This window comes from Bacteroides cellulolyticus (assembly GCF_025567135.1).
Taxonomy (GTDB): Bacteria; Bacteroidota; Bacteroidia; order Bacteroidales; family Bacteroidaceae; genus Phocaeicola; species Phocaeicola cellulolyticus.
On sequence record NZ_JAOQJJ010000004.1, the window covers coordinates 57,672 to 115,342 of the forward strand.

Here is a 57,671-nt window from a genome sequence, read left to right on the forward strand (position 1 = left end):
TTAACCTTAGTCCTTACAGCCAACTGTTTCTGCCTTGATATTTCATTAAATATTTCCAGCGTACATACATCGTCCTCGTATGCTCCATAACCGCTACCACTGAACGGACTGTTGATAACATCTTTCAGCATACTGTCATCGTAATCAATGGTGAGCATCTTCAGATTTGTGTAAGTCAGTTCTACCAACTGTTTCATTCCTTCTGTGAGGCGTGTTTTAAGTTCCTGACTCTTTATATCCGTCAGTTCCTGACCTCCCAAGTACATTCTGGCCGATTTTGTAAGTTCAGTCAGTCGAGTGACTATCGCTTCACGACGACGGCTGTTTACTCTTCGTTTATCCGAGATTATCTGCTGGCGATAACCGTCATCATTTCTGGACAGTAAACGCGTAAGACACTTGTCAGCTTTTTTGTACATCACGAGGTCTTCCGACAATTCCTTGTCTTCGCCAAGTACTACACAAAGCTGATTGCCATGCTTCATAGAATACATACACAGGTTATTTTTGGAACTACTGTCAAGTTCATTCAACGGCGTGATGAAATGAATATACATTTCCGCTTCGCGTCCGTCCATAACCTCGTCCACCATTCTTCCGTATGGGAATATCTTAAAGTTGGATAACTTGATTTTAGATTCCGAGAAAATATCGTCACGGAAAATCTTTTTCAGCTCTTCATTAATCGCTTCAGGACGAAGTTCTTCATTCTTTATCTCATTTTCAATGTCTTTCTCTTCATTGGTCTGAAAATGATATTCATCATTAGCTCCCTTTTCTACATAAGACTGACGCACAAGCTTATTCAATGCCTCATGAATATCGCTTCTGTAGGCCGGAAAGTCCGAATCAAGTGTAGGCAGCAGGATGCGTGTAATATTGTCAAGTGTAGCAGGGAAGCCATTCACATACTTCAAAAGGAACAATGCTTTCAAGACATCAAGAGCCAATGTATCATTCAGTGCACGTTCAGCCTGCTGGATGTCAGAAGTAATCCTTGTCTGAAGAATATCACGCAATCCTTCGTACATATCGCAAAAACGGACTATTTTAGAAAGGTCTTTATCTTTATACCGTTTTGCAACTGTCTGCATAATGCTGAGCATTGAACGTTCGCCCACAGAAGTCTGTGTTCCTGTAAATGCGCTGTGACTGCTCAATTCGATTATAGATTTCTGCAACAGACTGAACTGATAGTCCATAAATGGAAAGCTGATTGCAAACTGTCCGTCACTTTTGTAATTATTCTTAAACTGGCTCTGGTCTCCAAAATTAAACAGACTCTTGATGATATTCTTCTGTTTGTCATACTCGGCACAAAGAACAGCCTGCGGTTCATCCTTCTTTTCAAGCAAACGACGCTTGATAACCTCATCAGCATTGGCACTTGTCAAAGAAAGGCGTGTAGTAAAACGTCCCTGAATACGTGAGAAATCATTAGACTGCTGTTTGTTCAAATCGCCAAGCGTAGAATCCATATCCATCTGTGATGTCACCACCATAAATGCCCTTCCGTCAGTCTTGTCAGTCAATCCCTCAGCAATGGTCTGCAATGATAACATACGGTGCACGTCCTTGCCGATGAACTGTCCTACTTCATCAACAAAAAACACGAAACGGCTCTTTTGCGGCTGTTTGTCAAGATGTTCTTTAACTAAAGCGACAAAACTGTCTATATCCATCTTGAAATTGGAAATCTGCGCACGGATATTCTTCTCGGCCGTTTCCTTGTCAATACCTTCAATAAGTGCTACCACCTGTGCAAGCTTCTGCAGCTTTAGCAGAATTGTCTTACGAGCTTCTGACCATTTCTCTCCGTGCAAACGTTCGTATTCCGATTTCAGCAATTCATATTTCCCCTGATTGTCAAAATATCTTTCTATCTCAGCTATTTCAGGTTTCTTATCGTCATAACCGAATTTCCTGTTGAACACTTTCAGGAAAATGGCAAGTACAGGATCACTTGTATTTTTACCTAATCCGTCATGCAACTCCTGAATATTGAAGAGTACTGTCTCTGTAGGAATCTTACACGCAGAAACTATATCACGTTTAAGTTCAAAATCATCTTCTGCCTTATCTGCAAATATATCTCCACATTTACGACCATCTATCTCAAGCCTGTTTTCAAGCACGTATGAAAGAATCTTCAGCAAGTGTGATTTACCACTACCGAAATCACCTGAAATCCAAACGCAGTTTACTTTCTGTGAAGAGGACAATGTATCGAAAAGACGAGGCAAAAGACGTATCTGTTCGGCTGTTATTACATACTCTGTTATTTCTTCTTCTAACTGTGTTGTGCTATCAGCCTTGATAACACCGTTAATTTCACGATTTATATCTTTTCTGTATATAGATTCCTGTATCATGGTAGTTATAAATTATCGTAAATTGTTTTTATATCATTAAGATTATGCGCTCTATAATGGTTGTCTGCAGGTAGCTTGCCGAATAGCGATATCTGCTGCCTGTTATACTCACCAGGAAAGAAAAGAACAATGTTTGCATTATCGACCAACCCTTCCATATTATTAACAATACTGTGTGAACGAATAAAAGGATATACCCGACCTACACCTGTTATAAAAACAAAATCATATTTGTTTTCCTCTATCATCGAGCGCATTCGTGGTATGAGAATTTCTTTTGTATCAAATATACTTTCAAACGTAGCGTTCAAATCGTCTTTATCGATATTTTTCTCATCCTCAAGTAAAGTTTCCAAAATACCTTCTTCATCAATAATATCCAAAGCCAACCTATATAAATCCACAACAATGGAATTCTTTCCTAACTTTGATAGTCTGGAGACAAGCCTTTCTACTTGTGTATTGAGTTCAGTCTGTCCGGACACAGGGATAGGTTGAATATATAATGGCAGTTCACCACCAAGATTTTTTCCAAAATCCGGCGATGAAAGTTTTTGATATACTTTTTCAAAAACCGTATCCATATCGGATATAAATATATTATTCATAAAGGCTTATGGCATTATTTATTTCGTTATTCGAATACAGATAGATTCCCAACCATTTAGGATTATCCTTAACGATTATTCTTTCTATTTGCTCCGGCAAATAAGGCCGACGTAAAATTCCCGTATCTATCGACTCTATAAGTTCAGCCTGCTCCAATATGCGAAAAATCACCTGCCGTATTTTTCTTAAAGTCAAATCTGTTATGGTTTCCAACTCTGGATGAACATATTTGCTTTCGTTGAAAAATTCATTGAAATTAGCATGTGTAATTTTCTCATGCATACTAAAAAAGCATTCTCTAACATTGATAAAGATAAAATCAAATATAAATGAATGAGCTTTACACACGGCAAGGAGAAGTAAAAGCCGTCGTACAGAATTTGTCCCTGCAACCAAAAGATTCTGTTCTTCCTCATTCAGTACTTCTATACGTTGTTTTACCAAAGAGAACAATCTTTTATTTGTTGAAACTTTTTCCTTTCGCATCAGATTTTCCCTCAAAGCACATTCTCTGGTTCTATTCCAATCACGTCCCGTTTCAAGAAACACTTCCGCAACAGCACAAGTTTCCTCCATCAAAAGCGTCCCTGCAGTAAATGATATTCTATACTTTTCTTCTTGCATCACAAATAACTCTATTTTACCTCATACTTCTCATTATATATGCAAAAATAAGTAAAATATGTCATTTTTCAGATTGAATATACTAAAATATTACCATATAAAAGCATAATTCACGTTTTGAACAGAATTATCAGTAAAACATAAAAATCGAGTTGCCCGGTAATTCCGAACAACTCGTCCTTTAACTTTGAACTATTCGAAAATTTTGAATAGTTCAAAGTTGTTATTTTATCAAGTACTTCCACAGATACACCTGCAAGCACCCGACCTTATAAACTTACGTCTAAATGTAAATATATATTATTATACACTTAAAAACAGTAAAATTATTCATTATTATCTCCAGCCAGAGAAAACCCTTTTCCGCCCACCATAAATAGCAAACTCAAAACTTGGATTTTTTCATCGTAACAAAAATACGCCTCTTTATTATTTGTCATTTTTTGCTCTCATGCTATCAGACAAGCCGTTTAATATAGATTTATTTATACGAAAACACGGGCGCCTGTGTAAGTGCAAATTTTTACTTACTATTGCTAATATAAATTACATAAGCCTGACTGGTTTTATGAAATTTTCTTAGCGCTACGAATAAAAAACGCATAATTCACTTAAGATTTTACGGTCATTACGGTCACTACGGTCATATGATCCTATTTTTTCGTCATATAGAACCATAACTCATTATATATAAACAGATTATACAAATAATACTTATTTCAAGCCATATAATCGGTGATATTCAGGATTAACTTATCACTTATAAAAAACATAGGCTTATTTTATAAATACACACTGTATTTACAATATAAAGAGTATGCTCAATTTTGGAATATTTTAACATTTATTAATTTCATAAGCATACTGTTTTGAGATATAAAATTACCATTCTTCAAGTTGGCATAGGGTTAAAGAAATTTTCAATATCGGAACTTATTAGGAAATACGACATAAGCTAATTCGTAAAAAAATGGGTTCATATGACCGTAGTGACCGTAATGACCCCCAATTAAGCTATTTTTATACTATAAGCACATTAATAACAGACGAAAATCATATATTAGACCGCATTAAAATTTAACATAAAGTAACACACAAGCCAAATCCAATTCAGTACATTTCACCCGCTTTTAAATCCATAAAAAAACACGGGCATGTTTAAGACAAAACGTGCCCGTGTTTAAGACAAAACGCGGGCACGTTTAAAATCGAATAAGAACAGGTACAAAAAATGCTGTTCTACATCGCTGTTTATTTCTTCTTATAATCTTTCACTATAGCCTCAGTAATCCAGTTGGCCAAGGCCTGGCGGTTATTTGGAATCACCAGACGCTTCTGGTCAAGGGCGTTCTGCATATTGCCCAGCTCCATAAACACAGCTACGGGAGTGGTATTCCGCAACACATAAAGATTACGCTCGCTTACTGTTCCGCTGAAGCCCCTACCCGGCTGATGTTTTCTGTATTTGCCTTTGAAAGTCTTTTGAATTTCTGTTGCAAGACGCTCTCCGTATTTGCTTTTAGGAGCGTGATAGAAATACACGTCAGTCTGTTTACTTTTCGATCTGCTATCTACATGTATGAATATAGCACGCTTATAACTGCTCTTGTCCTTGCGGTAGAGATTATTTATAGCTACACACCTTTGTTTCAAGCGTTCAACCTGATTCAAAGGTATCGGCTTGCCCATACAAGTTTCACGCTTGCTGTTCTTCAGAATATAAGAGTCGCGGATACCGTCTTTTGCATCCTGAATGATAAAATAGACCTTTGCCCCCCTCTCCAGGAGTTCCTTACCCAAACGGAGTATTATATCGTAGGCATATTCATCCTCATGCAGTTCCTTTCCCTGATACTTGCCTATACAGCCCGGATCAGGCCCTCCATGACCACTTACGAGATAAAAGACAGCCCCTTTCAGCGATGAAGAACTAACCGTGTAGGACGAATGAGATTTACCGAAAAGAGGTTCTTTCTTAGTTTGAGACGATACCGAAAAAGATATTACACAAAAGAATGACAATAAAAAACAAATGCGCTTCATACTTTTACCGTCAGTCTTTTAACATTTCATCTATTTTATTGCACAATGACTTGAACTCATCGTCATTGAAAAGTCTTGTCATCATTACAATCTTTCCATTACGGTCGATAAGCACATTTCTGGTTATTCCGGCATTTCTTTCCGCATAAAGCGCAAAAATATCTGCCCCCGGATCAAGTCCTAGAGGATAAGTGACTTTTGTCTGCTTAGCAAATGCCTTCACACGCTCCAGCGGTTCATCACGGTCTATACCGTAAAGGGCAAACTGCTTGTTATCCTTGTGCTTCTGCCATATATCACTCTCTATAAAAGGCATTTCCTTACGACAAACACCGCACCAGCTCGCTGTAAACTGAAGCATTACCACTTTTCCGCGGAGTGATGAGAGCTTCACTTTAGTTCCGTCAGTGAGAGTCATTTCGAAATCAGGGGCCATATCCCCTACCTTTACTATATATCCCGCCTTATCGGCTACAGGGTTTTGCGACATTAAATTTGTTACACCAAAAAGGCAGAAGAACATGGCTGCCAACATAATAAATCTTTTCATACTATTCTGGAATATAAAATATATAGAGCGTAAAAGTACAAAAAAACATCGGTACATTAAAATGCGTGAAACATTTGTAAACATAAAAAAGATGAACAACAACATCTATAGTCTGCAAAAACCATAAAATGTCATTGTTCATCTTCTTTTATTATGATATCACCTTATTACAAAGGCATGTTTCCATGTTTCTTTGGAGGATTGCTCTGACTCTTGTTCTGAGTCATTTCCAACGCCTGAATAAGTTTATATCTTGTATCTTTAGGAAGAATGATTTCATCAATATATCCCTGCTCAGCAGCACGATATGGGTTAGAGAATTTCTCCTTGTATTCTTCTACTGCCTTAGCCTTTTCTTCAGGAGTAGCCTTGCGGTAAAGGATATTTACAGCTCCATCAGCACCCATAACGGCAATCTCTGCTGTAGGATATGAGAAGTTTACATCCGAACCGATAGGCTTACTGTTCATAACGATGTATGCACCACCGTATGCCTTACGTGTGATAACTGTAATCTTAGGCACTGTAGCCTCAGCGTATGCATAAACAATCTTGGCTCCGTGACGGATGATACCATTGTGTTCCTGATCGCATCCAGGCAAGAAGCCAGGCACGTCAACAAACGAAATGATAGGAATATTGAAGCAGTCACAGAAACGGATGAAACGTGCAGCCTTGTCTGAAGCATCGATATCAAGCACGCCGGCAAGATATGCAGGCTGGTTTGCTACGATACCTACAGAACGACCTCCCATGCGGGCAAATCCCACTACCATGTTCTTTGCAAAGTGTGGCATTACTTCGTAGAAGTACTGATTATCCACTACAGGCTCGATGATATTCTTGATATCGTAAGGCATGTTTGGATCATCAGGAATTACAGACATAAGCGATTCGTCTGCTCTGCGGATATCATCAGAACATGGCTGGATAGGAGCATCTTCCATATTATTTGATGGCAGGAAGCTCAACAGTTCGCGGATACCCATAAGTGTTTCTTCTTCTGTATCACAAAGGAAGTGAGTTACACCACTCTTGCTGCTGTGTGTGTATGCACCACCAAGTTCTTCCTTATTGACATCTTCGTGAGTTACAGTCTTAACCACATCCGGTCCTGTGATGAACATGTGGCTCTTTTCCTTCACCATAAAGATGAAGTCAGTAAGTGCTGGAGAATAACAAGCACCTCCGGCACAAGGACCAAGGATAGCAGATATCTGTGGAATAACACCTGAAGCGATAGTGTTCTGATAGAAGATAGAAGCATAACCTGAGATACTTCCCACACCTTCCTGGATACGTGCGCCACCTGAGTCGTTCAATGCAATTACCGGAGCACCGTTCTTGAGTGCCAACTGCTGTACCTTTACAATCTTCTGTGCGCCTGTCACACTAAGTGTACCGCCATATACAGTGAAATCGTAAGCATATACATAAACCAGACGTCCGTCAACTTTACCATAACCGCACACGATACCGTCGCCAGGAATATGGTTCTTTTCCATACCGAAGTCGGTACAGTGATGTATCACGAACTTGTCTATTTCGTTGAATGTTCCTTTGTCAAGCAACATGTCTATACGTTCGCGGGCTGTCATATGTCCGTTGGCATGCTGTTTTTCCACACGCTCTACTCCACCGCCCTGAGAAGCCTTCTTGTCAAGCTCCTGAAAATATTTGTATTGTTCTTCTGTTGTCATAATTAGTCTTCTTTAATAATATCCAAAGTCATAACCACCTGATTGGCATTTACAGAGTCACCTTCTTTTACAAGGATCTCCTTAACTACGCAAGGAGCGCTTACCTTGTAGTTACTCTGCATCTTCATGGCTTCAATTACAACTACTATATCACCACTCTCAAGTTTGTCACCTACAGAAACCGGTATGCTCACAATCTTACCAGGCATAGGAGAAACAATCTTATCCTGCTGTTTTTCATCAGCTCCCTTACGCATACGAAGATACTTGGCCTGTGAATCTATGATATCAATGTTATATGACTGATAGTGAGCATTTACAGTATAACTCTTACCACCTTCCTTACGGATAAGTTCTGTGTTATACGATTTACCATCATGTATAATAGAGCAACTACCGTTTTCAGCCATTACGATATCCACGTCGTATGGAACGCCATCAATAGTCAGTTGCACCTTATTACCTTCCTTGCTGACCAATGAAACATCAGCAACTCTGTTTCCTATATGTATTTCCATATTGTCAGTTTTTTAGATTACAAGTTGACGAGTTGACAAGGTTGCCGTCCGAATGGAATGCCTTGTTAACTTGTAACTGTAGCCTTGTTACCTCTTTTATATTCTTAATACACCTTTCTGCAATCCAAATTCTTTCCATCTGCTGATAGGACGGTTATCCGAAGATGTTCCCTTGTTTTCTTCCAGATTCATCAGATAGTCGATATATGCAGCTATCATGGCTATGTTTTCAGTCTCTTCTTCTTTCTTGCCTGCCCATTCTTTAAGCATTTCCTGATGCTTAGGAATAAACAATGTATTATAGTGACCTTCTACAAAGTCAGGAACATTCATTATATGACGCAAGTAACTGATGTTAGTCTTGAGTCCGGTAATCTTGTATTCATACAGAACTCGGCGCATACGCTCAATGGCAAATTCACGTGTAGTAGCCCATACAATCAGCTTACCTATCATCGGGTCGTAATAGATAGGAATTTCGTAACTTTCATATACATAGCTGTCTATACGTACACCGATACCGTTAGGTTCCATCAGCTGCTTGATAATACCCGGTGAAGGCATAAAGTTATTGTCTGTATCTTCTGCACAGATACGGCATTCAATGGCATGTCCTCTCTGTTTCAGTTCTTCCTGCTTCAGATGCAAAGGCTCATTGTTAGCGATACGCAACTGTTCCTTAACCAGGTCAACACCAACAACCTCTTCTGTGATAGGATGTTCAACCTGAAGACGTGTATTCATTTCAAGGAAATAGAAGTTACGGTTCTTGTCAACGAGGAATTCAATAGTACCGGCACCCTTGTAGTTTACTGCCTTGGCAGCGGCTACGGCAGCCTTACCCATCTTTTCACGCAACTCTGGAGTTACGAATGGAGAAGGAGTTTCTTCTACCACTTTCTGATTTCTACGCTGTATAGAACATTCTCTTTCGAACAAATGTATGGCATTGCCATAATTGTCGCCCAAAATCTGGAACTCAATGTGATGAGGTTCTTCAACGAATTTCTCCAGATAAACAGTATCATCCCCGAAAGATGACATTGACTCTGAGCGTGCTGTGTTGTAAGCCTCTTCCACCTCAGCCTCGCTATGGATAAGACGCATACCTTTACCGCCACCACCCATTGAAGCCTTCAGCATTACTGGGTAACCTATTTCATTACATATTCTCTTTGCTTCCTCTACATTCTGCAAAGGTTTTTCTGTTCCCGGAACTACAGGTACTCCGGCAGCAATCATGTGTTTTCTTGCAGAAATCTTATCTCCCATGGCATCCATTGTTTCAGGATCAGGACCGATAAAGATAATTCCTTCCGCCTTACATCTGCGGGCAAATTCTGAATTTTCAGAAAGAAAACCATACCCCGGATGAATAGCATCTGCACCATGACGCTTGGCTGCCTCAATGATTTTGTCAATATTCAAATAACTTTCACGAGATGCAGCAGGACCTATGAAACAAGCTTCATCTGCATATAATACGTGGCGTGCCGCTCTATCGGCTTCCGAGAAAACTGCTACTGTCCTGATTCCCATCTCACGACAAGAACGCATAACACGCACTGCTATCTCTCCACGATTAGCTATCAATACTTTCTGTATCATGCTCTATTTTTTTGGTTTATAATCTTTTTATCAAAATTGCCTTCAACGGCACACAAAATTGAATTCTGTGCAAAAATATTAAAAGAATTACAAACACATGCTTAATAACATGTTTTTAAACTATCTGCCACTGCGTATTTCATGTTTTTTAACTACTCAAATCTCAATTCATTACAAATGCCACATGGATATAGCAAAATAATAAAAAAAGCCGGACAACAATAGCATAGTGTATCGGCTGCTGCCATATACAATATACTATTGTTATCCGGACTTACATTTGGGAAATATATGAAACCTTATTTCTTGCGTGAAACCGTATAGATTACTTTACCTTCCTTGTTTATCATGTGCAGGTTAAGTTCCTTTTTATCAGCCGAGATAAGTGAGAATCCTGTTTCACCACTACAGAACTTGGTTCCATCAACAGGTTTTACCTTACGACTGAGCGAACCTGATGTATTCACTACATAATCAATATTACTGTCAGCCTTACGTATATGCTGGAAATTGTGAATATGTCCGCACAAATACATATCTACATTTTTGTGTTTGCGTAAAACAGAATCGAGTCTTTTCTGCAGATCAAGTCTTTCTGAATCATCTTTTCCTGTCTCAGCATATATAGGATGATGTCCCACTACAAGCACCCAGTCTTCCTTTGCAGCAGTCAGAACAGAATCAATCCATGCCAATTGCTTGTTCATATCCTGTTTGCAAGCATCGGGATATTTCTCAGTATCTTCACGATATTTGTCAAGAAGAGGAGCTGTGTCCACCATTACGAAACGTACAGTGACACCGTCATTTTCCATAGCGAAAGTATAATATCTGTCAGGTACATTCCATCTTGCACTTACTGCACTGTAATCTATTACAGCCTGAGTGTTTCCACGGTACTCGTGATTACCAAGAATTGCATACCATGGAATCATCAGTTCAGGATGACTATATATAAGTTCATAGTTTGTCATCCACAGAGGGTCATTCACGCTGCGCACTCCTTCGAAGTGATGCACGTCGCCTGCAGCAATCACACATTCAATATCCACGTTTTCCGCCATATTGCCCATCAGTTCGGCAATAGGTTTCTGGTCATAATATCCGTTTCGGCCAAGGTCATTGGCAAGATAGAAATTCAATGGCTTTTCAAGAGTCTTCCAGCTTTCAGGTGTTTGTGCAAAAGAAACTGTAACGACAAACAAAGCCATAAATAGCGTAATAATGTTTTTTCTTAATGAGTTCATGATGTTGTTATATTTATAGATTATAATTTTATTTATTACTTGTGCAAAAGTATTTCTCAAATCTGAAATGAATCTGAAAATTATTCCTGGTATGAAACATTTTCAAAAAAAATAAGTCCGAAACTTGTCCGGACTTATTTTTACATATATCAATTTAATGATTACTTCTGACCATAAGCGCCATAGCGTGCTTCTGGAGCCGGAGACTTATATGTTTTGCCGTTTACTGTCAAACCTGTTGACACGAATGCAGGCTGCATATCTGTACCGCTGTATGCTCCGTTCAAAGCCGGTGAACCAGCCTGAAGATGGAAATCATATTTCTGTGTTCCGTCATTATTGAATAGCTGATAGTCAAGAAGACGAACTGCATTAATATCAAAAGCTGTAAACTTAGGATCTTTTGAGTCATCTTCGGTAGCTACGATTGAATTCTTATCAACTTTTTCTGTGTCATACATGTTGATGTATATCACTTCACCATCATCTTCATCTTCCAATGTATAAGAGTAGTTATATCCTTCCCAAGAGTATTCTATACCAGCTTCATATACATAATCAGCCTCATCGATTTTCTGAGAGCCAGAAGCATAGTAGTTATAATCTATAACTGAATTATTTCTGTCGTAACGGTCTGAAGAATCCTGATTCCAGAAAGGAGTAGTTGCCTTGAACTTACAGTTAACCAAAAGATTGTTGAACACTTTTACATTAGCATTTTCTTCTACATAGATACTACCACCTTTATCTTCATCACGTCTCCATCCGGCATTTACTATTGTATTGTTGTAAGCCTGAATCTTTGCCTGAGCTCTTTCCTCACTCTGTGACTTGCTTGATAATTTCAATGCGTTGGTGTTTGGAGCAAACATCAAGTTTCCGGCAACATCAACCACACATCCTGACTTGACATTCACAGCTTCTTCACCTGTCTTACCGTTTGCACAGAATACGTTGTTTGCAATAATTGCGTTACCGCCCATCATATAGATAGCATCTGAAACTCCATAACGTAGGATAGAATTTGTGATGACATAATTACCTTTAGTATTATTAGTAGTTATCTGAGGATAAGCATCATCACCGGCTTCATATATTCCTGCAAGTGCTGCCGGAGCTCCTTCCAGAACATCTCCACCAACATATTCTATAATAGTATGGTCGATAAGCATTTCCTGACAAGTTGAAGTGGCAACAATACCTCCCCACTTTCCTTCGAAAATATTACTTTCAGTTCTTTCATTTTCAGGAATAGAGAAAAGAACAGGTTTCTCAGCTGTACCTTCACAATAAAGATTACCCTTTACTGTAAACTCGATAGGAAGTTCATTCATTCCAACCTTTCCTGTTGCAATAACCTGAACACCTTCTTTAATGACAAGAGTCTTACCTTCCGGAACAGTGAAATGATCTTTCAATTCAACAACTTTGTCTGCTTCCCATACCACTACATCGTTGTTTGTAAAATCACCTAGATCTGTAGAACCTTCTACATCAGAACCGTTGTCATTGTCTGAATCAGCTACATTATCTTCAGTACAAGAAATGGCCATTAATGACAGGCTGATCATTGCAGCGCTAGCCCAAAAATAATTTTTCAGTCTCATTTTTCAAAAATTAAAAGTTGTTAGTCAATTTATTTAATACCTATTAAAGTTTATATCTGATACCAAGCATAAACGATTGTCCATGCCATTCTTTACGTTCAATCAAATTGCCGTTTTTACGTTCAAAGCCTGTTATACCGTCTGTATATGGACCTTTATGAGTAAATCTGAGCAAAGGTGTATCAAGCAGATTTGATGCTTTGGCATATATGGAGATACCGTTTTTGAAGCTTTTCTCTACCGAAGCGTCAAGCTGCATATATCCGTCTTCCCAAATGTCATCATCGAAATAGTTGGATACTTCACTCAAACGCTTACCTGTATAACTTCCGGCAATCTGGCCTTCCCAACCATACTTGCTGCTTTTCAGAAGCAATGATAAGTTTGCCACATGGGCAGCCTGTCCGTATAGTGGTCTGGTCTGTTCTACTACTACCACATCAGAGCCCTGCATCGTACGTTTCTCTGTAGTAATTTTGGAATGTGTATAAGTATAGTTGGCCTTAATACCGAACCAGTTAAAATACTTCATTACATCAACCTCTACTCCAAGATTAGAAGCATCACCATAGTTCATCGGGATATAGAACAAATCCTGTCCCTGCGGAACCAAACCCTGCTCGATTGGATCCTGAATATATTTGTAGAACACGCCTACCATAAACTGTTCTGACGATCTAGGGAAAAACTCATAGCGCAAATCCAAATTATCGGCAACAGTATGTTTCAAATCCGGATTACCTTTCTCGCTGAAGTCTTCATTCAAAATTGTGTAAGGAACAATTTCAAAGAAGCTAGGACGGTTTATTGCACGTGCATAAGAGAAACGCATATTGGCATTCTTATGAACTTCATACTTGGTATGGAAACTAGGCAATACATCAACATATTTCTGGTTTCCTTCGGCATCAACTCCATCTGTAGGATATTTAAGAAGATATCCCTGATTAGTATGTTCTACACGTACTCCGGCAATAAATTCCCATTTTCCGAAAGTGTATTTTGCCATACCATAACCAGCTCCGATCTGTTCTGTAGCATCATAATTCAAAGCACCGTTGATATTACGTGTCTTATAATAAAAATCTATTTCATCATAATTGTTCCAATCTTCACCTCTGTACTGGCTTTCTCCCAAAATGGTTTCAAAAGTATATTCATTGAAGAAACTGTCTCTTTTCTTGTCGCGGAACATACCTCCGGCAGAGAATTCAAATTCAGAGTCAGACAAATCAAGTTTATATGACAAATCAACGTATCCGGCTTTGTCACGGTCTGAATTATGTTCCCAACGGTTTATCAATGCTCTATTCACAGCCACACGATCACCACCTCCAAGGAGTGAAATCTCATTATTGTCCGGTGTCTCATTAAAAGCCTTTGACACTACTGCCGACCATGACAGATGCAATGCATTGTCTGCAAGGAATGAATGTTCACCTTTCAACGTAGAGTTTACGATATACTGACGGTTCCACCTCATTCGGACATATCCTTCTTTCTTGTCCAGACGGTCACGGACTTCAGTCTCGCGCATATCCATATATCCGTTATACCATGTAAGCTTATGTTTCGGACTTATATGATAGTCGAACTTGGCATGAGCTCCGATACGTGTCTGTTGGTCTGAATAATTTCTTGTCTCAGTGTTATTCACATCACGTCCCGGCTGATAATAAATCTCGCTTTCTTTTCCACGATATGTATTCAGAAAACTTCCTGACAACATTACACCGAGTTTATTATTGAAGAAGCGGTCACCGTATGAAAGACTTGCAGTCAGATCCGGCAAAGGCTTCTTCCACGTCATGCGCAGATTATCGTGTGAGAAATCTTCATCACTTACCTTGAATGCCTCCGGCATACCTTTCAATTCGTAAGGAGACTGTTTGGTTATTGCTCCTTTATTGAACGACTGGAAATCGCGGTCGAAATACATAGAGTTATATCCTGTAGAAATATTTGCAGTGAACTGACGTTCGGACGGCGCATCCTTCATAACCAAGTTTACAGCTCCACCTATTCCATCACCTTCCATATTAGCTGTAAGAGATTTTGTCACTTCAAGTCTGTCAAGCATTTCAGAAGGGAATATATCCAATGGAACAAATCGGTTCTTATTGTCAGGGCTTGGAATCTTTACACCGTTTACCAATGTATAATTGTAGCGCTTATCCATACCACGAAGAATTGCATACTGTCCTTCACCGCTACTGTTTCTTTCAACTGTCACACCCGACATTCTTTGTATGACATTTGCCACTGTTATATCAGGTGAAAGCTCTATTGCTTTTGCACTCATCACATTCACCACATTCATGGCTTTTCTTTCTATGCCTCTAGCTCCGGCCTCTGTACGTCCTGGATTAGTTGCCACCACTGTGACTTCTGCCAGCATAACATCATCAGTTTTCAACGGAATAAAAACTTCTGCATTGTTAGCCTCAACCACTACCTCGTATGTCTCATAACCTATATAGGAACAAACGAGTGTGCATTTTCCATAATCCAAATCCAGATTAAAACTACCGTTCAATCCTGAAACAACTCCCTTTGAAGGTTCTTCTTTTACAACAACAGACGCTCCTATTATCTCCTCGCCTGTCTGTGCATCCTTAATAATACCTCTAACTATACGTGCATTTGCCGCAACAGAAACAAACAGCACCAAAACCAATACCAGCTTAAATTTCATATAGTCTCTTTCTCTTGTTTATTTTTCTTTTCTGCCGCGAAAGTATAAGCATGGTATTACATAAACATTTCAAGTCTATTGCAAGTATAATACAAAAGAAAATTGAATTATAAGATTCAATTTATCTATATAATAAGGTGTATTTTTCACAATAAAAAATCACTAAGAGAGTATGTTATTACAAAACTGTAACAAATAAATCAAAATTATATATTTCAATTAAGGTGTTGTAAACATTTTACCTCCAATTATTATAGAATGGAAAAGCTGGTCCAAATCCTGTCCCAAACGAAAATCTAGCACCATATTTTATAGCATTATAAATAAACTCTTCAGATTTATCTATGGCATCAACTATATTACATCCCATGGCTATATACGTAGCAATGGCAGAAGCAAACATATCACCTGTACCATTCACATTTCTTGTTTCAATAAAAGGTTTAGTATATTCCTTAAAGCAATCATTCTGCGGACAATAAAAATAATCTGAGATTTTATCATCACACCGTACAGACTTAACAATCACAGAATTTCCCCACTGGGACAGCTCTCTTAAATCATCCTTGATACCACCAATATTCAACCTTCTGCCAAGTAGGATCTCCGCCTCCCTCATATTGGGTGTAATAAGGGAAGCAAGAGGAATAAGATATTTTCTATAATATAGAACAGCATCATCTTCCAAAAGTTGATCCCCTGAAGAACTAACCATAACAGGATCTACTACCAAAGGGACATGAGCATATTTTCTTACTGTTTCAGATACCCGAAACACCAATTCTTTCGAATATAACATTCCTGTTTTGATACAATCAGCCTCAACATCTTCCATAAATGATATAATCTGGGAGACAAGCATTTCAACCGGTATCAGACATACATCTTTCACGTGTTCTGTATCCTCATCAACAACGCATGTTATTGCTCCGGCTGCATATCCGCCACATGCAGATATTGCTTTGATGTCAGCCTGAATACCAGCCGTACCCAAAGGTTCGCTTCCAGCTATAACAAAAACCTTATAAGGCAATTTTCCTTCCTGCTCAATCATTTCCGCATTCAACCTTATGCAAACACTTAAAAAACTTATCTATAAAACTATCAACCTCAGATTTTGAAACACACAAAGGAGGCAATATCCTCAGAACATTCTTTCCTGAGTATCCAGTAAATATATGATAATCATACAGCAAAGAATTGCGAATAACAGATACAGGAACCGTAAGCTCAATCCCTATCATCAGTCCACGCCCTCTCACTTCCTTGATTAACGGAGAATTCAAAGAACGCAATTTACCGATAAAATAGGAACCTACTTCATAGGCATTCTCTATAAGATGCTCATCTTTCATTACCTGAATCACCGACAATGCAGCCGCACATCCCAGATGATTTCCTCCAAACGTGGTTCCAAGCATTCCCTTACACGGTTTGAAAGCATCGCTTATCAATACTCCGGAGAAAGGAAAACCATTTGCTATGCCTTTTGCCACAGTAATGATGTCAGGTTTTATGCCGCACCATTGATGGGCAAAGAACTTTCCCGTTCGTCCGTATCCGGATTGTATCTCATCCAGAATGAAAACGGCATTATACTGTTGGGTAAGTTTCCTTAAAGCCTTGAGGAATTCATCATCAGGAACTCTTATTCCTCCCACTCCCGATATTCCTTCTATTATCACAGCACATACATCACCTTTACGCAGCACGTCCTCAACCTCAGCAATATCCATATCTGCAAAATAGACATTGTCATTAGAATTAATAGGTGCGGTTATCAGCGGATTGTCTGTCACTTCCACTGCAGCAGACGTACGGCCATGGAAAGAACTCTTGAAAGCTATAACCTTCTTCTTTCCAGTATGAAACGATGCCAGTTTAAGGGCATTCTCGTTGGCTTCTGCTCCCGAATTGACAAAGAACGCACTGTAATCCGGATAACCGGATAATTCCCCTAATTCGTATGCAAGTTTTTCCTGGAGTTTATTAATCACAGAGTTAGAATAGAACATCAGATTCTGCATCTGCTCATACATACACTTTATCAGATACGGATGAGAGTGTCCAATTGATATTACAGCATGTCCACCATAGAAATCCAGGTATGAATTTCCGACTTCATCATATACATAACAGCCTTTTCCACGAACTATATTTATGGGAAATACAGAATATACATCAAACAAATTCATAAGCAATTCTTTAGTATTTTATTATTCCATTCTGCCATACTTCATCTCATCACCATTCTTATCATACTGTTTACGCTTCCCTGTCGGAGGATCCAATAAGACTATCCTGACAACCGCCGTACGATGAAGACTTCTCTCAACCGCTTCTTCGAAAGCATCCATGTGTTTGGGCAAGAAACGTTGGCTTATCAACCTCAGAGCCAGTACCTTTTCATAATTGTCAGTTACAATTTCAGCCTTTCCGAATGCGATAGCCGAACGATACTGGAGAGTGAATGTTCCGTCTTTAGGTCCTACAGTAGGCTGGCATTTGGTTACAGCAGAAAGGCATACTTCCGGATTCACAGCAATGGCATCAAGCTTATCTCCCTCCGGAGCACAATGAAAATACCATACATTATCATCTTTGCTTGCCAAAGAAAGCGGCACGCCGTATGCAGTACCGTCCGCTCTGGTAAAACTTACAGTTATATACGGAGCCTTTCGCATCACCTCCAATGCCCATTGGCTGTCCATTTCACGACTTGTTTTTCTCATATTCCACAAATTAATCATTCAACTGCCACAAAAATACTATCATTACTCCTATCCGTATGTAAGATTTATGACAGAGACCTGCATTTGGCAATAAATAAAAGACATTAATACGTAAATATATTTGACTATTAGAGATTAAACAGATACTTTTGTATTTGAAACCGTAAAGCAAAGATGAAAACAATAACTTTCGATAATTACTACAAGGAGAAACTGCTGTCAATACCGCTGTTCTGTGATTTGCCAGACAACATCAAACACGAGATTATCAAAAAGCTTGATATAAAGCTTTATGATATTGATGAAAACACAGTGGTATTGGAACAGGGCAATGTATGCTGCAATCTGTATGTACTTCTTAAAGGTACATTGGAAGTAAATATCATCGATGCTAACGCCAACGAGGTCCTGATAGAATATATAGAATCGCCAAGGGCATTTGCCACACCTCACCTCTTCAAGAAGGACAACCGTCTGCCCGCTACATTTAAGACTATAGAAAGATCTGTATTACTGATAGCCACCAAAGATTCCACATTCGAGCTGATAAGCAAATACCCTGATATATTGAAGAATTTCCTTTGTGTCTCGGGAAATTGCAATGTGTGTACAACTATGAGGCTGGATGTACTGTCCAGAAAAACCATCCGCGAAAGAATACTGGTATATCTGATGAAAAGACTTGACAAAGGAACATCAACAATAAAGCTTACTCATACTATCACCCAGCTGGCAGAATACATTAATGTCACACGTCCTGCCCTATCAACAGAATTCAACAAGATGGAAAAGGAAGGTATTATTACCCGTAAGGAGAACAACTATATAGAACTGAATCTGAAAGCTATAAAGAATTTTGTTCTGTAAAAGAAAAAGGCCATCCCGCAAACTGAATGACCTTTCATAATCATTTATGTCATTTTATAAAAATTCTTGGGTTTATATTTAGCGAAACCCATCCCCAGTCTTGCCAACTGCTGTGGTTTCCACCTTTTACAACATCCATTGTTGAGGTTCCGAACATAACGGAATAACCTAATGACATACTTACATCTTTCATTATTTTCCAGTTCAACTGATAGTCAATCTCAGAACCAAGTGTACGTTTCAGGTTGTCCAGCTTGACCGCTGTAGCAAAATAATGATAGTTCAGCCCCATAGATACAGCATTTGATACCTTGAAGTCAACTCCCACATGAGTATCCGAAAGGCCCGGATTATAACCGGTCGCAAAATCTGTGGCATAGAAATAATCCATTCCTCCGTAAAACTTATGATGTGTGCCATATAGAGGATTGAACGCCTTATATTTTCCGTCTGCATCGCTGGTTCCGCTCAAATAGTCTGTACCTATACCCACAGACCATAATCTGTTTATACTATATGAGAGGTCTATATTTCCCATATAAGCGGAAACTGTGCGTGAAGCCGCATTTTTACCGGTCTGATAATAGAACGATCCTGAGATGTTCCATGAGTCCGGCATATATTTGATATAAGTACCGAAAGTCTGCATGTATTTGGTATCAGCCTTCCTTGTCGCGGCATCTCCACCTTCCTGACCAATGTTCATCGCAAGCAATGAAACCTGCAGAGGTGTTGATGCGCAATCATAATGATACCACAACGTCTGCATATTCTTGTAGAGTTTGGTTTTACTGCTGTCATAGAATGTTCCTCCTATTACGTTCTCGTCATTCTGATTGAAAGCAAATATTCCATGAAGCTGATGACCATTGTTCTTATATCCTATCTTCAACGCGTCATGATAACGTCCGGCAACATTCCAGTCAAGGCTTCCGAGAATTCGTTCATCATCGTACACCAACGCCTGCCTACCCAGCTGCACAAACCAATAGTCATTCATATTGAAAGAAGCCCATGCCTCATTCAATATGAAACGCCCGTTTTTATCAATAAGGGCATTCTGTCCCCATACACCTACATGCTGTGCAGAAAACCTTAAAGCCAGTTTCTGACGTTCATAACCGAATGTAAGTCTGGCACGCTCGTTTACGAATCCGGCCGGAGACTCTCCTTTATCCCGGGGATACAATGCACCATTACGGTATTCTCCCCTTGTACGAATCTGGGCTGACACCCAGAAACTGTCATCCGCTTTTTTGTCATCTTGAGCATAAGACAATGATGCATTCCCCATAAGAAGGAATGGAATCAAAAAATGTAAACTTATTTTTCCCATAAATTTCAAGGTTTTAATCAGTTCATATTATAAGTATGGATACTGCTTCCTTGTGCCGAAGGCAAATAGTTAATACCCCACCAGCACATCTGTAGAAATATAAACGACAAAAGCAATATATACAAGGATGACCTTTCTCTGCCTTGTATTCCTAACCTCATGTGAATATAGGTAAGATATGAAAACCATGTTACGGCAGCCCATGTTTCTTTAGGGTCCCACGACCAGTAGTGTCCCCATGCCTCTTTAGCCCACAAGGCACCGGTCAGCATTCCCAAAGTCATGAATGACAGACCTACATACACCAGATTATCGCATAAAGCCATCTCCTTGGTATCGCACCCGGTCTTCTTTATCCATAGAAGATAAATTCCCATTATGGCAGAGGCACCCAGCATAGCGTATGCGAACATATAGATAATGACATGAGGAGCAAACCACGGACTCTGCAATGCCGGCATCAATGCCTTATTGTGAATCTCAGGCTTGAGCAGGTTGACGCAAATGAATACCACCGACAGTATGGTACTGAAACACAGAATCCATTTGTATTTCCATCTGACATAGGTTATCAGTCCGGCCAATGGCAAAAAGAAAGAGTACCAGAGGCGAGTCTCTCCCATAGTGCGCAGTGGAGGACGTTCCAATGATGCCCACAACAGACCTATGAAGGTACCGAACACAAGGAGTCCGGCAATAGTGAAAACACATGCCTTCGACTGTGACCCTTTAAAGGCATTCCAAGAACCTGCAGTCCACAATACCACAGACAAAACGGCAAAATATATAAACCAATCCCAATTCATCATAATCACTTGTTTGCTAATTGTTACTCTTCTGTGCCGTAACGAACATACATAATGCTCCCAGCATCATCATTATTATTCCTACATATACAGCAGGTAACCACGGGTCTGAAACCAGTTCAAAAACACTTATATCGCTCCAGCGTCCTTTACTTTCGTCATAGCTAAGCTGATATATCTTCCAACCTTCTATCTCGGCAGGTCTGTTCACCTCTATGGTCTCTTCCTGCGTTTTGCCGCTCTCAGTATAAATCACTACGTCGGATGAATAACGGCGAGGCTCCCTGTCGGGCATGACAAGGCTGCAATCATTGTCAAGACGCAATGCCTGATAAGGGAAAAGGAAACTTCCGCAACTTACCCATCCGCTGACAGACTGTTTGCCGTCAGGCGATACAGCTCTAACATTTACGGCATAAGTTGCTCCGGCGCTAGGCCATTCCACATACTTCACAGTGTCATTCCCCGATACAGAAGCCGCCATCTCTATTCTGTCCGATATCTCAATATTCCATCCTGACAACATTCCTGATTTTACCCCTTCCTCCAGCAACATATGTTCAGGCGCATCATAGGGCAGAGCCTTGCCTGTAGCATTATCTATCAACATAAGCTTGGGAGGATATTCATCAATACTGAAGTCTTTCAGTTCTACGGCAAGCGGCAGTTCGTACACATTTCCATCAGCATCAGTGGCACGCCATTCCGCCTGACCTATACGGGTGTTCATCGTAAGTCTCTTCATATCGGCACTTCCCAAAGTAGCAGAAACCAAGGCTATGAACAGGCCAAGATGATTCAACAGAAACGGTATTCTTCTGATGCGAAAATGAAACAGACTCCTTATAGAAACCAGTCCTACGATAGTAGTCATCCAAAGATAGACAAGAATAAAAGGCCAGAATGAAAGCATGCGGTTCAAGATGAATACATCTTCCGACTGTACCGAAGACGGCACCTGCCTTATCATTCCCATAAGCAATGTAAGGAGAACGACAGCAATCAAAGACGGAACAGCAGCCTTATACGACATAGCCCAACGTACGAAATACAGCTTCGGCCTTAAAAGATAGAGCACTATTAAGACTGTCACATACAGCACCAAGATATATACATTAAGCGGACTGGCAAAACTGTTCCAATCAACAGCACCGGTAATAATATGAAGTATAAGACCTATGACGACAAGTCCGCCACAGGTCATTATACCTTCTTTCAGTCCCCAAGAATTATTCCACATATCAATTTTAGATAATACGTCCGTTAGCCTTTGCTTCTTTCAGCCATCCAGGAACAGTATTGTTCATAAAACGTTCCTTGGCAGCTTTCTCGGCAGGGATATCAAGCCCGATAAATTTCTGAGCCTTGTCCTTTGTAAAAATATCAGGCATAGGAACATTGTCTGTATATCCATGCTTTGCAAGAACCTTTGAAATAGAGAGTCGTGCCTGCAAAGCTCTGTCGAGTCCATGCGAAAGGATCCTCTGTATCTCCTGAGGTGCATGGAATGCAGCTCCGTGTGAAGCGACTCCAAAATCCCATCTCCACTGTGCTTCACGAAGGAGTTTCAGTACCGGTTTCATCTCAGTTTCAGTGGCACCCTTATCCCATGCGAACTTGGCTTCTATATGTGCAGACGCAAGTTCCTTTTCAAGACGGTTTCTTATTTCATTAGCCTTACGCTGACGTTCGTAAACATTGTTTCGCAAAGTCTCTTCGCTTTCACGATGACAAACCTGACAAGTACGGTCTATCATGGCAAGCGGACTCTGAATATGATGGTCGCTGAACTTCATACCGCCTTCACTCTTATATGGCATGTGGCAGTCGGCACATGATACTCCACGCTGTCCGTGTATTCCCATCTGCGAAATCTCATAGTCTGGATGCTGTGCCTTGATGATAGGCGCACGGCTTAATGCATGAGTATAGTCGGTAAAATTATTTTCATCATAATACTGCTCCATAGCCTCTACGGTCATGCCTTTATCCCAAGGGAATGTAAGATATTTTCCATCACCTTTAAAGTAGTATTCCACATGACACTGCGCACATACCAGTGAGCGCATTTCCTGTGGTGTAGCCTTTGTTATGTCTTTTCCCTGACGGGCAAAAGCTTCAATCAGTGCCGGACGGCTGATGTGAAGGTCCATAGTCTCGGAATCATGACAATCCGAACATCCTATAGGGTTTACAATCTCAGAACCGAAAGCTGCCCACTTGTTGTTATAGAATGAATCAACTCCTATTTCCTGCATCATACGTGGAACGTCCGGACTCTTACAAGTCCAACAGGTCGAAGGTTGTGGTCCGTCGTTTGCAGTCTGAGGGGCTCCTGTACGTAAAGTTGCACGGATATCCTCTATGGCATGCATGTGTCCTCGTGGTGTAGCATAATCTTTTGAGAAAGCATAGCCAGCCCATAGAATTACCATTTCGGGACGCTGCTCGAGTACATCAACCTGGATGTTTCCATTGAACTCACTCTGGAAATCAGTTATGGCAGTTTCTGTCCACGTCTGATATTCACGAGGAAAATCACTCTGAAACTTCTCATTCTGTGGAACGATTCCCTTCATAGGGTTCTTCCTGTTGTTGAAGATGCTCACCACCTCTGCCCTACGTTCGGACAGAGCAGACACCGCTAATCCCAAACAAAAAACTACGGCCATTGAAACAAAAAACAATAACCATCCATGCCAAGATTTAAAATTATTCATCATATACTCTAGATTTAATTATTTTACTTCTTCATTTTTCTAAGCCATTCCGGAACAGGAGAGTCTGGCAACGGCACAATAGCCGCAGGAGTGGAAGAAAGACTGTTTTTTCCACCATGGGGAACATCTCTGTGGCAGTCCCAGCATGCCTTACCTTTTCCTACTTCGGACATCATATAGTCTATGCGTCCCGTTTCCACAAATTCCGTATTCAATTGCTGGTGACACCTGATACAATTATTCATTATAACCTGTGAACTTGCGGGATGGGCCTGTATGACCTGCGGCTCCGAATTTGTGAGGAAAGCTGCAACATGTTTCATTCCGTCCATTCCCTTAAATGTCCATTTCTTTATAAAATTCTCATGCGGTACATGACAGTCATTACACGTTGCATCCCTTGAATGAGAGCTATGCATCCACGTTGCATAATAAGGCGACATGATGTGACAATTCACACAAGCCGAAGGCTCATCTGTGAGATATGTATGCGCCCTCAGCAAATACAGGAAGAAAGCCCCTCCTCCTGCTATTACTCCGGCCATGACAGCCATTATGATTTTTTGTCGTCTGGATAACTTCATAAATTATACTTTTTTGCAAATAAAATATTTTATTCAGAAATGCGGTGTAAGATATATTACACTGATTATATCTTTCTTTTATTTATAATCATTTATGTTATAGAAAAATCGGAAAGAAGCTGATAAAAAGACAAAAGCAACTAGGCATAATCTATAAATATAACTTATGTTTTTATAAACAACAGTGTTGTTTATGTAAACCACAGTGTTGTTTTTATAAACCACACTGTGATTTATAAAAATTATCAAGGCGTTTACAAGAAAAAACTTCGGAGTGACAATTTTCCTTTATGATACAAACATCGCTTAGTCTGGGATGACAACATGAAAGCAATGATAAACTTTTACAAAACATTGATTAACAATCTGTTGCAAACAATGAATATTATTATCTCAAACTAAAAGTGTACGGATATAATAAAAAGACAGATGATGTACCATTATTTTCATGGTACATCATCTGTCTTTTTAATACATGATAGATTTATCTTACTTATTCGAATCAATTTCTTTCAGCAATTCCTCTACAGCAACCTTCAGCTGAGTATCCTCACCTTTAACAATAGTTTCAGGAGAGTTCAAAATGTATATATCCGGTTCAAGCTGTGTATTTTCCAGATAGCTTCCGTCAGGCAAACGATAACCTACAACAGGAATACCGAATACCAGTGTAGGATCCTGAAGACGCTCCCAATTGACACTTGTCATAGTTCCTGGAACAGGAGCACCCACCAGTTTACCTATACCTCTATGCTTATATACCCACGGAGTTCCATGAGCATTAGAGTAATTGGCCTCACACTGAAGCATAATAGAAGGCTTGTTCCATCTGCGGCTTGGCATATCACAAGCTTCACGACCTCTTACCACCTGTGTGAAATACTTTTTGCCACTAAACAGCACCTCGATATCCTCATGCAGGCGACCTCCACCATTGAAACGTGTATCGATAACAATTCCTTCACAATTATTGTACTTACCTAAGATATCAGAATATACTGTACGGAAACTTCCGTCGTCCATAGACTGGATATGAACATAACCCAAACGTCCACCGGAAAGTTTCTCTACCTCTTCAGCACGCTGCTTAACCCAACGTTTATACAGAAGTGAGCTCATAGCACCACTTGTAACCGGCTTAACCACCTCATCCCATCTTTCACCGGATTCTGGATTATAAACAGATACAAGCACCTTCTTTCCGGCCTTTCCGTTAAGGAGAGTAGTATAGTCTGTATCCTTATCTATAACACTGCCGTCAATCTTTTCTATTATATTACCGGCCTCAACTTTAGAGCTCTTTCTGTCGAACGGACCTTTGGCCACAACTTCAGATATACGAAGTCCCTTGCCGGAGTATTCCCAGTCGTACAGTAATCCCAAGTTTGCCGTAGCCTCTGTCTTTGAAGACGGACGGTAGCTTGCACCGGTATGCGAAACATTAAGTTCGCCAAGCCACTCACTAAGCATCTCGGCAAAGTCATAATTATTTGAGATATGAGGCAAGAAACGGCGATAAGCTGCAGTAAGTCCTTCCCAATCTACTCCATGCATATTAACCTCATAGAAACGTTTTTTCTCCTGTTTATATACATGATTGAACATATACTCACGTTCTGCAGCAAGATCCATTTTCATTTCAGCCTTATATGTTATAGGCTTCAGAGACTCAGACAAAGCATCCATTTTCTGCATATTGCTTTCGCCTAAAATAAATACAGCCTTACCTTCCTTATCAGTCTGCATATCTCCCCATCCGGCATCCATCTTATGCAGGAGCTTGGTTTCTTTTTTTCTCAGATCCAACTTCCACATATCATATCCACCCTCGAATGAAGACAGATAATAAAGCTTTTCTCCATCCTTTGAAATAATAGCAGAAGCTATGCTTGATGAGTTAGGAGTAAGACGGACAATGCGGTCTTCTATGCCTTCTGTTTCAACTTCAACAGGTTTTACAGAATCTTCGTCCTTCTTGTCGGCATCATCACCCTTCTTTGATTTTTTATCGTCTTTCTTTGAACTCTTGTCGCCCTTAGAGTTATTTTCCTTCTTGGAAGCCTTCTCCTGTTCTTCCTTCAGAGCCTTCTCTATTTCATAATCCTCCTTGCTAAGACGGAATTTATCATATGAGTCCTGATTCATGAAAACTATCATTACATCATCCAGCGAGCCCCATGAAGCATGATTGCGCATACCATATCTCTCAGTAGTGAAAAGAAGAGCATTACCATCCATAACCCAACGAGGAGAACCGCTTGTGTAACCGCTTCCTGTAATATTCACAATATCTCCTTTTCCGTCGGACTTAACAATGCCTATGTCAGTGTAAGGATCGTGTTTGTGACCTATAAATTCAAGAGTGAACCATTTTCCGTCAGGACTCCATGAATACTCAAATCCTCCGTAAGTATTATACCATGTAGAACCATCGGTGATCTGTCTTACTTTCTTCGATTCGAGGTTCACCACCATAAGTTTGTTCCTGTCTTCAATGAAAGCCACTTCCTTACCGTCTGGAGAGAACTTAGGATATCCACGTTCCACAGATGTTGAAGGCAGCAAAGCTTCTTCCTCTATAAGTGTAGCGTTAGGGAAATTAGGGTCATCTTTACGGGCTATCTTAGCCAGATATAGTCCCCAGTTGCCACCTCTTTCGCTTGCATAAACCAAGGTACGGTTGTCTGCTCCGAAAGAAACACCTTTCTCCGCTTCCGGAGTATTAGTTATCTGCTTGGTGGTATTGTATTCTACAGAAGTCACAAAAACCTCGCCACGTACAATAAATGCCACCTGTTTACCGTCTGGAGATACTACCGCCTCAGTTGCGCCACGTGTGAAGCTCATATTTTCAGGTATATCCTCATCATCCCTCACAAGAGTAACATTCAGTTTTTTAGGCTTTTCTCCAAGGTTCTGAGTATAAATCTCACCATTATAAGAGTAGCACAATTTATTTCCGTCACCAACCGAAAGGAATCTAACGGGATGAACCTTAAAATCGGAAATCTGGCTCACATTCTTTGGATCTGATAGTGGGAAAGAATAAACATTAAAAGTTCCTCCGTCTCTTTCACTCAAGAAAAATACAGTCTTCTCATCATCCGAGAATACAGGATTTCTGTCTTCACCTGCACGCTCTGTAAGATTGGTATGCTTTCCGCTTTTTGTATCATATAACCAGACATCACGTGTTACGGAAGAAGTATGATGCTTTCTCCACTCATCTTCATACCCCTTACAGTCCTGATAAAGGAACAAATCGCCTTCATTATTAAACTCAACCATTTCGGCAGGAGTGGCAAGAACCTGTAAAGTTTTTCCTCCTTCTGCTGGAACTTTATAAAGTTCTGTCATAGCCAAAGTAGGGAAAAGAGCACTCTGTGCAGGGTCCTGAATAGAGGCAGAAAAATAAACGAACTTGCCATCGGGACTGAAAGCTGTAGGTATCTCTGACGCAGAATTAAGGGTAAGTCTGCGTGCCGGACCACCATCAGCCGACATAATGAACACATCCTGATTACCATAACGGTCGCTTGCAAAAGCTATTTGCTTACCGTCGGGCGACCATACCGGGTCCGACTCGTACGACTCCTGAGTGGTAAGCTGAACAGCCTGTCCACCATCGGAACTAACCTTATACATATCTCCCTTATAGCAGAAAACCACTGACTTACCATCGGGTGATATGCGTACATCACGCATCCATAGAGGATTAATACTTGCAGCCTGAGCAGTCAAAGCCCCGGCACCAAGTATAAGCATTAGAATATTCTTTCTCATTATTCAAATATTATATTTCAGTTCTATATTATTTTATTTATCCAGCTTGTATGCTCGTTATCTCCTGCAATTCCCTTACAGCCGACTGCACATCTTTTATATCCTTGATAATCATGCTGCGTTTTCCGTTCTGTTCCCTGAGATTACATTGACGCGGATAGCGCGACATATAGCCTATCATCTTGCCAAAAGCCTCACTCTGATAGTACGGACTGTCAGGATTGCTTACAAAGAAGAGTGTCATACGTCCTGATTTCAGGAATATCTTCTCTATACCAAGACGCTTGGCGATGCGTCTCAACGGAACTATACGTATCAGCTCTTCCCCTTCCGGTGGAATTGCTCCGAAACGGTCTATCAGACGCGCTTTGAAATCTTCTACATCCTTGTCAAGTTCCAGCTTGTCAAGCTCACGGTAGAGCAACATCCTTTCGCTGCTGCTTGGGATATATTCATTAGGGAACAACAGCTCAAGGTCGCTTTCTACTGTACATTCATCAACAAATCCTTCACCGCTCAAAACTTCCTCACCTGCTTTCACCTCATCGGCATAAAGTTCGGAGAACTCATCGTTTTTAAGTTCGGTAACAGCTTCTGCCAAAATCTTCTGATAAGTCTCATAACCAAGGTCTGCAATAAATCCACTCTGTTCGGCTCCAAGCATATTTCCTGCACCACGGATATCAAGATCCTGCATGGCTATATGGATACCGCTACCCAAATCGCTGAAATTCTCAATAGCCTGCAAACGGCGGCGTGCCTCAGGCGTGAGCGAACTCAATGGAGGTGCAAGCAGATAGCAGAAAGCTTTCTTGTTTCCACGTCCAACACGTCCGCGCATCTGATGCAGGTCGCTCAAACCGAAATTCTGCGCCTGGTTTATTATTATGGTATTGGCATTCGGGATGTCTATACCACTTTCGATTATTGTTGTTGCCAGAAGTACATCGTAATCATAATTTACGAAATCGAAGATAATCTTTTCAAGTTCCTCCGGCTGCATCTGCCCGTGACCTATACATACACGGCAATCCGGAATGTTTCTTTCTATCAGAGCCTTCAGCTCAACAAGATTCTGTATGCGATTGTTCACAAAGAACACCTGACCGTTACGGCTCATCTCGAAATTTATAGCCTCGGTTATAATCTCCTCGTTGAAAGTATGTACCTCTGTCTGTATAGGATATCTGTTTGGCGGCGGTGTCTGTATCACGGAAAGGTCTCTTGCGCCCATAAGCGAGAACTGCAGTGTTCGCGGAATAGGTGTGGCCGTCATAGTAAGTGTATCAACATTCACCTTTATCTGACGGAGTTTTTCCTTCACACTGACACCGAACTTCTGCTCTTCGTCTATTATAAGCAAGCCCAAATCCTTGAACTTGACACTCTTGCTTATTATCTTGTGAGTTCCTATAAGGATATTTATCTGCCCGTCGGCAAGCTCTTTCAAAATTCGACTGGTATCCTTGGCCGTACGTGCACGACTAAGATATTCCACCTTGCAAGGCAATCCCTCAAGTCGTTTTTTGAAAGTCTGGAAATGCTGGTATGCAAGAACTGTTGTTGGGACAAGTACTGCCACCTGCTTATTGTCTGCCACAGCCTTGAAAGCCGCTCTTACGGCAACTTCCGTCTTACCGAAACCTACGTCTCCACAAACCAGGCGGTCCATAGGACGGTCGCTCTCCATGTCGGCCTTAACCTCCTGAGTGGCTTTCGACTGGTCCGGAGTATCTTCATAAAGGAACGATGCCTCAAGCTCATGCTGGAGGAAACTGTCAGGACTATATTTGAAACCTTTCTCCTGTTTGCGCTGCGAGTAAAGTTTTATAAGGTCGCGCGCTATATCCTTTATCTTGGTCTTGGTGCGTTCCTTGATTTTCTCCCACGCGCCTGTACCCAATTTGCTGATTCTTGGCGGTTCGCCTTCCTTGCCCTTATATTTGGAAATCTTATGAAGCGAATGGATTGACACGAACACCACATCATCATTCTGATAAATCAGTTTGATTACTTCCTGAGTGGTATTTCCGTTAGGTATGCGCACCAGTCCGGCAAAACGCCCGATACCATGATCAATATGAACAACATAGTCTCCCGGTTCAAACTGATTAAGTTCCTTCAGCGAAAGCGCCACCTTTCCGCTACGTGCCTTGTCGCTGCGGAGATTGTATTTATGGAAACGGTCGAATATCTGATGGTCGGTGAATATACACAAACGCATTGTATGATCTACGAAACCTTCATGAAGAGTGCGATCTACCGGTTCAAATACTATATTATCTCCCCTCTCCTTGAATATATCCTTCAGTCGGTCAGTCTGTTTGGAGCTGTCGGAACATATATATATCTTATACCCTCTCTGGATGAAATCATTCAGAGAAGACGAAACCATATCAAAATTCTTATGGAAAATAGGCTGGACAGAAGCCTCAAACTTCAACCTTGCCTGAGGTGTACCGATAGGTTTTGAACCAAAATCAATCCTTCTGAAATCAAGAGCCTTGTCTGTGAAATCAGTTCCTTGAATAATGGTTTTCTGTATGTCAGGCAATTCCACATTGTCACCGTCTTCGGCAGCAGCTATAGCCTGCGATGAAAGAACTTCATCATGAATACTCTGTATCCTTTCCCTTACCCATAACAGGTCTTTCACACACAGTAATGCCTGCGACGGAAGAAAATCAAGGAATGTAACCGAGTCGCCGCTCACTCCTGTAAGTTCGGGAACAATATTAACGGCCGACTTCTTTTCCTTAGACAACTGCGACTCTACCTCAAAAGTTCTTATACTGTCTATCTCATCTCCAAAGAAGTCTATACGGTAAGGAAACTCTGATGCAAACGAAAACACATCAAGAATACTTCCACGAGTGGCAAACTGCCCCGGCTCATAAACATAGTCCACATGGTCGAAACCAAGAGAAACAAGTTGTGCAGCTATAGTGTCAGTCTCTATATTCTGACCTACCTTTAATGATACGGTCTTATCCGTGAGAAGCTTCTTCGACACCACCTTCTCTGCCAGAGCCTCAGGATAAGTAACTACTGCCACATTATCCCTCTTCTCCAGACGGCTCAACACTTCTGTACGCAAGATTTCATTTGCCGCATCTTTCTGCCCGTACTTGATGGCACGCCTGTACGACGATGGGAAAAACAGAATATCGGCATCACCATTGGCCTGAACCATATCATGATAAAAATATCCCGCCTCTTCATTGTCGTTGAGGACAAATACATATACTGATGGATTTTCTTTTATAAACGCCGAAAAGAACAATGACATACACGAGGCATGCACACCGTCCACATATACAGTCTTTATGCCGCCATCCTTAATAATCGTTGCCAGACCTTTGGTATTAGGATGTGCAGCATATACGCTTTGCAATTCTGAAATAGTCATCGTTATGAAAAATAGTTCGTGCAAAATTACAAAAAAGTTATTATTTTTGCAGCAATAGTATAAATATTGAAATTACCGTATATGTATAACGAGATAAAAAATTTGATTTATAGCCACAAACTGAAGGAAGCTCTCGAAAAACTTCATGAATATGCATCTTCTACAGACAACTGGCAGATAAAATCGGACATTGAAAGTCTGAAAACCACATACGGCTTAATGCTGCAATACACCGGCCAAGGTATGAACGATCCGGGAAGGAAAGAAATGTACACCCAATTATTAAGAAAAGTATTTATTCTTAATGAAAGAGTCAAAATTCAGAATATGCTGGAAAATGACAGTTCGTACGTTTCACAAACATACAGAGAGGAGAAAAATAGTCTTTCGAAAGGATACGCTGAAATACTGCAGAAACTGGAAGAAAGACAAAAAGATATCATCGTATCCGACATGTATGAAGAACCATACCGTACAGAACTTACAGAAACTCAAATTAAAATAAAGCAATCAATACTTGAAGAGTTATTCAACAAAACCTGGATACCAGTAGTATGGAACGAGGAGGATTATAACGGAGCACTGTCAATAATAGAATCAGAAAAGATATCCGACAATGACAAAGCATTATTCACTTCAGCTTTATGTCTGAGCCTCATATACATACTCGATATATATAAGTTAAGGACACTTTTGCATATCTATCTGAAATGCAAAAATCCTGTAATCACACAACGTGCCTTAGTGGGTATAATGATAGCTATGCACATTCAAAGTGAAACAATAAGCTATTCATATCCAAATCTTCTTGATGAAATAAATCTGATGAAGGACAATCCATATTTCATGGATGATTTCTATACTGTAATCATACAAATGATACTGTCACTTGATACAGAAAACATAAACAAGAAGATGAGAGACGAGATAATCCCTTCGATAATGCAATCTACGGAGTTGGCATCGCCTATAGACGATATGTCAGACATGAATTTCGAAGAGTTTATAGAAGATATTATCGAAGAAAATCCGGAATGGAAAGAAAACATAGAGAAAATAAAAGACCAGATTAAGGAACTGGATATGCTGCGTCAGGAAGGGGCGGATACGAACATGTGTACATTCTCAAACCTGAAAAGCTATCCTTTCTTCTACGAGCCATCGCACTGGTTCTACATCTTCAGCCCTGAAGTGCCTGTCATATATGAAATGATGACAGACAAAAACAACAATTATGCTCCGTTCATCAATACTCTGATGAAAGCCACAGACATGTGTAATTCCGACAGATTTTCTTTATGTCTGACATTCAAAACCATGCCTAGCCTGCCTTTGGATGCGATGAATACAGGACTGAATGCCCAAAACAAATTGAATGAAGAACTGGAAGGCATAAATAATGAAAAGAAAAAACGTCAGACTGAAAGCAGACTTTTCATACAGGACTTGTACCGTTTTTACAAATTATGGAGAAAACATTATGAAAAGAAAGATATTTTCTCAGAAGGTATTGCATTATGGGAAGATTTCGATATACGCATGATAGTAAAAGAAAGCGGAAAGCTGAAGCAACTTGCAGACTATCTGTTCGCCAAGGGACATGTGACTGATGCTGTATTTACCTATATGGACATCATTGATGACAATCCTAACGACTACGAAACTTTGCAAAAAATAGCGTATGTAAATATTCTGAACAAAGATTATGACAAAGCTCTGGAACTGCTCAACAAAGCAAATATTTTGTCACCGGGAAATATATGGACTCTCAAAAATATAGCACTTTGCTATAAAAAGAAAAAGCGCTATGATCTTGTACACGAATATCTGAAAGAAGCAGAACAGATAAATCCTGACGATCTGAGCATCTGTACACAAATAGGACAGGCACTCATAACAGAAGGTATATACGACGAAGCACTGAGATATATGTTCAAGGTGGAATATATGACAAAAGGAAAAACATCTGCCCAAAGAGCCATTGCATGGTGTTATTTCATGTTGGACCAATACAACAAAGCTATAGAAATGTACACCAAAATACTGGAAAAGAAGGATGCCACAGCAGAAGACTGGATGAATATAGGACATGTATATCTTGTGAACAACGACATAAAGAATGCTATCTCATTTTATAAAAAAGCCAATGAACTGATAGACAAAAAGTCTTCATTCTATGAAATATTCTCATCTGATATTAAAACACTACAGAGTAAGGGTGTAGATGAAGATCTGATCTATATGATTCCGGATATGGTGCTGGTATAAACACATATTTAGCCCCTGTTTAAACGATGGGTTCTGTTTAAACAGGGGCTAAATATTTTATAAGGATTACATTCTGAAACGGGTTATCTTAACCCAACACATTTCCCAGATATAGGAACAGCATACTGATAAGAACCAGCAGCAAATCCACAGCCTTACTCTTCAGGTTCTTCTCACGGAACACCATCGCTCCGAAAAGGAATGAAACTACAACGCTGCTTCTTCTTACCATCGATACAATGGAAATCATTGAATCTTCCATAGACAACGCATAGAAATACACGAAATCGGCAGCCGACAGGAATATGGAAATCAATATTATACACCAGTCCCAACGAAAAGGAGTACCATGCTTGCGTCTAGGCCACCACAAAAACAGTATCACTCCTCCCATAAGGAACAGCTGATATATATTATACCATGCCTGTACAACCATATTATTGAACTGCCCCATAAGATACTTGTCGTAAAGTCCGCTTATAGCACCGAGAACTGCTGCCAATACAACAAACCATACCCAGCGGTCGTGTTTGAAATCTATCCCCTCCTTTTTGCCGGAACGGCTAAGCAGGAAGAAAGAAACAATAGCCAGCAGAACTCCTATCCACTGATATGCATTAAGGCGCTCACCAAAAATGAGAAGTGCTCCTACAAGCGTCATCACAGGACGTGTGGCATTGATAGGGCCTACTATTGTAAGAGGCAGATGCTTCATGCCGAAATAGCCGAACACCCACGAACCAAGCACAATAAACGACTTCAATATAATAAATTTATGGACTTCCCATCCCGCTTCGGGCACATAAAATAATGATCCTGAAAGCATATCCGGTCTGAAATAAGAAATCAGTATAAACGGAAGGAATATCAGACTGGAAAATAATGTATTCAATCCCAAAACAGGAAGTACGGCATTGTTAGCCAGCGATTTCTTCTTGAATACATCATAAAAGCCCAGCAAAGCAGCCGAGCAGAAAGCCAATAGTAACCACATATCTTTAGTTTTTAAGTTCTTAAGTTTTTAGTTTATGAGTTTGTATGTAAAGCAAATCTTCTACAGAAACAAATCCTCCGGATAACCTATGTCAACAAGAAAAAGGGCGTGAGCCGGAACAGAAGTTCCTGCGCTACAACGGTTCTTTTCCTCTATAACCTTTCGAAATCCATCGACAGATAATTTTCCGCGTCCAACCTCCACCAAGGTACCGACTACGGCACGCACCATGTTGCGTAAAAATCTGTCAGCCTGAATTGTAAATACCCATTCGTCCTCTCCACACTGACTCCAGCAGGCATGCATAATCTTGCAGTTATTGGTCTTTACATCAGTATGGAGCTTGCTGAAACTTGTGAAATCCGTATATTCAAACAGGGTTGCCGCTGCCTCATTCATCTTTTCAATATCAAGTTTCTGAAAAATTCTCCATGAATAATGGCGTGCAAAAGGATCCTTGCGTGTGGTTATATAATACTTGTATGTACGGTATGTTGCATCAAAACGGGCATGAGCATCCTCACGGACACGTCGGACACTATAAACTGATATATCCTGTGGCAACAGACGATTCAACTTGTCTGTCACCATATCACAATCCAATTCGCGGTCAATATCAAAATGTGCCACCATAAGTCTGGCATGCACACCGGCATCCGTACGTCCTGCACCCACCACCTCAATACTGTCATCTCTCAAAAAGACCGACAAAGCCTTGTTAAGAGTTTCCTGTACACTCTCACCATTAGGCTGTATCTGCCATCCGTGGTAGTTTGTACCATCATATGCAAGGTATATAAAATATCTGTTCATCACAATATATTATCTTGCTGTTATATGAAAACATCCCTGTTTCAATTCATACTTTACGTAACATTTCTCTTCCTTTTTCAGGTCACGAAGGACTTCTGCAAGAACCAATTTCAATGTATCCGCACGTACATCCTGCATAGGACGTCCGTCGGGATCTTCCACTTTGGTAAATCTCTTCCAGCTTATATCAAAGGTTGTTCCGTAAAAATGACATGAATTCATTGATGCATTGCCGTTAGTACGCCTCAAACGCTTAACATCCTCTTTAGTACGAGTAACGGAAGTAACTATAATCTTGTTTGGATTAAGTCCTTTATTCTCTAGCGAATCAAGAAAGTTCTCACCTATTGTCTCAAGCAGAGCGCTTGCAGTCGGAACCAGATAAGGAATGGAATGTGTCAATGAATCCATGTCATAATATTCGCAAGGACCTATTTCCACCAGTTTCTTTTTAAGGCTTTCAGCCTCTTCACGCGACGCCACAGGAGATATACCTATAGCCTTTGCCGATTTTAACTGTACGGCATTCAAATCGCCGAAAGAACGTTTGTAACTCACCACACCTTTTATATTGCGTGGGTTATTCATTTTCATAGTTTTGTCTCCACATGATGAAAATGCCATAACGACAATACCAAATGCGAAGAAAGCACCTAATAAATTCTTCATTCTGTTATATTTATATTTTCGGGCGCAAAATTAGCAATAATGCTTGATATTGTGAAAACAGGCAACAGTATTTATTCAACATTTTGGTTATTACCAAAAGTTATAAGCCATAAAATAAGATGAAAAACAACATATTGGCAAAAGCACTATCTTTGCAGCCGGAAACAAGAAACTTTAATATAAAACAAGAACGATATGTTTACAAAAGAAAATCGCGCCAATACCATACACGGTATTCTGCTTATCGCACTATTCTCTTTCGCTGCATTCTACATCGCAGAAATTCCATTTGTAAAAAGTTTGTCATTCAGTCCGCTGATTGTAGGTATAATCCTTGGTATGCTGTATGCCAACAGCCTCAGAAACAAGCTGCCTGAGACATGGGTTCCGGGAATAAAATTCTGTACTAAACAGATACTTCGTGCAGGTATCGTACTCTACGGTTTCCGCCTTACACTTACACAAGTAGCTGCAGTAGGAATACCAGCTGTTGTAATAGATACAATAATAGTGGCAGGAACGATCTTCCTGGGAGTGTGGTTAGGCAAACTCCTGAAAATGGATGCCGACACATCACTGATGACTGCTACAGGTAGTGCCATATGCGGTGCTGCGGCAGTACTTGGAGCAGAACCGGTTGTTAAATGCGAAGGTCACAAAACAGCCATTGCAGTTTCTACAGTGGTTATATTCGGAACAATATCAATGTTCCTCTATCCTATCATGTACCGTTCCGGAATGCTTGATGCACTGGGAGATACAGGAGTGGCAATCTACACAGGAAGTACACTTCACGAAGTGGCACACGTGGCAGGTGCCGGAAACGCTATGGACCCTACAGACTCACTTGGTATAGCAGGTACGGCTACAATCACTAAGATGATCCGTGTGATGATGCTTGCTCCGGTACTTGTGATAATGGGTATAGCACTTTCAGGTCGCAAGACTAAAGATGCCAGTGGCAAGGTCCAGAAAAGCAAAATCACTATTCCATGGTTTGCATTCGGATTTATCAGCATAATATGTGTCAATTCACTACTGCAATACCTTCTAGGGGTAGATAGCGTAAAAGAAATCCCTTTAAACGGTGCAATAGAGTATATAGATACATTCATGCTTACAATGGCAATGACTGCACTTGGAACAGACACCAGCATTGACAAATTCAAACAGGCAGGTGCAAAACCATTTGTTCTAGCCGGACTACTTTATATATGGCTTGTGGGTGGTGGATATATGATTACTAAGTATCTGGTACCTATGCTGGGATAACATGAAAGTATAAAAAACAAACAAAACAAAACTAACTTGATAAAAAACGACCCTCGCTTCAATGGAATATCCACGAAGCGAGGGTTATCTTTTTTAATACATATCCTTATTTCCAATAATTTCCGCTCTCATTAGGAATATTATCATAATCATCAAGTTTGTTACATCCCCTAAATGCGCCGACAGACTCTATTATTTCAATAAACTGAGTATTGTATTCAGGATTATTACGTTCATATAAATGAACTTTTTTACCGTCTATCATTGTGTAAGGAGATTCACCTGTAAGTGAACTACAGCCATTGAAAAGATTTTTAACCTTTACAATTTTTCTTTGGTTATCAAATAATGTAACCGGTATAGTGGTAAGACTTGTACATCCATTGAAAGCATCTTCGAAGAATGTCACATTCTTATTGTTATCAAACAGACCTTCCGGCAATGCTTTAAGCGATGAACAACCTCTGAACAAGGCGCCCATATTATCTACATTCCCCATATTTGAGAACAAATCTGAAGGAATGCTTTCCAATGAAGTACAATCAGTAAACAGACCGTACAAATTTCCGTACTGATAATGTTGAATATCTGTAATATAACTTATGTGACAGCTTGAAAAAAGTCCTTCCGGAATTGTTTTCAACGAACTACATCTGTAGAACATACATTTGATATCGTTCAGATAAGTGTTATTTTTAAACAGGCCGGCAGGGATTGAAACAAGCTTACTACATCCTGAAAATGCATATTGCATTGAAACAACATTACTATTATTGTAAAATAGTTTCTCCGGTATCATTTCCAAATTAGAGCAACCATAAAAGACCTGGTCAAAGCTTCTGGTACTTGTGCAATTAGCAAACAGATTTTCAGGTATCTCAGTAAGTCCTGTACAATCTTCAAAAGTACTTTCAAAGTCAGTAGCAGATATAGCATAAGAGAATAATCCTGAAGGGATAGATGTTATAGAAGTACATCCTTTAAAACTGTTCTCAAAAGATTTTATATCACTAAATGCTCCGCATAAATCGTCCGGAATAGATTCAAGAGTTACAACATCCTCCAGGTCAAGTTCAAGTAAATCTGTATCTCCCCATTGTTCAATACTCAACAATGACTTACACATTACTGAACCTACTCTTTGGTTCTCCATTGATATTTTTTCCAAAGAACCCCTAAAAGCTACGACCACCTCCTGTGAAGAGATTTTATAACTATGTCTAATGTCACCAGGATAAACGTACTTATCTATATATTCTTCAGAACCGTCACCCCATGTGATATACCCTCTTACATTACCCCAGAATGGCAAATAGACAGTATTTTCATTCAATGACGTAAGAGCAAATTTCATTCTAAGTTCATGTTCTTCTCCACGAACATCAGTCGTAACGGAAGTTTGTGTTATACCGGAGAAATTATCGAACTTGTCTTTTGCGGCAATATATACAAAGTACTTCTTTCCCTCATCAAGTCCTTCCAATTCATAGGTATTTCCTTCTTCCAGCAATCTTATATTCATAAACCTATCATAATTATTATCATTGACAGCTTCTCTCTGTATTTCGGAAAGAGGAATGGAATCTTCTGTCGAATAAATTCCATAAGCATAAACACCTTCACTGGCCTCCAAATTCATAACAACAGAGTTTATGCTCTTTTCATAATCGACAACTCTTACAGATTTACCAGCTTCTTGCATAATCTGTATTGAAGCTATAATACTATCAGGATTATTATATCCATACACAAGCAACTTATCTGTAATAGTTTCTGTCTTGGCATTTGTATTGAAATATACAATGGTTTCTGTTGGACTGCTCACATAGAAATCAGGCTCTCTAAAGATAAAGAAAGGAATATCATCGGCACTTTCAATCTGACCTCCATTTTCATTGAATTTATTGAAAGATTCCAAGCAAAAATGTAATTCATCAACAATATTGGTTTCATACCTTAAAGCAAAGGTATTATTTCCATATGTTTCGTCAACATATCCACATGCAGGCACAACAATATTTTCTGCACCAAACTTAAAATACGGTTCTTTTCCATCTGAAGTATGAAAACCATCTTCATACCCTTCATCAGAAGTATCGCCAAGATCATCTTCATCTTCTTCACCACCTTCAATGAGGTCGATCAATTTATCACATGATGTCATTGTCACTGATACTGTAAATACAGGCAATAATACGACAAGGAAATAAAAAATACAGCGGTTTAATAGCTTTATGGATCTCATAACCATGATAACTTTTTAATAATTTATAGTGTATCGGTAGTAATCATTTCCTGATTTTACGTATTCAGATTTGCGATTTTTTGTAGTAGTGTAGTAGTATCTTACTATTACTTCTTCTTGCTTTTCTTCATCCCATTTTATACGTTCTTCGAATGAATCGGTTGTCCAGATTTCATACGAATAATTATATATCTTATATGGAATAGAAATGGTTACGCCTGTAAGGTTTTTATCTTCATCAAAAGTATATTCTACTGGCACTGCTTCTTCCGAGTATTCAGCTGATTTACCTGTTACTACTTCGATTAATTTATTTGGTTCTTTACATCTTTCATCTTCAATACTTATATTTCCATCTGACATTTCATCACCAAATCCAGGAATCTTCTCCAAACAAAAATCACTTGTTTTTGCAAGACGACCGATATAGAAAAGAAAATCAAATTCAAAACCACCTCCAACGTATGCCATCATGTCTATCATACCATTGTTTGGATATTTATTGGCATAATATGAATTATCGAAAGTATATTCATCATCATTTTCATATTCACCATCACAGAAATATTTACTCATCAATCCATTTTCATAAGAAAAAATATATTGATCATCTTCATTACCATACTCATATGTCAATATCTTAGCAAGACGAACATCATCAGTATAGCCGAATTTTGCAACGTTACGATAACTGCTTTCATATTCATCCTTTTTCCGAACTTCAACAGCATTGCCTCTATCATCCAAGGATATAACATAACGTGTTTCATCAGATTCAGAAGATCCAGATTCCACTTCTTCAAGTTTTGCCTGAATCTCTCCAACTATACTATAGTCGAAAGACATGGTACGAGTATATTTACCGGAATTATACTTTTCACTACCTTCTTTCACTATACGCGCCACAGAACCGTCATCATAGTATGAAAATTTCAAAGAATATTCTTCTTCGTACTGACTGTTACCAACATCAACAGAACTGTTGTCTGTTTCATTATAAATTATTTCCTTAATTTGTTTTGCCACAGTTCCAGCAGAAGTTTCCCCTTTCTGTTCTACTGTTATTATCACTTCACTTTCACCACAAACAATCTTTATCTCTGCCTTACGAGATGCTCCGGTAAAATTTTTTGTAAGCGAAACTGTAATAGTACATTCACCGGCTTCACCACCATAAGAACTCAGTTTAAGCCATGAAAGACTTTCACCTACTTTAGAGCTAGCAACTTCTTCTACTGATGCGCTCCAAGACGCATCTGCCGTAAATTTTATAATAGCTTCCAGATTTTCATCAGCACTTACAACAAGTGATGTTGAAGTACCATCAGACAATTCAATTTGATCTTGTGTTCCTAAAACCTCGTCACATGATGTCAGCGCAACTGCCAACAACAGTAATAATGAATAAAATGCTTTCATAATAGATAATATTAATTAGTATTCTTAAATATTCTTATTAGGATCAAGATGAATTATGCCATTATTAATGGCCTTTAATACCAATTCAACAGCATTTCTTACCTCGAATTTTGAGAACAAGCTCTTTCTGTGAGACTCAACAGTATTGACCGACACATGTAGCGATTCAGCTATTTCTTTTGTTTGCATTCCCATAGAAATAGCTTTCAAGACATCCATTTCACGATTTGTCAACAATGAATGATAGTCTGGAGTGTCGCCATTCAACCTTAATCTTTTCTTTATCTTATTGAATTCATCACAAAAATAACTTTCCCCGTTCAGAACACTCCTCAACGCATTTTTTATTTCATCAGTATCAGCCGATTTAAGTATAACACCATCAACCCCCATCTGAATAAGTTTCTTTACTACCCAGGGTTCTTCGTGCATAGTGTTTATAATTATACGAGTTTGCGGCACCATGTTCCTTATTATTTCCATAAGCTCAAAGCCACTTAAATCTGGCAACTCAATATCAATCAAGCAAACTGCAAATGAATTGTTTTTCATAAGTGTTATGGCCTCCGAACCGGAGGATGCAGTATATACTTCACCTATTTCAAGCATACTGTCAACAATGAATTTTATACCTTGAAGTATCAAAGCATGGTCATCAATCAATAATACTGCAGGTTTAGCGTTTTTCATTTCATTTCCATATACCTCCATAACACCCAACAATCACATTTATTTACAATTAAACAAATAAATTTGTTTTACAATGCAAAGGAACATAAATATAAAGAAAGAAAATTCACCGAAAACCGTGATTTTTACATTTCTCAAACATTTCCAAACAGATGTATATCAATATTTATGACAACTCCATTATCTTTTGTCACATAATAGATACCTCCAATTGTTTTAAGTCGGTCGTCTATTGTACGCATACCTATACCGCTATTTTTATTATCATTTTCATCCCATTTTCCATCATAAGAAATCTCCATTTTCAGATTTTCCATCTCTTGTTTCATCTTTACCTGAACTTGATCCACATTAGCATATTTAACAATATTGCTCATCATTTCCTGCATTATGCGATAAACTTCATATCCAACCTTGTGAGGTATCTGCTCCCATCCTTTATCAGAACTTGATGTATATTCAATATGTATTCCTGTCTGTTCTTCTGCCTTCGCAAAATAATCATTAAGCATTTCGTCAAGGTCTGTAAATTGAAAACTTGGAGGCATAAGTTCGTGAGAAATATCTCTTACTCCACATCTTATTTCTTCAAGAAGATGTATGGCGTTCTGCTTTTCCTCGTCAGACACATTATTCCTTTTAATATGCATAATTACACCAAGCAAATCATTACACACACCATCATGCAGGTCTTTTGCCAATCGTTTTCGTTCATTTTCCAATCCGTCAATATATCTTTTGGCAGATATAAGTTCGGCTTCTTTTTGTTGGATTTTACGTTTATGCTGCAGAACAAGGATTATAATGAACAATAAAACTATGACAACACCCATATATATACCCAAACGGACATTGGCAGCCTTCTGACGTGCATGCTCATTCTCAAGTCTTGATATTTCAAGTTCTTTAGCATTGACATTGAGCTTTGCATTCAATTCAGACATCTCTGTATTAATACTTGTTTTCATCAATGAATCAGTGTAAGCATAAACATCCAGAAGTTTTTCAAAAGCTTTCTTATAATCACCCAATCCTTCATAGTTGTGATATAAAAGTCTGTTGTAGGCTTCATATGAAATCTGAGACAAAAGCTGAGGATTTCCTAAAAGTATATCAAGACTTTTCTGATACTCTCCCATCCAATTATATATGCTGGCACGCGTTGCCATAATCTCAAGAGCTGTCGGACTGCCTGCAGGAATTTCATCGACGTACTTTCCGTACTTATCCATATATATCTTTACAGAATCCTTTTTGCCCCATAGCTGATAATTACTTAACAATGGACCGAACGAACTCATTGCCAGCATTATAAAATTCTTGTCTATAGCCATCTCGATATTGTCTTTCAGAATTTCAGCTCCTTCGGTATATTTCCCCATCCTGGCATAAGCTGCAGCCAATAAAATTCTGGAATACATATACATATTTACATCATCAATCTCTTGAGCATATTTTGCTGCGATCTCAGCATTCGGTAATGCATCACCATATCTTTCACTGGCAAAATACATTGCACCTATATTATAGTATATAGATGACAACGTACTCTTATCAGCAGAAATCTTAGCATAATCGCTAGCCTGATTATAATAAAATAATGTGGAATCCGTTATACCAAGCTTCCTATAAACCACTCCGACAGACATGGAGACGGTTGCCTCAAAATCATAATCACGTTCTTTCATCTTAGAAGCATGTGACAACAAATCCAAATACATTGTTTTAGATTTTTCAAACTCCCCATGAGAATAATAATATGTAGCCTTTGAATTTAAAAGACGAAGATACATCCAACTGCCATATTCAGGCTTTTTATAAATATCAAGTCCTTTATCTGTAAAATATATGGCAGAATCAATATTGACAGATTCATATTCTTCGCTTAACCGCAAATATATCTCAGCCAAATGTTCCTTTTGCAAACCTTTTCCTTCTGTTTTTGATAATTCAATTCTCAAGCTGTCCGACACCGGTGTATTACAAACAGCATAACCTAGACACAAAAGTCCCCCTAAAACCACACACATTAATTTTTTGATCATAATAAAAAAAAACATTTAATTTATATATCCGTAAAAATAATAATAATCTTAATACTAAAGCATCAAAATAGGATTTTATTATTATCATAAATATAATACATGACATACAGGTAATTATATGACAAAAATGACATGACAAAAAAGATGTATCGCATGACAATTATGTCATCTATAATACTTTTCTTTGATTTACATCAATAAAAGGTCATAAAAATAGAAAAACATGTCGTAAAACATATTTTGCATTAAAAAAGGACTTATCTTTGCAGTGTAATTAAAGACCGAAAGGTCCTAAGCTTAACTAAACACATAAATAATTTTAAGGTTAATAGGTAAAATGATTAAGGTAAAAGTCGAAGGCCGGCCGTGAGGTTCGCCTGAGAAAAGAAAAGTTATTATTAACTTAAAGAAGAAAGGATAACATTATGAAAAAGGTAAAAAGTATTTTTAACAAGATTGCCAATGCAAACCCAATGATTTGGGGTTATGTAATGTTGAACGACAACATGGCAAACAGAAAGTAAAATTTCGGGTCGTAATGACCCTTGTAATTCGAAAATTATGACCGTGAGGTCTGTAAATAAAGAAAAGCGTCTGTATCAATCTACAGGCGCTTTTTTCATTTCAAAGAAATGCTCAAGGTATCCATCGTTAAATATGAATTTATTGTTATATTCGCAATCTGAAAAAACATAAAAAAGAAAGTTACTGTCCTACAATGGCTACATTAGATATAGACACAAGCAATCAGGAATTCCAGAATGCACTAAAGTTAATACAATATACACACCAGTCCGTCTTTCTTACGGGTAAGGCCGGAACCGGAAAATCCACATTCCTGAAATATATCTGCCAGAATACAAAAAAGAAATATGTAGTTCTGGCTCCTACAGGTATTGCTGCCATTAATGCAGGAGGAAGCACTATGCACAGTTTTTTCAAACTTCCGTTTCATCCGCTCCTACCGGACGACCCAAAATTCAGAGGAAACAGACTCCACGAATCACTTAAATATACATCCAATCACAGAAAACTACTGAAAAGTCTTGAACTGGTCATTATTGATGAGATTTCAATGGTAAGGGCCGACATTATAGACTTCATAGACAAAGTTTTAAGAGTATATTCAGGAAACATGAGGGAGCCTTTCGGTGGAAAGCAGCTGTTGCTGGTCGGTGATGTATTCCAACTTGAACCTGTAGTAAAAAGTGATGAAAAGGAAATACTAAGCAGGTTCTATCCTAATCCGTATTTCTTTTCGGCAAATGTATTCCGACAGATGGAATTGGTATCCATAGAACTGACCAAAGTATATAGACAAACAGACAAGGCTTTCGTAGGAATACTTGACCATATACGAACCAACACGACACGTGCAGCCGATCTGCAACTTCTTAATACACGTTTCAACGCGCCTGTTTCAAACAACGAAAGTGACATGTACATCACACTTGCTACACGACGTGACAGTGTGGATTACATCAACGAAAGAAAACTGGAAGAACTTGACAGTCAGCCGGTAGTATTAAAGGGTGAAATAAAAGGTGAGTTTCCTGAAAGCAGTCTTCCTACAAATATGGAACTGACCGTTAAAAAAGGTGCACAGATAATTTTCATAAAGAACGACATGGAAAAGCGCTGGGTGAACGGCACTTTGGGAACAATAACAGGATTTCTACCGGACGGAAGCATAAGCATCACTACGGAAGAAGGCAGGGAATTCTATGTGGAGCAGGAAAGCTGGAGCAACATACGCTATCATTACAACGAACAGGAAAAGAAAATTGAAGAAGAGGAACTTGGCACCTTCAAACAGTTTCCTATAAAATTAGCATGGGCCATAACTGTACACAAGAGTCAGGGACTTACATTCAACCGTGTTATAATAGATTTCACAGGAGGAGTATTCGCCGGAGGACAAACATACGTAGCCCTAAGCAGATGTACATCACTGGAAGGAATACAGCTGAAAAAAGAAATTACGAAGTCAGACATCTTTGTGAAGCCTGAAATTGCAGAGTTTGCACAAAAATTCAATGATGCAATGTCCATTGAACGCGCTATGAAAAAAGCGCAGGCCGACATTGAATACGAAAAGGCTATAAAAGAATTCGACAAAGGTAATTTCGCAGAATTCTTAGACAGCTTTTTCAAAGCCATACACAGCCGTTACGATATTGAGAAACCACTTATACAGAGATATATACGAAAGAAACTCGGAATAATCAACAAATTAAAAGCTGAAAACAAGGCACTGAAAGAAGAGCTGGGAAAACAAAAGGAAAATCTAAAAAAATATGCCCATGAGTACTACCTTATGGGAAATGAATGCATCACCAAGGCTAAAGATACAAGAGCTGCACATGCAAATTTTGACAAGGCGATAGAACTGTATCCTGAATTTGTCGATGCATGGGTGAGAAAAGGTGTTACGTTTTTCGACGAAGACAATGTGGAGGAAGCGGAAAGATGCCTTAACCATGCACTGCATATTCAGCCAAACAATTTTAAAGCAATATATAACCGTGGCAAACTAAGACTTTTCACAGGCAGAACCGAAGAAGCTATTTCAGACCTTGACAGAGCCACAAGTCTGAAACCGGAGAACGCAGGAGCACACCAATTCTTCGGAGAAGCACTCGAAGCAGCAGGAATGGAATACGAAGCAGAGATACAATACAGAATAGCTGAAGAGCTTAGAAAGAAACAAAAATAAAAAACGATTTCTCAATATTTTTTATTATTTTCGCAAATATTCAGATTTAAACGAAACATTATGGGTACATTAATAAAACTGTACAATAAAAATAATAGTATAGACACACTGCAGAGCATAGCAGACACTCTGAATGATGGAGGAATAATAATCTATCCAACCGACACAATGTATGCCATAGGTTGTCACGCACTGAAAGAACGTCCCATAGAACGTATCTGCAAGTTAAAAAAAATCGATCCGCGTAAACATCACCTGTCTATTATTTGTTATGATTTAAGCAACATAAGTGAATATGCCAAGGTAAGCAACAACACATTCAAACTTATGAAGCGTAACCTACCGGGACCATTCACGTTTATATTGAAAGCAGACAGCCGTCTGCCGAAAATATTCAGAAACAGGAAGGAAGTGGGAATACGTGTACCTGACAATGACATAATCAGGGAAATATGCCGGATGATAGATGCCCCTATCCTATCAACCACACTTCCGCTTGACGAGAATGAAGATCCGGAATATGTTACTGACCCTGAACTCATATATGAGAAGTTCGGCAACGATGCCGACATCATAATAGACGGCGGTATAGGAGGTATTGATCCTTCAACAGTAGTAAGCTGTGTTGAAGACGAAGCGGAAATAATCCGTCAGGGAAAAGGAATATTAGACGAATAACTTATAAACAATTATAAAAATTATGCTACTTACATTACTAAACGTTGCATCAAGCGTTACATCAAGAGTAAACATCGAAGCTGTACTTGACAAACTGGTCAGCTGGGGTATCGAAACCGGTAAAAACATAATCGGAGCTATTCTGATATATGTAATCGGACGTTTCCTTATCAAACAAATAGGCAAACTTCTTACAAAATTCCTAGAAAGACGCAAACTTGAAGTCAGTGTCAAGACATTCCTGAAAAGTCTTTTAAGCATTACACTTAACCTGATACTTGCATTTGCAGTAATAGCCCGTCTTGGTGTTGAAACCACAAGTTTCGCTGCAATACTTGCTTCTGCCGGTGTTGCTATCGGTATGGCACTTTCAGGCAATCTCTCAAATTTTGCAGGCGGACTCATCATCCTTGTATTCAAACCATTCAAGGTAGGTGACTTCATAGACGGTCCAGATGCAAGCGGTACAGTAAAGGAAATACAGATTTTCCACACAATTCTTGCAACCGTTGACAACAAGATAATTTATGTTCCAAACGGCTCTATGAGCAGTAATGTTGTTGTAAATTACAGCAAACAAGACACAAGACGTGCCGAATGGGTAATCGGAGTTGAATACGGTGAAGATTTCGAAAAGGTAAAAGCTGTAATCGAACGTCTTATAAACGAAGACGAAAGAATACTTAAAGACCCTGCACCATTTATAGGTCTTGGAGCACTGTCTGCAAGCAGTGTTGACATAAAAGTACGCGCATGGGCATCTACAGCCAACTATTGGGATGTTTATTTCGACTTCAACAAAAAGGTTTATGAAACATTCAATAAAGAAGGTATCGGATTCCCATTCCCACAACTTACAGTTCATCAGGCCAAAGATTAAAAAAACATATTATTCTTCTCTCAGCCCAGGTCTATGTATTTCTTACATATTCTTGGGCTGTTTTTTTCCAACTTATAGAAAAGCTTTAAAATATACAAGACTCAAACAGCATTTAAAAACATTTTATCGCTAAATATTCAAGACTTCTTATTATATTTGTCCTATTAACAACATAAACCCATAAAACTATGTTTACAATTCAAACTAATCCTTCAGGTACAAGAAGCCTGAACATTTCGGAAGAAAATCTCAAAACAATCGAAAAATATTCTCTGTTCCAGCAACTTATTGATAGCAACGGTATAGTTGACGAAAGCGTGTTGGAAAAACTTAAACTAAACATCCGTTCACTTATAGGCTCGTCTGAGAACGACTGTAAGGATCTGCTGGACCTCTGCCTGAACGTAATTTATCATGACAATATGAAAGCTTTCGGCCTGCATCAGCTCATCATGCTATACATCAACTGGGAGAGAGAAAAAGGTAATATCGAAGAAACAGAAGAATAAATCTTGAAAGAACATAATCTAACGGACTGGTTGCCTACAACCAAGAAAGAAGTAGAGCTTAGAGGATGGGATGAACTCGATGTCATTCTGTTCAGTGGTGACGCATACGTTGACCATCCGTCATTCGGAGCTGCCGTAATAGGAAGAATGCTTGAAGCTCAAGGACTTAAAGTTGCCATCGTGCCACAGCCGAACTGGCGTGACGACCTTCGTGACTTCAAGAAGCTGGGAAAACCAAGACTCTTCTTCGGAATATCTGCCGGATGTATGGACAGTATGGTGAACAAATATACTGCCAACAAGCGTTTGCGAAGCGAAGACGCATATACTCCTGACGGACGACATGACATGCGCCCGGAATATCCTACTATAGTATATTCACAAATATTGAAGAAACTCTATCCCGATGTACCAGTCATCATAGGCGGAATAGAGGCCTCACTGCGCCGTCTTACCCACTACGATTACTGGCAAGACAAGGTCAGACAGTCCATTCTGATTGACTCCGGAGCAGACCTGCTGATTTACGGTATGGGAGAAAAGCCTATCACTGACTTGTGCAAACACATGTCTGAAAATCCAACCATACCGACAGATATTCTTCAGACTGCGTATGTATGCAAAAAGGAAGAATTCAAACCTGAAGAAAATGACTTAAAGCTTTACTCTAATGAGGAATGCCTGAAAGACAAGAAGAAACAAGCTGAAAACTTCAGACATATAGAAGAGGAATCGAACAAATATGCAGCACAGAGGATTATCCAGGAGTCGGGCAAGAAAGTGGTAGTAGTAAATCCGCCTTATCCGCCAATGACTCAGGGCGAGCTTGATATGTCGTTCGACCTTCCATATACACGCCTTCCGCATCCGAAATACAAGAACAAACGTATTCCGGCATACGATATGATTAAATTCTCCGTCAATCTCCACAGAGGATGTTTCGGAGGATGCGCATTCTGCACCATATCAGCCCATCAGGGTAAATTCATCGTAAGCCGCAGCAAGGAAAGTATCCTGAAGGAGGTGAAAGCAATAACTGAAATGCCTGATTTCAAGGGCTATCTGAGCGACCTTGGAGGTCCGTCTGCCAACATGTATGCCATGAGGGGAAAAGACGAAAGTATGTGCCGCCGGTGCAAACGCCCTTCGTGCATCCATCCCAAGATATGCCCTAATCTGAATACAGACCACAGGCCACTGCTGGACATCTATCATGCCGTAGATGCACTTCCAGGAATTAAAAAGAGCTTTATAGGCAGCGGTGTCCGATACGACTTGCTTCTGCACGAAAGTAAGGACCCGGCTGTAAACAAAAGCACTCAGGAATACACCCGCGAGCTGATAATTAAACACGTGAGCGGACGACTGAAGGTAGCACCTGAGCACACAAGCGACAAAGTGCTTTACGTCATGCGCAAACCTCCGTTTGAGCAGTTTGAAAGATTCAAGAAGATATTCGACCGCATAAATACGGAGCATAACCTGCGCCAACAGATTATACCATACTTCATAAGCAGTCACCCCGGATGTACGGCCGAGGATATGGCAGAACTGGCAGTTATAACCAAAAGGCTTGACTTCCATCTGGAACAGGTTCAGGACTTCACTCCTACTCCTATGACTGTCGCTACAGAAGCCTGGTACACAGGTTACCATCCTTATACCCTTGAACCTATTTTCTCTGCAAAAACTCAGAAAGAGAAACTTGCGCAACGCATGTTCTTCTTCTGGTACAAACCTGAGGAAAGAAAAAATATTATCAATGAACTGCGGCGTATGGGAAGGAATGACCTTATAGACAAACTTTACAAGAAGAGATAAAAAAACGAGTGAAACAAACGATACTTATTTTTGTTTCACTCGTTTTATATTATTCAGCTTTCAAATCCACAACTTCACGTACAAGATACGTTCCATCATATTCAGCGGCAAAGCCATCGTCCCACTTTCCGTTATATTCAAGTCTTAATGTAACTTTTACGGGCTTGCCGTTTTTCTGACCTTTAGTTATATTGTCATACTTTTCAAGCAACTGGCCGGTCTTGTCAACAATCCAGAACTCTCTGTCGCTGCCGGAAGGAATAAATGCTCTCACTTCATGCCCTATTCTCAATTCGCCTTCCATGGTATAAAGCAAGTCCATAGAGGTTGAGTCCGTTTCAGTTTCACACAACTCGATACTGTTTTCATCAAACAGCGGTGCATCCTGACCTATTTCCATAAAGATAGCCTTGTCCGGAGCATTATCGAATATTTCAAAATATCTCATTCCGCTATTACCCGTTCCCCAACCATTGCACGTACTCGGAACAGGTTCCTGCTTCTTCATACTGTCTATCATCTCTGCATAATCACCGTCAGGAAGCATTACATATCTGCGTACCCCACTACGGCCGGACGCTGTTTCTTCAAACCTGCATGTCTGACTTTTATCCCAGTCTGCGGAACTTGAGAGTATATCTATAACGTCGTATATACGTTTATTCTTCAACTGGAATATCCTGATTAAAGCGTGAGGAGCAACATCACCGTTTCTCACCATAACCACACCTGGAAGCAATGGATCAACCAACAGCCTTATATCGTCATTACTTTGAGCCATCAGTTTCAAACCGGCTCCGGAAATTTCTTTCCATTCAAAACCTTCGTATGCTTGTCTTGAAGTACTTTTCTTCATTACATCTCCATTGCAGCGTGCGTAAGTAGCAATTCTGTCTCTATCTTTCAATACCAAAGTATCATTTTTTAAACTTATAATATCGAATGTATCGGCAAATAATATTGTCTGCCCGTTACCAATACTTTCACCATTCAGAATAAGTTTGTTACCATGCTCCTCCCATCCATGATATTTCAAGGTTTCCATTCCTATAGACTCTGCTATACCATTATCTTTAATACAAACGCCTTGCACATAAGGCATATCCGGAGATAAAACTTCAATCCAGTTTCCTTTTAAATCACGTTCGCCTGTTGTACAGGAACAAATTACCAATAGTAATAACAAAACAAACTGTTTCATATTTAAATTTATCTGGTTAATACAATAGCAAATATAGACAAAGATATCATGAAACCAATATTATAACTCATATTTTGAAATAATGACTTTCAGAAAAAATATATAGAAATGAAACTTTAATTTTTTTCACTATATACAAAGAAAAAACTCATTTATTTCCCAGTTCTTTCATTATCTCATTTATTGCCGCCTCCAGTTGTGGATCTCTGCCCAATAGCCTGTCCTCAAAGGTATTTCTTACATAAATATCCGGAACTACACCAGTCTTTTCCAGATCATCACCACTCAAAGAATAACATCCCCACGCAGGCATACGTGATGTTGAACCGTCCATAAACCTCACACCGGATGTAAATATAATCCACCGGTATGTTTCTGTACCAACAAGTTTGGCTATACCCAATTGTTTTATACCATTAGATGTAACCTCCGCATCACTAAGACTTCTCTCATTAATCAGAACTACAATAGGCTTGTCCGAAGGTGTTGCGTTAGGATGAGGGTTCTGCTTAAAATCTCTGTAGCTCCAGTTGAAATGAGACTGCTGCCTCAAAACATCTATAACCTCTTTATGTACGTTTCCACCGTTATTATATCTCAAATCAAGTATCAGCGCATCTTTATTCACAAGATCTGTATGAATACCCCTGAGGAAAGACTTAAGCGATGCATCACTCATATCTCTCATATGAATATACGACACTCTGCCTTTTGTCATTTTTTCTACCTTATCACTGCAATTATCCTCCCATTCGGTATATAACATATCCTTTAGCTGATTATACGTTATAGTATGAAGTTTTACTGTAAACTCATTTCCAGCACGTACAAAAGACAAACTAATCTCAGACGGCTTTGTAGCAAAAGAGAAATATTCTTCACGGTTTCTGTCTTCTTCTACCCTTTCTCCATTAACAGCAACCAATCTGTCTCCCGGTCTGATATCAATATCTACACAGTTGGCTGGAGAATCAGTCAATATTCTGTTTATCAGATACGGCTGAACATTATCCCACACAATTCCTGTTTCGGCTGTACAAGAAGATGTCTGAGGTTTCTGTTCCTCACTTCCATTAGATACAAATCCTAGATGAGAAGAATTCAGTTCGCCAAGCATATCATTAAACAATGTTCTGAAATGAGAACGTTCTTTTATATAAGGTAAAAACGAAGCATAATAATCTCTTTTACCTTTCCAGTCAACTCCGTGGAAATTGACATCATAAAAGTTCTGTTCCATAACAGCCCATCCTTCATAGAATATCTGTCTATATTCATCATAAAGATTCTTCTCAACCTCCTTTTCTATTTCAATTTTATCTGCCTTATATTGCTTCAGATCAACCGTGTAAAGACTTCCCCGATGCAAATAATATAATTCTTTACCGGAAATCATAAACCGGCCTCCTGCCTTAAGTTCCGCAATTTCTTTTGTTTCAAAATAAGGATCTGAAATCTTATTCGCTTTCATCTTGCCAACCGACGAATATATGAGCCAGCTGTCATTTTCCATACGACATGTATAAGCACTCCAGACATCATCGTCAACCTTTTCCAATCTTCTGAAAACCTCGTCATAATCAACGGTGTTTTTTTCTTCCATCATATTTACATGACTCATCTTTTTATCTTTATCCACAAACAGACTGTCATACACATCCGATTCAAAAGGTCTTAAATTATATCTTCTCAAGGGAAGCTTGTACAGTGTAGTAGAAACATTTCCTCTCGGGAAAGATGATGCATACATATTAGCAGTAAAATACAAACTCTTTCCATCAGGAGAAAAACACGGTGAACCCTCAACAGAGGCTGATTTTGTCAAATTTACCACTTCATCGTCTGCAAATGAATAAATATATATGTCTGGCTCAAAAAGATTTATAGCCTCGAATGCCAGCAAAGAATCGTCGAAAGAAAAACTAATGTCAAAAGTACGGAATGACCAGAATTGAGCATCAGCTATCTTTTTAACATTGTTTTTTTGAATATCAAGCACCATCACCTTATCACTGCCGCATATGAAAGCTATCTTATCACGTTTATGAGATAACGTAAACGACTTGATATTTGCATCTACAGAATACACCTCCGATTCCGGAGCAGTTCCATCAGCTTTAATCTTATATATATTAAGATAACCTTTATTGGTTCTGGTATAATAAACAGTATTATTATCAGTCCATACAACTTCTGAAACACGCTCGTCATCCGGTGTCACAAGCTGTTTAAGATATTTGCACTTAACATCAGATATATACAGTTTACCACGTATCGACATAGCAAGTTTCTTACCGTCTGGCGATACATCAATACAATCAAGCTTCTGATTACTGAAAACACGTTCCGACATAGTTTTATGACCTGCCACATTTATTTCCGGAACTGTTATTTTACCACTTTTAATATCAAGACATGTCATTTTATATTCATACAGGAATATTATTTTTGACCCATCGTAACTTATAGACGGATATTGTACAGACTGTGAAAAAGACGTAAGACGTGATGACCCATTCTGCTTATCATACTTGAAAATGTTTGACTCTTTATTGTAACTGTCGGACACATAATACATGTTTCCAAGCATATCAGCCATTGGCCATGTATCTTTTCCATAATAATCGGTAAGTACGGAATATTTTTTCATGGAAGGATTCCACGACTTTATATCCGGATTATGATCGCCAATATATCCTTTTCTGGTAGGGAATTTAATGCTCTCATTTGATTCGTTAAAATACATCTCGCCTGTAACAGGGTTTTCTGTTACGTTTATCATAGTATTGAAATATCCTTCTGCCAGTCTTACAGGCGTACCGCCATTTACAGAAACTTTATACGTGGTCTTGATGTTCGCACGGTTACTTTCAAAATATACATATTTCGAATCATGCGACCATCCTGACGGCGTATCGCTACCCTCATGCCATGTAAGTCTTTTAACTTCGCCACCTTCTACAGGAACAATATATACGTCATTATTTCCATTTACATCTGACGAAAACGCTATATATTTCCCATCAGGAGAAACTTTTGGATAACTCTCATACCCTCCCAATGAAACCAGGCGCATGGCTGTACCACCTTCTACACCTACTCTAAAAATATCACCTTCATAAGAAAAATATATTTCACCTGCATTTGGCGAAAGAGAGGGGAAACATGCGAAATGCAATGTCTCCGAAAATAACGAATGCGACATCAACGACATCGCAATGATTAATATGTGCTTCATATGACATCAGTTTTAAAATGTATGCAAATCTAACAAAATTATTTCAGTATTCATCATCAACCCTTTAATTATATACCAAAATGAAATCATTCTACACAATACCAATAATACCATATGACATATTTTACATATAAAATGTATCATTATAACATTTATACAAGTAAAATAAATTATAAATGAAATTATTTTAAGCAAAATATTGACCTTTTACAAATATTTACTACTTTTGCAAAAAGACACTTAAAAGAGAGACTTATGAAAGGATTAAAAGAGTTTAAATTCCCACACAAAAAGAGAAACATTTGCCTCGGCTTAATAGGATGTTTACTCATTCCGGGAAACATGACAGGAGAAAACAGATCGGAAAACCTTGTTTTATCATCCGTCACACAACAAGGAATATCCGGAGTAGTAGTTGATACTAACGGAACACCACTTATAGGCGTCTCAATCATTATAAAAGGGACATCCAAAGGCGTAACCACCGATATAGACGGAAAATTCAATATAGATGCCGACATAAACAGCACATTGATTTTCAGCTATGTAGGTATGAAATCCACAAATGTCGTCATAAAGGACAACCGTCCTTTACATATAGTTATGCACGAAGACTCCAAGATGATGGACGAAATTGTAGTTACCGGATACGGAGACTTCAAAAAAGCCACATATACAGGTTCTGCCTCTGTTCTAAACACAGAAAAGCTTGAATCACTGCCTGTAACATCAGTCGCACAAATGATAGAATCAAATATGCCCGGAGTTAGTATAGTATCCGGTTCATCATCACAACCGGGCTCTAAATCGACTTTAAGAATACGTGGTATAGCTTCTATGAATGCATCAACAGAGCCTCTTTATGTAATAGACGGGGTACCTGTTTCATCAGATGATTTCAGCGCATTCACTTCTGAAGCAAGTACAGGAGGTATGGGTATTCTGGAAACTATAAACCCTGCCGACGTAGAAAGTATAACCGTACTTAAAGATGCCGCGTCTGCATCACTTTACGGTGCCAAAGGTGCTAACGGTGTTATCCTTATAAAAACAAAGAAGGGAAGCCAGGGAAAACTGAAGGTAAACATGCAGGCATCGTTCGGTGTTACAGATCTGGCATATAACTACAGACCGCTAATGGGTGGTGAAGAATGGAGAGATCTTCTTTATGAAGGATTGGTTAACTTCAAACTGGTAAATGGAGCTGACCAGCAAACCGCCACATCATATGCGGACTCGGAAATAGACAAGTACGCTGCAAGACCGGCAAACGGATATTCAGACTGGTACAACGCACTGATGAAAAAAGGCTATCAGCAGGACTATAATGTTTCGGTAAGTAGCGGAACTGAGAAATCAAATATAATAGCCAGTGTCGGTTACACTAACCAGACAGGTGTTTCGGTTAACTCAGAAATGGACAGGCTTACAGGCCGTATCGACGCAAACAGCAAATGGAACAACTTTGAATTTGGAGCCAATGCATCATTCTCATGGACAAAAAGCAAACAAACACCGGAAGGATATTATTATGCCAGTGCTCTGTACTCTTCAGTAGTAGAGCTTAATCCAAGTATTCCTATTTACAATGAAGACGGTACTTACCATACAGGATTTCAGGTTAACGGCGGGCTCAATCCTTTATACGAAAATTCAGTAAATGATTATTATACAAATATCGTAAGAAGTATGATGTCCGGAAGAGCCGCATACAATATCATTGAAGGTTTGAAAATATCTACAGTATTTTCTGTTGATTACTCACTCACAAAAGACTTCTATTTCTATTCTCCTGAAGGAACTGATGGAAAATTATACAATGGTAAAGGACTTATGCAGATGACTGACAGGTTGAGATACACTTCACAAAACAATCTTAGCTTCAACAGAACATTTGGTAAACATAACGTGAGCGCAGTTCTTGCATACGAAATAATGAAATACACCTATAATGATTTGTATGGTGAAGTTGAAGGTTACGGACAGTCTCCCAATGGAAGTTTAAGCAATGGTGCAGTTCCGGTAGCAGCATCACAAATGATTCAGCAGGACGCCCTGCTTTCTTATATTGCGAGCGGTAACTACAGTTATGCAGACAAGTATTACTTAGGACTTAGCTTCCGACGCGACGGTTCGTCAAGACTGGCGCCAGAAACACGTTGGGGTAACTTTTGGGCGGTATCAGGCTCATGGAGAGTATCGCAGGAAAAATTCATGAACAGTATAAGCAACATTGTGAACGATTTGAAAATCAGAGCATCGTATGGTGTGAACGGTAATCTTCCAAGCACATATTATGGCTACATGGGAACATATAATACCGGTTCATTCTACAACGGACTTCCGGCTCCATGGGAAGACAACATTGCAAACAATAATCTTTCATGGGAAAAGAACTATTCG

At 39.3% G+C, this 57,671-nt stretch carries 39 protein-coding genes (2 of these 39 cut by a window edge); 9 read left to right on the forward strand and 30 right to left on the reverse strand.

Translation table 11 applies throughout. From position 1 onward, the window contains the following. The 14 genes from brxC to OCV82_RS06045 form a co-directional block, all read right to left on the reverse strand. Positions 1 to 2,372, reverse strand: the 5' portion of a protein-coding gene (brxC, locus tag OCV82_RS05980) for a BREX system P-loop protein BrxC (protein WP_154043608.1). The gene continues 1,168 nt to the left of window position 1, outside the view; the window shows 2,372 of its 3,540 coding nt (coding positions 1–2,372); it begins with the start codon at positions 2,370 to 2,372; its stop codon lies beyond the left edge, outside the window. A 5-nt stretch (positions 2,373 to 2,377) separates the two neighbouring features. Then, positions 2,378 to 2,980, reverse strand: coding sequence for a DUF1788 domain-containing protein (locus OCV82_RS05985; RefSeq protein ID WP_154043609.1), 603 nt, complete (start codon positions 2,978 to 2,980; stop codon positions 2,378 to 2,380). Next, a complete protein-coding gene (locus OCV82_RS05990; RefSeq protein WP_235354075.1) occupies positions 2,973 to 3,605 on the reverse strand; it encodes a DUF1819 family protein in 633 nt (210 codons plus the stop codon). Before OCV82_RS05990 ends, OCV82_RS05985 begins: the two co-directional genes overlap by 8 nt. Before the next feature lie 1,251 nt (positions 3,606 to 4,856). Beyond that, positions 4,857 to 5,648 (reverse strand): N-acetylmuramoyl-L-alanine amidase family protein, encoded by a 792-nt coding sequence (locus tag OCV82_RS05995; RefSeq protein ID WP_154043611.1) that lies wholly within the window; start codon positions 5,646 to 5,648, stop codon positions 4,857 to 4,859. 10 nt (positions 5,649 to 5,658) lie between these two features. Next, entirely contained in the window at positions 5,659 to 6,171 is a 513-nt protein-coding gene (locus OCV82_RS06000) for a peroxiredoxin family protein (RefSeq protein WP_239469207.1), read from the reverse strand. Positions 6,172 to 6,365: 194 nt separating this feature from the next. Further along, positions 6,366 to 7,898 (reverse strand): acyl-CoA carboxylase subunit beta, encoded by a 1,533-nt coding sequence (locus OCV82_RS06005; RefSeq protein ID WP_154043612.1) that lies wholly within the window; start codon positions 7,896 to 7,898, stop codon positions 6,366 to 6,368. Between the two features lie 2 nt (positions 7,899 to 7,900). Further along, on the reverse strand, positions 7,901 to 8,416 hold the full coding sequence (locus tag OCV82_RS06010; protein ID WP_154043613.1) for a biotin/lipoyl-containing protein: 516 nt from the start codon (positions 8,414 to 8,416) through the stop codon (positions 7,901 to 7,903). Between the two features lie 96 nt (positions 8,417 to 8,512). After that, entirely contained in the window at positions 8,513 to 10,024 is a 1,512-nt protein-coding gene (gene accC, locus OCV82_RS06015; RefSeq protein ID WP_154043614.1) for an acetyl-CoA carboxylase biotin carboxylase subunit, read from the reverse strand. 299 nt (positions 10,025 to 10,323) lie between these two features. Next, a complete protein-coding gene (locus tag OCV82_RS06020; RefSeq protein ID WP_235340375.1) occupies positions 10,324 to 11,235 on the reverse strand; it encodes a metallophosphoesterase in 912 nt (303 codons plus the stop codon). Between the two features lie 197 nt (positions 11,236 to 11,432). Beyond that, complete coding sequence (locus OCV82_RS06025) at positions 11,433 to 12,878, reverse strand: hypothetical protein (protein WP_154043616.1); 1,446 nt, start codon at positions 12,876 to 12,878, stop codon at positions 11,433 to 11,435. Between the two features lie 43 nt (positions 12,879 to 12,921). Beyond that, the gene (locus OCV82_RS06030; protein ID WP_154043617.1) at positions 12,922 to 15,573 is read right to left on the reverse strand and encodes a TonB-dependent receptor; all 2,652 of its coding nucleotides are present in this window, start codon (positions 15,571 to 15,573) and stop codon (positions 12,922 to 12,924) included. Positions 15,574 to 15,811: 238 nt separating this feature from the next. Then, the gene (gene thiD, locus OCV82_RS06035) at positions 15,812 to 16,627 is read right to left on the reverse strand and encodes a bifunctional hydroxymethylpyrimidine kinase/phosphomethylpyrimidine kinase (protein ID WP_262543113.1); all 816 of its coding nucleotides are present in this window, start codon (positions 16,625 to 16,627) and stop codon (positions 15,812 to 15,814) included. Beyond that, positions 16,620 to 17,768, reverse strand: coding sequence for an aspartate aminotransferase family protein (locus tag OCV82_RS06040; protein WP_154043618.1), 1,149 nt, complete (start codon positions 17,766 to 17,768; stop codon positions 16,620 to 16,622). The genes thiD and OCV82_RS06040 overlap by 8 nt, the downstream gene beginning before the upstream one ends. A gap of 21 nt (positions 17,769 to 17,789) precedes the next feature. Further along, complete coding sequence (locus OCV82_RS06045; RefSeq protein ID WP_154043619.1) at positions 17,790 to 18,305, reverse strand: pyridoxamine 5'-phosphate oxidase family protein; 516 nt, start codon at positions 18,303 to 18,305, stop codon at positions 17,790 to 17,792. A gap of 174 nt (positions 18,306 to 18,479) precedes the next feature. Here OCV82_RS06045 and OCV82_RS06050 point away from each other — a divergent pair, with 174 nt between their 5' ends. Beyond that, entirely contained in the window at positions 18,480 to 19,172 is a 693-nt protein-coding gene (locus tag OCV82_RS06050) for a Crp/Fnr family transcriptional regulator (protein ID WP_154043620.1), read from the forward strand. Positions 19,173 to 19,221: 49 nt separating this feature from the next. Here OCV82_RS06050 and OCV82_RS06055 read toward each other — a convergent pair whose 3' ends face one another. From OCV82_RS06055 to mfd, 7 genes are all read right to left on the reverse strand, one after another. Continuing rightward, complete coding sequence (locus tag OCV82_RS06055) at positions 19,222 to 20,508, reverse strand: alginate export family protein (RefSeq protein ID WP_154043621.1); 1,287 nt, start codon at positions 20,506 to 20,508, stop codon at positions 19,222 to 19,224. A 17-nt stretch (positions 20,509 to 20,525) separates the two neighbouring features. Further along, positions 20,526 to 21,314, reverse strand: coding sequence for a cytochrome c biogenesis protein (locus OCV82_RS06060; protein ID WP_154043710.1), 789 nt, complete (start codon positions 21,312 to 21,314; stop codon positions 20,526 to 20,528). 16 nt (positions 21,315 to 21,330) lie between these two features. Further along, positions 21,331 to 22,554, reverse strand: coding sequence for a cytochrome c biogenesis protein ResB (locus OCV82_RS06065; RefSeq protein WP_154043622.1), 1,224 nt, complete (start codon positions 22,552 to 22,554; stop codon positions 21,331 to 21,333). 7 nt (positions 22,555 to 22,561) lie between these two features. Further along, a complete protein-coding gene (gene nrfA / locus OCV82_RS06070) occupies positions 22,562 to 24,037 on the reverse strand; it encodes an ammonia-forming cytochrome c nitrite reductase (protein WP_154043623.1) in 1,476 nt (491 codons plus the stop codon). Between the two features lie 20 nt (positions 24,038 to 24,057). Next, entirely contained in the window at positions 24,058 to 24,588 is a 531-nt protein-coding gene (gene nrfH / locus OCV82_RS06075) for a cytochrome c nitrite reductase small subunit (protein ID WP_394802650.1), read from the reverse strand. A 519-nt stretch (positions 24,589 to 25,107) separates the two neighbouring features. Further along, positions 25,108 to 28,401, reverse strand: coding sequence for a S41 family peptidase (locus OCV82_RS06080; protein WP_154043625.1), 3,294 nt, complete (start codon positions 28,399 to 28,401; stop codon positions 25,108 to 25,110). A 37-nt stretch (positions 28,402 to 28,438) separates the two neighbouring features. Then, positions 28,439 to 31,810 carry a transcription-repair coupling factor gene (mfd, locus tag OCV82_RS06085; protein WP_154043626.1) on the reverse strand — a complete coding sequence of 1,124 codons (3,372 nt, stop codon included), beginning with the start codon at positions 31,808 to 31,810 and terminating at the stop codon, positions 28,439 to 28,441. An 81-nt stretch (positions 31,811 to 31,891) separates the two neighbouring features. On the opposite strand from mfd, the gene OCV82_RS06090 reads away from it, so the two are divergent. After that, positions 31,892 to 34,078, forward strand: coding sequence for a tetratricopeptide repeat protein (locus OCV82_RS06090; protein WP_154043627.1), 2,187 nt, complete (start codon positions 31,892 to 31,894; stop codon positions 34,076 to 34,078). An 88-nt stretch (positions 34,079 to 34,166) separates the two neighbouring features. Here the strand turns inward: OCV82_RS06090 and OCV82_RS06095 are convergent, their stop codons facing one another. Genes OCV82_RS06095 through OCV82_RS06105 form a run of 3 tightly spaced genes read right to left on the reverse strand, consistent with a single transcriptional unit; the run spans position 34,167 to position 36,509 of the window. Then, positions 34,167 to 35,072, reverse strand: coding sequence for a DMT family transporter (locus OCV82_RS06095; RefSeq protein WP_154043628.1), 906 nt, complete (start codon positions 35,070 to 35,072; stop codon positions 34,167 to 34,169). Between the two features lie 60 nt (positions 35,073 to 35,132). Continuing rightward, positions 35,133 to 35,885 carry a tRNA pseudouridine(38-40) synthase TruA gene (truA, locus tag OCV82_RS06100; RefSeq protein WP_154043629.1) on the reverse strand — a complete coding sequence of 251 codons (753 nt, stop codon included), beginning with the start codon at positions 35,883 to 35,885 and terminating at the stop codon, positions 35,133 to 35,135. 9 nt (positions 35,886 to 35,894) lie between these two features. Next, the gene (locus tag OCV82_RS06105) at positions 35,895 to 36,509 is read right to left on the reverse strand and encodes a DUF5715 family protein (protein WP_239469208.1); all 615 of its coding nucleotides are present in this window, start codon (positions 36,507 to 36,509) and stop codon (positions 35,895 to 35,897) included. Between the two features lie 240 nt (positions 36,510 to 36,749). Between OCV82_RS06105 and OCV82_RS06110 the strand changes: the two genes are divergently transcribed. After that, positions 36,750 to 37,826 (forward strand): YeiH family protein, encoded by a 1,077-nt coding sequence (locus tag OCV82_RS06110; RefSeq protein ID WP_154043631.1) that lies wholly within the window; start codon positions 36,750 to 36,752, stop codon positions 37,824 to 37,826. A 106-nt stretch (positions 37,827 to 37,932) separates the two neighbouring features. Here OCV82_RS06110 and OCV82_RS06115 read toward each other — a convergent pair whose 3' ends face one another. The 4 genes from OCV82_RS06115 to OCV82_RS06130 form a co-directional block, all read right to left on the reverse strand. Then, positions 37,933 to 40,071, reverse strand: a complete 2,139-nt coding sequence (locus tag OCV82_RS06115) for a leucine-rich repeat domain-containing protein (protein ID WP_262543117.1) — start codon at positions 40,069 to 40,071, stop codon at positions 37,933 to 37,935. 15 nt (positions 40,072 to 40,086) lie between these two features. After that, on the reverse strand, positions 40,087 to 41,490 hold the full coding sequence (locus OCV82_RS06120; protein WP_154043633.1) for a BACON domain-containing protein: 1,404 nt from the start codon (positions 41,488 to 41,490) through the stop codon (positions 40,087 to 40,089). A 24-nt stretch (positions 41,491 to 41,514) separates the two neighbouring features. Continuing rightward, positions 41,515 to 42,180, reverse strand: a complete 666-nt coding sequence (locus OCV82_RS06125; protein WP_154043634.1) for a response regulator — start codon at positions 42,178 to 42,180, stop codon at positions 41,515 to 41,517. Between the two features lie 134 nt (positions 42,181 to 42,314). Next, a complete protein-coding gene (locus OCV82_RS06130; protein ID WP_262543120.1) occupies positions 42,315 to 44,225 on the reverse strand; it encodes a tetratricopeptide repeat-containing sensor histidine kinase in 1,911 nt (636 codons plus the stop codon). A 718-nt stretch (positions 44,226 to 44,943) separates the two neighbouring features. Between OCV82_RS06130 and OCV82_RS06135 the strand changes: the two genes are divergently transcribed. From OCV82_RS06135 to OCV82_RS06155, 5 genes are all read left to right on the forward strand, one after another. Next, a complete protein-coding gene (locus OCV82_RS06135) occupies positions 44,944 to 46,941 on the forward strand; it encodes an AAA family ATPase (protein WP_154043636.1) in 1,998 nt (665 codons plus the stop codon). A 60-nt stretch (positions 46,942 to 47,001) separates the two neighbouring features. Then, positions 47,002 to 47,619 (forward strand): L-threonylcarbamoyladenylate synthase, encoded by a 618-nt coding sequence (locus OCV82_RS06140; RefSeq protein WP_154043637.1) that lies wholly within the window; start codon positions 47,002 to 47,004, stop codon positions 47,617 to 47,619. Between the two features lie 22 nt (positions 47,620 to 47,641). Next, complete coding sequence (locus OCV82_RS06145; RefSeq protein ID WP_154043638.1) at positions 47,642 to 48,499, forward strand: mechanosensitive ion channel family protein; 858 nt, start codon at positions 47,642 to 47,644, stop codon at positions 48,497 to 48,499. A gap of 188 nt (positions 48,500 to 48,687) precedes the next feature. Further along, on the forward strand, positions 48,688 to 49,008 hold the full coding sequence (locus OCV82_RS06150) for a hypothetical protein (protein ID WP_154043639.1): 321 nt from the start codon (positions 48,688 to 48,690) through the stop codon (positions 49,006 to 49,008). A 3-nt stretch (positions 49,009 to 49,011) separates the two neighbouring features. Continuing rightward, the gene (locus OCV82_RS06155) at positions 49,012 to 50,829 is read left to right on the forward strand and encodes a YgiQ family radical SAM protein (RefSeq protein WP_154043640.1); all 1,818 of its coding nucleotides are present in this window, start codon (positions 49,012 to 49,014) and stop codon (positions 50,827 to 50,829) included. A 49-nt stretch (positions 50,830 to 50,878) separates the two neighbouring features. Here OCV82_RS06155 and OCV82_RS06160 read toward each other — a convergent pair whose 3' ends face one another. Both OCV82_RS06160 and OCV82_RS06165 read right to left on the reverse strand, forming a co-directional pair. Beyond that, positions 50,879 to 52,030 (reverse strand): lipocalin-like domain-containing protein, encoded by a 1,152-nt coding sequence (locus OCV82_RS06160; RefSeq protein WP_154043641.1) that lies wholly within the window; start codon positions 52,028 to 52,030, stop codon positions 50,879 to 50,881. A gap of 148 nt (positions 52,031 to 52,178) precedes the next feature. Then, entirely contained in the window at positions 52,179 to 55,268 is a 3,090-nt protein-coding gene (locus OCV82_RS06165) for a S41 family peptidase (protein WP_154043642.1), read from the reverse strand. A 255-nt stretch (positions 55,269 to 55,523) separates the two neighbouring features. On the opposite strand from OCV82_RS06165, the gene OCV82_RS06170 reads away from it, so the two are divergent. Further along, positions 55,524 to 57,671: the 5' portion of a SusC/RagA family TonB-linked outer membrane protein gene (locus OCV82_RS06170; RefSeq protein ID WP_154043643.1), read on the forward strand. 948 nt of this gene lie beyond the right edge of the window; 2,148 of the gene's 3,096 nt are visible here — the first part of the coding sequence; the start codon lies at positions 55,524 to 55,526; the stop codon falls past the right edge of the window.

What these genes read in the sequence shown, in the direction of transcription:
- OCV82_RS05985 (WP_154043609.1), bottom strand. Translation starts at nt 2,980, where the DNA reads ATGAATAATATATTTATATCCGATATGGATACGGTTTTTGAAAAAGTA.
- OCV82_RS05990 (WP_235354075.1), bottom strand. Translation starts at nt 3,605, where the DNA reads ATGCAAGAAGAAAAGTATAGAATATCATTTACTGCAGGGACGCTTTTG.
- OCV82_RS05995 (WP_154043611.1), bottom strand. Translation starts at nt 5,648, where the DNA reads ATGAAGCGCATTTGTTTTTTATTGTCATTCTTTTGTGTAATATCTTTT.
- OCV82_RS06000 (WP_239469207.1), bottom strand. Translation starts at nt 6,171, where the DNA reads ATGTTCTTCTGCCTTTTTGGTGTAACAAATTTAATGTCGCAAAACCCT.
- OCV82_RS06005 (WP_154043612.1), bottom strand. Translation starts at nt 7,898, where the DNA reads ATGACAACAGAAGAACAATACAAATATTTTCAGGAGCTTGACAAGAAG.
- OCV82_RS06010 (WP_154043613.1), bottom strand. Translation starts at nt 8,416, where the DNA reads ATGGAAATACATATAGGAAACAGAGTTGCTGATGTTTCATTGGTCAGC.
- accC (WP_154043614.1), bottom strand. Translation starts at nt 10,024, where the DNA reads ATGATACAGAAAGTATTGATAGCTAATCGTGGAGAGATAGCAGTGCGT.
- OCV82_RS06020 (WP_235340375.1), bottom strand. Translation starts at nt 11,235, where the DNA reads ATGGCTTTGTTTGTCGTTACAGTTTCTTTTGCACAAACACCTGAAAGC.
- OCV82_RS06025 (WP_154043616.1), bottom strand. Translation starts at nt 12,878, where the DNA reads ATGAGACTGAAAAATTATTTTTGGGCTAGCGCTGCAATGATCAGCCTG.
- OCV82_RS06030 (WP_154043617.1), bottom strand. Translation starts at nt 15,573, where the DNA reads ATGAAATTTAAGCTGGTATTGGTTTTGGTGCTGTTTGTTTCTGTTGCG.
- thiD (WP_262543113.1), bottom strand. Translation starts at nt 16,627, where the DNA reads ATGATTGAGCAGGAAGGAAAATTGCCTTATAAGGTTTTTGTTATAGCT.
- OCV82_RS06040 (WP_154043618.1), bottom strand. Translation starts at nt 17,768, where the DNA reads ATGAATTTGTTTGATGTATATTCTGTATTTCCCATAAATATAGTTCGT.
- OCV82_RS06045 (WP_154043619.1), bottom strand. Translation starts at nt 18,305, where the DNA reads ATGAGAAAAACAAGTCGTGAAATGGACAGCCAATGGGCATTGGAGGTG.
- OCV82_RS06050 (WP_154043620.1), top strand. Translation starts at nt 18,480, where the DNA reads ATGAAAACAATAACTTTCGATAATTACTACAAGGAGAAACTGCTGTCA.
- OCV82_RS06055 (WP_154043621.1), bottom strand. Translation starts at nt 20,508, where the DNA reads ATGGGAAAAATAAGTTTACATTTTTTGATTCCATTCCTTCTTATGGGG.
- OCV82_RS06060 (WP_154043710.1), bottom strand. Translation starts at nt 21,314, where the DNA reads ATGAATTGGGATTGGTTTATATATTTTGCCGTTTTGTCTGTGGTATTG.
- OCV82_RS06065 (WP_154043622.1), bottom strand. Translation starts at nt 22,554, where the DNA reads ATGTGGAATAATTCTTGGGGACTGAAAGAAGGTATAATGACCTGTGGC.
- nrfA (WP_154043623.1), bottom strand. Translation starts at nt 24,037, where the DNA reads ATGATGAATAATTTTAAATCTTGGCATGGATGGTTATTGTTTTTTGTT.
- nrfH (WP_394802650.1), bottom strand. Translation starts at nt 24,588, where the DNA reads ATGGCTGTCATGGCCGGAGTAATAGCAGGAGGAGGGGCTTTCTTCCTG.
- OCV82_RS06080 (WP_154043625.1), bottom strand. Translation starts at nt 28,401, where the DNA reads ATGAGAAAGAATATTCTAATGCTTATACTTGGTGCCGGGGCTTTGACT.
- mfd (WP_154043626.1), bottom strand. Translation starts at nt 31,810, where the DNA reads ATGACTATTTCAGAATTGCAAAGCGTATATGCTGCACATCCTAATACC.
- OCV82_RS06090 (WP_154043627.1), top strand. Translation starts at nt 31,892, where the DNA reads ATGTATAACGAGATAAAAAATTTGATTTATAGCCACAAACTGAAGGAA.
- OCV82_RS06095 (WP_154043628.1), bottom strand. Translation starts at nt 35,072, where the DNA reads ATGTGGTTACTATTGGCTTTCTGCTCGGCTGCTTTGCTGGGCTTTTAT.
- truA (WP_154043629.1), bottom strand. Translation starts at nt 35,885, where the DNA reads ATGAACAGATATTTTATATACCTTGCATATGATGGTACAAACTACCAC.
- OCV82_RS06105 (WP_239469208.1), bottom strand. Translation starts at nt 36,509, where the DNA reads ATGGCATTTTCATCATGTGGAGACAAAACTATGAAAATGAATAACCCA.
- OCV82_RS06110 (WP_154043631.1), top strand. Translation starts at nt 36,750, where the DNA reads ATGTTTACAAAAGAAAATCGCGCCAATACCATACACGGTATTCTGCTT.
- OCV82_RS06115 (WP_262543117.1), bottom strand. Translation starts at nt 40,071, where the DNA reads ATGAGATCCATAAAGCTATTAAACCGCTGTATTTTTTATTTCCTTGTC.
- OCV82_RS06120 (WP_154043633.1), bottom strand. Translation starts at nt 41,490, where the DNA reads ATGAAAGCATTTTATTCATTATTACTGTTGTTGGCAGTTGCGCTGACA.
- OCV82_RS06125 (WP_154043634.1), bottom strand. Translation starts at nt 42,180, where the DNA reads ATGAAAAACGCTAAACCTGCAGTATTATTGATTGATGACCATGCTTTG.
- OCV82_RS06130 (WP_262543120.1), bottom strand. Translation starts at nt 44,225, where the DNA reads ATGATCAAAAAATTAATGTGTGTGGTTTTAGGGGGACTTTTGTGTCTA.
- OCV82_RS06135 (WP_154043636.1), top strand. Translation starts at nt 44,944, where the DNA reads ATGGCTACATTAGATATAGACACAAGCAATCAGGAATTCCAGAATGCA.
- OCV82_RS06140 (WP_154043637.1), top strand. Translation starts at nt 47,002, where the DNA reads ATGGGTACATTAATAAAACTGTACAATAAAAATAATAGTATAGACACA.
- OCV82_RS06145 (WP_154043638.1), top strand. Translation starts at nt 47,642, where the DNA reads ATGCTACTTACATTACTAAACGTTGCATCAAGCGTTACATCAAGAGTA.
- OCV82_RS06150 (WP_154043639.1), top strand. Translation starts at nt 48,688, where the DNA reads ATGTTTACAATTCAAACTAATCCTTCAGGTACAAGAAGCCTGAACATT.
- OCV82_RS06160 (WP_154043641.1), bottom strand. Translation starts at nt 52,030, where the DNA reads ATGAAACAGTTTGTTTTGTTATTACTATTGGTAATTTGTTCCTGTACA.
- OCV82_RS06165 (WP_154043642.1), bottom strand. Translation starts at nt 55,268, where the DNA reads ATGAAGCACATATTAATCATTGCGATGTCGTTGATGTCGCATTCGTTA.